This window comes from Alphaproteobacteria bacterium (assembly GCA_030680745.1).
Taxonomy (GTDB): Bacteria; Pseudomonadota; Alphaproteobacteria; order JAUXUR01; family JAUXUR01; genus JAUXUR01.
In genome coordinates this window covers 1-57,671 of the sequence record JAUXUR010000044.1, presented here as the reverse complement: position 1 = coordinate 57,671, position 57,671 = coordinate 1, and the positions used below count along the sequence as shown (strand labels likewise).

The following is a 57,671-nucleotide window of genomic DNA, read 5'->3' as shown; positions in this document are numbered from 1 at the left end:
TGGGATCGTGTTTTTGAAACTCCTTTGGGTCAATTTTTTTCTTCATCTGAATTGAAAAAAATAGAACAACTTTCTTCAGAATCAATTTTTCCAAAATATAGCCAATTCAAAATTATAAATCTTGGCCATAAAGTAATGAGCAATATACCTTTGATATCGGATGTTTATGTAAAAGCGCAGATTGAAGCACTTAAGAAAGCAAAAGCCGCTGGGTTAGACGAGGCAATGATTAATAGCGAGTTGAAAAGACTAGAAGGTAAGTGATTTTTAAGATCAGTTATTTTATTATTGGAAGGGTCTTTTTATAAATGTAAAAACGTTATAAAGGGACCTGCCTATTATATTATCTTAATGTAATGACTGGATTAATCAGCAAAGAACAAAGAGGCGAAAAAAGGCCTTCAGGTGCTTCATTAAAATTATTATCAATCGTGGATAAAAAGGGTCTTGATACTATTGCGTAATGAATTGTTTGTTTTTGGTGATGAGTATTATTCATTTAGGTTAATAGAGCGTCAAACACCCCTCATGCAGGAAGAGACTACATTAAAATGAATGAAGGCGGTAATCACCGCCTCTTTATAAAGTTATTTATTGATTTTTTTAAGCATCTGATCAATGGATGTTAATAATAATGCTATTTCAGTGGGTTCTGAAAAACGGTGACCTGCATTTTTAACAAAATTAAGTGTTACATCATCTGTTTTAAGAAGATCTGCGATGCGTATGGAATTTTGCCAAGGTACATCCTTATCCTTCATGCCGTGTAATAAGTGGACGCTTCCTTCAAATGGAATAGGGTTGCGAAGCAAAAGATGTAATTTGCCATCTTCAATGAGTTTCTGCGTAATTGTATACATAAAGGGTTCTGGTCCACCTAACGTGGTTTCAAAATACCCTATTGTATTAAGACTTTCTTGAAGATGATCAGGCATATTGGCCATAATTAAATCTTCAGTAAAATCAGCACCTGCTGCAACACCAATAAGGCCCTTGACTTTTTCAGGTCGTCTAAGTGCTACAAGAAACATTAACCAAGCACCCATGCTTGATCCAACAAGAATTTGAGGTCCAACGGTTAATTCGTCTAATATTGCAAGTGCATCTTCAGCCCAACGACTAATGGTCCCTTGTTTAAAATCACCAGTGGAAGCGCCATGGCCAAAATAATCAAAACGAATGAAGTTTTGTCCTTTGTTTTGGCAGAATTCTTCAACAGCAAGTGCTTTTGTGCCTTGCATGTCAGACATAAATCCATTTAAATAAATCACACCTGGTGATTTGCCGCTTGAAACATGGTAGGCAATACGTTCGCCATCGTGCCGTTGTAAAAATTGATGAGGTTTAAACATTCTTCCTTGGTCCGTGATATGAAGATGATGCATATAATTATCCTTTTTTTAGTTTTAATCCAAGAACCCTAGCACATGATAGATACACAAATCAAATTTACTACAATTGTTCAGCTTGTACCCAATATGCAAAGTGGCGGGGTCGAACAAGGTGTTATCGATATGAACCAAGCGATCATTGCGCATGGTTGGCGATCGATTGTTATTTCAAATGGGGGAAGACTTGTTCAACAGATTGAAAAAGCAGGGGGAATTCATATGAAATTGCCGCTTCACAGCAAAAACCCTTTTTCAATTTGGAAAAACCAATGTGCGTTATCTAAGATTTATAAAAATTATAATGTATCGCTTGTGCATGCGCGTAGCAGAGCGCCTGCATGGTCAGGATTAAAACCAGCACGAAAATTGAATATTCCTTTTGTTACGACTATCCATGGTGCCTATGGTGCCACAAATTTTTTTAAAAAACTCTATAACCAAATTATGTTAAAAGGTGATCGTATTATTGCTGTATCACGTTTTATTGTAGAATATCTTCATAAAAATTATAAAGTTGATGCACATAAAGTGCGTGTTATTCCGCGTGGCATTGATGCACAATTTTTAGAGAGAAATTCTATTCCCAAAAGTCAGATAGAAGCATTAATTAATGTTTGGCAACTTCCTGAAGACAAACGAATAATAATGCTTCCTGCACGGCTAACGCGCGCTAAAGGCCATCTTCTGCTGCTAGAAGCATTTGAAAAATTGAATGATCCAACTTTGCTTCTTTTATTCGTGGGGGAGGGGAAAGAACATTATAAACAAGAAATTTTTCAACATATTGTTAAGCTTCAATTGGAAAATAATGTAAAATTAGTCGGACATTGCGCCGATATGCCTGCAGCCTATTTTTTGAGTGAGATCGTTGTACTTCCAGTACTTGCGCCTGAATCTTTTGGACGTGTTGCTGTTGAAGCGATGGCAATGGGTTGCCTTACCATCGCAAGTGACATTGGAGGGACAGCTGAAACTATCTTGGACCAAGAAACGGGTTTTTTAACTAAAGTAAATGATATTGAAAGCCTTAAGAAATGTCTAGAGCATATTGTTTCATTGAATAAAAATGAAATAAGGCGCATTCAGGAAAAAGCGCATACACATGTTTTAATGCATTATACGAAAGAAATGATGACGTCTAAAACGATTGAAGTTTACGAGGAATTGTTATAAATATTCGATTTATTTTTTTTGAAATACTTTAATAAAAATTTAAATTTATAATAATAAAAAAAATATAAAATAATATAATTAGACTTATATAATAATATATTCTGTGATATTTACTTATAGTTAATTTTTTTTAAATATTTGTTTACAAAATCAAAAAAAATATATAAAAGATTATTTATGTTTAATTATGGGGTGTACAAAATGTACAAAAATTTATCACGATTTGTAGTAATTTTTACTTTATCAACGTTTAATTCTGCTTTTTCTGTGGGCGATCAAGCGATTGAAGGTAATCAAAATGAAGAGGCTCATGAAATAGATCAAGAGGATCAAGAGGTTGGAAAAAAAAGAGCTAAGGATTTCAAGAAAGAAAAAATTAAAAAACCTGCAAAAAAAATACAGAAATTAAAAAATTTTGAAAGTCTCAATTTTGAATTTCCAGATGATGAAGGGATTTACGCTACATATCGTTCTAAGAAATTAAAATTTAATGAAATTTTGCTTAATGATGGTTCATTTCATGAGGTGTTTCGAAAAATATGTATAGATTTGCTTTTGGATCCTGTAGACATGATGCAACCAATTGAAAATGCTGAATGTTTTGATGAGGGAGCACAACAGGATCTTCTTGATTTTATGGCATTGATTCAAAAAATTATTAAAAATTCTACATATGCTGAAAAAAAGAATCAACAAATAAGACTGCGTCCAGTTATAAATATATTTCATAATGTTGTAAATGATGGTGTCAAAAATTTTAAAAAAGAATTCAATATGAATAATGTGACTTTGTTAAAAGAATTTATTTCTTGTTATATAAAGTTATCTTCGTCCATTCGCTTAAAATTAATTGAGCTTTTAAAACCAACAAATAAAGATAAAAATAGGCAACTTCCGAATGAATGTATGGTTTATCTTTTTTACATATTTAAAGAATATGCTAGAGATTTGGATGAAAAAGGTCAATTTAAGCTTGACGAAGCTTTGCAACATATGTGTGATGAGTTTAAAACAACCCAAATTCCAATCGAATCTATAAAGGTAAATAATTTTGCCTATTTTCTAAAATTTTTGTGTTTTATTCAAAAAATTGAAAAAGCAGACATTGATAATAATAATGAACTTAATTTAATATTGAGTGAATTTTTTGAGAAGAATCAAGAATTCGTAGAAATTAGAGACTTGTGTTATGAAATAGTTGAAGGTAAAAATGTTTTGTTTTCTTCTTTGAACGAACATGATTTTTCAACGTTTGTTCAGTTTATGTTACATATGATGAAGCAGTGTGACTTTGAAAAACTATATGACATGAATAACCTTATGTTTTTTGTGCACAAACTTATGGGGTGTGCCTCAGAAAATATTAAACGGGAACTATTACAGTTGATGGTAGATCAACCTAGTTATGATGCTGTGATAAACTTTTTAACACCATTACTTAATCCACGAGATATATTTAGGGATGAAAATTATAATGTCCCCCAGGAAGCAGCGATCTGTTTTAATGCATTTAAAGACGTTAATAAACCTGCTGAAGAGGATGGATTGAAATATTTATCCACAGCTTATGATAATAAGCGTTACCTGAAATCTTGTAGTATTGATCATTCTAATAAAAGTAAGGAATTTTTGGACGTTCTTAATGGAATTATGCCTGAAGTTGCATTTTTTAAGCAGCCTGGTCAGAATATTGTTAAAAAAATTGAATCTAAGCCGCTTATCAGGGATCTTGTTTATGAGGCGTATAATAAAAAGTCAAAACCAGAAACAGTAAAAAAAATATTTGATTTCTTTGGTGTTTCATTTAGGGAAGGTTATCATTATCAATTAGAGTTAATGAAAGATGAATATAAAGCTAAATACGTACCAAAAGAACCTGAAGGTAGAGTGGTTCATGCAGGACAAATGCTCATCGTACAAAGACCACAGTTACCAATACATGTCAATCCTAGTCTTGATAAGAATAAATCAATAGAATTTATCAAAGATTATCAAAAGCAATTAACAAATGAAAGAAAAAGATCTTTTGTTCGAGAAAAAATGCCAGAATTGTGTGCTCAATTTTTAGGTGACAACGCAGGCCGGGCTCCTTGGTTGTATAATATAGAAAATGCTGAAGATATAGCAAAAGATGATGAATGTATAAAAAAAATTCAATTCATTGTCTCAGAGCTAAAAAATAATAGCCAAACAAATATTTTTCCTGAAAGTAAGAAAGCAATTCAATATTTGAAACAAATTATATTTTTTGGGCGTTACAATATCGCGATTTCTTATCAAATGTTTTATGCACACCGTATGAGCTCAGATATTATGTATGCTTTGGGCTTAGGTAATATGGTGTGTCATCCAGAACAATCGGATGCTTCGTTAGAACAAAGGGCACGCGTTTTTCTTCTTAGTGTTTCTTCTGTTTGTGATGCATTGCAGGACATTCAAGAGAGTAGAGTTTATAAGACGATCTTAAGGGAGTTTGTTGCAGTCCTTGGTAGCGACACGTTGTGTATGGAAGGTAAATTAAAGGATGTGGACACCTGGTACAGCGAAAATAAGGATCGCATTAAAAATGCACAAAATTTACAAGCTTTCCTTAAGAGGCAGGAGTCTTTTGATGAGGAAGCATGTGTTTTAATTGCAAAAAATTATGGTTTGTTGCTTGAAGAATTTCTTATGGAAGATCTTGATTATCGTTTTTTAGCCAATTTTAGTAGAACGATTCAAAATGCTACACCAAATGCTCGAAATTTAGATAGCAGCAAAATCCATAATTATAAGATGGGCTTTGCGAGTAATTATACTGAAGAAGGAAGGCGTTTTGCTGATTCGGCTTATGTTAATTCACCATCAGCTGGTGAGCTTGTTTCTCAATTTATAGTGAACGGATTTGATTCTTTTCGTACGGAGAAAGAAAAAATTATGTTACCTGAAATATATAGCATAATGAAAAAAGCTTTTGTAGGTAAAAGTGATAGAGATGGGACTATTATAACTGAAGAGTTAATTAAATCAATTCTAGCTGATACTTTAGATTTAGATTTTGATGGAATTGATCAAAATTAAGACATATACTTAAATGGCGCGCCTATTTATAGGCGTATCCATCTAGCAAAAAATTTATCTCGTTGTTTATAAATGAGATTTTATGAATGATAGTGTCGCGCCCTTTGTTAATTAGGGCGCCTCGCCATGGCTAAATTAACTGTATTTTTTTTTATTTGTAAAAGTTTTTAGTTATCTACTTGTTTGTCTTCATGTTTAGGGAGTTATTTTTTTCGTGCTATATTGCTGCCCATTCTACTGGACAAAAATTTATTTTTCATTCATATCGCGTATCATTTTTCGTCTCAATTCAATGTCATTCTTGCGTTAATAATTTTTTAACTCTTGATAATTATAATTTTAATTAGAGAGAATAAAAAAGGGATAACGCAACATTAAAAAAATACTAATGATAAGTGTAATTTCTTTGGTTTCAATGACAGCTCAAACTTGGGCAGTTAAAGAAGAAGCTGTTGATAGAGAAAATGCTACACTTTTTAGCATACGGGTGGATTAACAAGTGCTTATGTTGAAGCAAAAAAACTTGGAAGCAAGGTTTTGAGTGCTGCAACATCAGCTGCAACTTTTGGTATTTCTGCCGTAAAAAGTGTTGTTGATATTGCAAAAAAATACGGACCAGATATAGCACCTAAGGTTGTTAGTTTGGCTAAAGTAGCAGGACCTTTTGTTTTTGATCTAACAAAAAATATGGTCTAGACGCTATTAATCTAATTTATAAATATGGTCCTTCAACTGTTAAAAGCCTTGTTGCAAAACATGGGGACAAAATCGTTGGTTACGCAATGGATTATGGTCCCAAAGTTTTTGGACTTGTTCAAAAACATGGTCCAGCCGCATTTGATTTATTAGCTAAACTTGGTGCTGCTGCTTTAAAAACACTCTAATTTTTTATTAAAAAGACCCTCTTATGAAGAGGGTTTTTTTATTTGTGTTTTACGAAAACCAATTCTTTTTCGTTTCTAAAAATGTATCATTTTCTAAAGATGTGCGAACATCTTCCATCAATTGATTCATGAAATACACATTGTGCATTGTTAAAAGTTGAATCAATAAAAGTTCTTGCGCTTTCATTAAGTGATTGAGATATGCGCGCGAGAAATTCTTGCAAGTATAACAACCACATTTTTCATCAATGGGGTTTGGGTCATCTTTGAAACGTGCGTTTTTAATATTGATATGATCCGTGTCTGCCGATCTGATAAGTGCATGTCCATGACGCGCAATACGCGTTGGATGGACGCAATCAAATGTATCAACACCCATGGCAACACCTTCCCAAATATCTTTAAGGCCACCAATGCCTAAAAGATGGGTAGGGCGGTCTCGGCGAAGATAAGTGAAGGACATGTTCACTACTTCGTACATTTGCTCTTTGGTGCCCCCTAGGGAGCCGCCAATAGCCTGTCCAAAAAAATCAAGATCGTTCGTGAATTCAGCACTTTCTTGACGTAAATCTGGATAGACGCCGCCTTGAATAATGCCGTATAAGGATTGCTTGCCATTATCGTGACGTTTGAATTCTTGCATGCTTCGATCGGCCCATCTGTGTGATAGACGCATGGAGCGTGCTGTATAATTTTTATCAGCGTGGAAAGGCGTGCATTCATCAAGCACTAAGATGATGTCGGCGCCTAATTTACGTTGGGTTTCGATTGATTTTTCAGGTGTTAAAAGATGAATGGCGCCATCCAAATAGGATTTAAATTTTGCACCTTCTTCCGTGATTTTAAGCATTGTTTTGGGTCTGGACGAATTTCTGCGTCCTTTTATTTCCTCGGCAACCGATCCGTGTCCTAGACTAAAGATTTGGAATCCGCCTGAATCTGTGAGCAATGGTCCATCCCAGCCCATAAATTTGTGCAAACCACCCATTTTTTCAACAAGATCAGCGCCTGGTTGCAGCATAAGATGATATGTATTGGCTAAAATGAATTGCGTTTTGCATTCTTTCATTTGTTGGGGATTAAGGCCTTTAATGGCCGCTTTTGTACCACAAAAAATGAAATTAGGCGTTTGAATGGTGCCGTGTGGGGTATGGATAAGACCTAAACGGGCTTTTGTAGATTCATGTTGTTTTAATATATCGAATTTAAATTGGGACATTGTTTTCTTCATTTGGGTTTTCTTCTTTTGGTTTGAAATAAAGGGCAGCATAAAGAAAAGGTGTATCAAGAATGGCGATAACGCTTCTTAAAAGAAAGCTGCCTAAAACATAGGTCATTAAAAGGGAATGGAGCGGGATTTTGTGTTCAGCGAGTACATAGAAAGCCAGAAAGCTAAACACAAAACTATCTAACAGGCATGAAAAAATGGACGCAATATTATTACGCAGCCATAAAAACCTATCTGAGGTTATTTTTTTGAGTGCTCCATAAATAAAAATATCAAGATGTTGGCTTAGTAAATATGAAAACATACCGGCGATAAAAAGAGTGGGTGTGGGCCTAAAGATTTCAAGCATATGATTATGCATGTCGAGTGCCCATAATAAGTGTTGGTCAGTACTTGTTAAGGGTTTAAAGCCAAGGGTTAATGTCATGAAGAGGGTAAATAATAAGAAGCCAAAAAAGCCGAGCATCACCCCTTTTTGAGCTGCCTTTTGACCATAGCATTCGTAAAGAATATCTGTGCATAAAAAAGTGGATGTGAAAAGGGTGGTGCCTAAGGCAATAGGATCTGGAAAAACTTCAAATTGAACAAGCTTTAAGACTTGGATATTGGCGCAAATGACAGCAACGATGATATAGGCATAAAGACCAATTTTGCCAAAATAACGAAAAGTCATCACAATGCTGGTATAACAGAGCAAAAAAAGAATTGCCCAAACAAAAGCAGGCGATATAGAATTTAAAAAATCAATAAGATATGTCATTAGATATCAATGAGGATAAAACAAAAGGAGGAAAGAATCCCTCCTTTTGAGAATTTAGAGCTGTATTAAGCAGCTTTTGGAGCATTGTCCATAGCACGGAGCAAACGACGTTTAATACGTTGCGCTGTGGTCGGAAGCTTTAAATTAGATGTTTTAAGTAAGAACGCATCAATGCCGCCTGCATGATCTACAGTGCGAATTGCATTGGTTGAAAGGCGCAATTTAAGAGGTCCTAAAATTTGGCTCATTAGCGTCGTTCTTTGAATATTGGGGAGAAACCTGCGCCTTGTTTTATTATTCGCGTGGCTTACATTATTCCCTGACATGGGGCCTTTTGCATTAAGACGACAAACTCTAGCCATAATACGTACTCATTCCTATTTCGAATTACTATCAAGAACATATTTTTAAACAATTTTGGTATGCTCTGTCAAGAGAAATAAAAAAGCAACGGTTAAAATAAGATATATCTGACTTTTAATGTGCCTTGTTTCGCAATGGTATTGTGCGGTTTTTGCGAAAATAATGATTAAAGAAATTTTGAAACATATTAATTATATGCTTTTTGTCTACGATTATGCGCCTATCGCTTATCCAAAAATCAAAGAAATGTATGTTGAAAATAAACTTATAGATAGTCAATTTATTGATGCGTTAAAAGTTATGGCGGCTTTAGGTCATGTTCAATCTGTAAAAGATCTTGTTGATTTTTATAGAAAAGGTGAAATTGTAGTTAAAGATATTTCTTTTGTATCTAAGTTAGAGGCTAAAATACAAAGTCTTGAGAGAGATGATGTTTTTAAAGAATTTGTAGGTCGTTAATGTTTTTGAGTTAAATAATCCAAGTGTTAATCTTGGGTTATGTGTATATTATACTTAGTTCTTTTTCTGTAATTCAGTTTTTAACAATGCGATACCTTCCTTAACAAAAGGCCGTTCTGCCTATTTTTGGATAATATATCAAAAAATCGAAACAATTCAGGTGTAAATTTTATAAATTGGATATCTGTTTAATTTAACCAAATTTTTATTATTTAGAACAAACTAATCTGTTTGAATTTATTTGATAATTCTATTTTTATTTTTGTTTTTTTAAAGAGTAAATTATATTTATTAAAATATGTTGACTTTTTTATTTAAGTGTAATAAAACTTCGTGTAATTAAGTGTGAATGTTAATAAAACTAAATAAAATCTCTCTTACAATTATAGAATGGGAATCAAAAGGAATGAAAATAAATCGTTTGATCGTGAGTTTGTTGCTATTGTCATTATGGCTTAGTGTGGCTGATGCTGGAAATTTTATGCCAAATGGGCCTTATGTGATGTGGGTTGATGAGGGCGATGAAACTGACGTTTCTGAGAATGAAGAAGCTGATGCTCCTGATGATGTAGAGGTTAATAGAATTAATATTTCTGAAATTGATGAGGCTCAGACTCAAACAATAGTTTCTCTTCCTATTGTAGAGAGTGTTTTGCCAGGTTCAGGGCAGGTGTTGGATTTAGGAGGGGATCAAGAGTGTTTCGATGAAAATGAATTAGTACTTTTTCCACAAAAAGAGGTTTTTACAATAGATTCTTTGTATGAATTCATTAAGCAATTTAAAGATTCATTGATAGAAAATAGTTATATAAAATTATTCTTAAAGAATAAATTGTATAAAACGTTTCTAAGTTATTGTATTTCTAGAAGCTTCGCTCCTCCTTGGAACCAGCGTGAATTGTCAATCGTAAATCTTGATAAGATTATTCTTTTAGCGCTTGTGTTTGAGGATAATCAGCAAAGACGCTATCAGTATATTTTAGGATTAAAAGAGAAAACTAAGGATCAATCTCTTCAAAATATCTATACGCAATTAACAAAAGATTTTGAAAATGTCATTGAGTTTGATTCTTTTATTGAATTTATCTCACAAATTAATGAAGAATTGGCTCAAATTTATGTATCACTAGCCGATAATATAGAATTGCATTCTGAAAATGATTTACCGCTGGCTGTTAAAAGAGCCATAAAAAAATTATGTCACTTAAGTAAAGTGCAAAATATTAGGCATCCAAATGTATCTATTGGTTGTGGTGTTTCTACTTGTTTTTCAGGTGTAAAGACAGTGGAAGATTACTTAAAATCTCTTTTTAAATATGAATTGGAGTCTTTTGTAGAAAAAATGAGTTTAATATGTAAAAAAAATAAATTTGATTTTGCAGAAAGGATTTCTTTTTGTTTTTTATCATTGAATAATATGAAAATTGATGATTATGATAGTTTTTATTATGTTCCTTACTTTAACAAAGAAGGTTTTTTGAAGATCAGGTGTGATGCATCTGAATGGAGTGAAGTACGAGTTGGTTTTCCTTCTTATCACAACATACTGAAATCTTTTTTTTATGAACCTTTTGGTCAAAATGTAGAGAAAAGCAAAGGGTTGCTTTCGTTTGCTGAGAGTGTTTTGAAAAAAATCGAAAAAAATCCTGATGATTTCAAACATGAATTGGGTGATTTGTTCGATTTTTATGAGACTTTTTTTGATGTGTTTGCATATGATGAAGCCTATAAAGTGTATTCTATGATGAGAGGATTATTGGATCAATCTCTTTTAGTTTACATGAATGAAAATCTTTCATCCGCTGATAACAGTATTTTGCAGCTCTATAGAAAAATGACTTATGGTAATGATTATATTAAGTTTTTAGACGCTTGCGTGTATCAAATGCCTTATGTTTATCAAAAAGCCATTCATGGTAAATTTTCAGAACAAAATAAAGATTTTATTGCGCCATTAGAGCTTGAGTTTTTGATAGAAAAAATAAATGAGTTTTATCAGAAGTTAGTTCATAAATTTAAATATTGTCCGTCAACTGATCATAAATATCGTTATGATACTTACGGGCTTGAAGATCTTTATACAAATATTCAAATGCTTGTTTCTAATGGTTCAGCTTGTTATAGGCCTCAATATACTGCTTTGAATTGTGCTGTACGAGAGTTGCCTGTTGGTTTGAATGATGATAAGCATGTGGGTAATTTTGGTCATATCGTCGAGCATTTTGATCCTAATGATGCACATTATTATAATAGTCAGTTGAAGCCTTTTTCATCTGAAATGAAAAGATTTGAGCAAAAACCATGTGGTGAAATAAGTTTCTTCCGTAAATATCCTTGCAAGTTTATAACTGATAAGGAAATCGATTCTTATTATAACCGTGAAGAATCGTATAACGTTTATAATAAAGGTTATGGGGGCAAAGATCCTAGTTGCGGCAGTAAGATTTATTATCAAGATAGTGTAGGGTAACCTTAATAAGCTACTTTAATAGACTTCTTTTGAAACTTTACTATTGTGGCCGATTGATGTGTCGTTTCGGTGCTCAGATCCTCATGTATGAAGAATACACAAGGGAACCCGTGCCGAACTTCTATTACTCGCCTCACATTAATGAGTTTCGAAAGAAGTCTAATATTTCACCATAAACATATGTTCTATGACCATAATTATTTTAATTGAAACTATATGTGTTTTTTAATTTTTTTCAGCTTGCCTTAGGTAATTCAATTTCTAGTAATTCAACACTTTCTTCAACAACATTCAAAACATGATAATGAATCGAGAAATAACTTGAAAAAATCACTTATAAATTGATGAATCGTATTTTATGCTAAATCATCTTAATTATTTATTAATTCTTTTTTGTTAACATAAAACTAGGCATGTTAATGGAGAATTAAAATGAAAAAAAACATTCTATTATATTTTTCAATTTTTTTATTATGTTTAAGTGGTCCTAAAGTTTATGCGATAACTGAAGATGATCATCCTGAAATTCAACAAGAAAAGTTAAAAATAATTGATGAAATGGTTGCACAAAAAGAAAGTTTTTTTGATCCACTTTATGTTGAAAAAAATATAGAATTGTTACGCAAAGACTTAACAAAAAATTTTCCTGATTATGTAGAAAAATTGGGTGAAGATAGTCAAAAACTTGAAGATATATATGCTCAATATATAACTGATTTACGCTCCAAAAATATTGAAAACTCTTCAAATATATTGCGTATTAATTTAGGGAAGATGTCTTTAGGCGATCTTATTTTTTATAGAAAATTTATGACATCACCGTTGGGTATTAAGAGCTTGAAATTTCAAACCGATTTTATACATGAAATACCAGACCCTAAATTTAAATCATTGGCTGATCTTATCATCAAACTCCCGGCGAAGGAATTGCGGGAAAAAAGCTTGGCCGAAGTATATGTAAAATTATCAGGTCTTAAAAGGTGGATTCAAGCGAGTAATAGGCGTGTAATGCAGTCAATGATTGCCCGGGCGCCATAGTATAAAACAATCATTCGAGATACGATGATAAAGGATGAAAAAAAATATATTCGTGTGGCTATTGCTTATGCAAAGTCACATTTTACTGAGGCTGAGCTCACTGACATTATTTCTTTTTATAATAATCCATTTTTCAAGGGAAGAAATAAAAAGTTGAAATATGTCGAAAAAGAACAACCTATTAAAAAAGAAAAAAATACGTTTTTAGATATTGCAAAGCGAGCGATTCAGCAAGGATTAAACAAAGAGTACTTTGAAAAATATGTTGTCTCCTTGGAGAAATAAAATTTCGTGTTAATAGCAAAAATAGCTGAAAACATCATATGTCAGCTTGCTTTTGGCAATTCAATTTCCATTAGCTCAACACCTTCTTCAACAACGTCACCAACATGATAGTGGATAGAGATTATTTTGCCATCATTATGCGCACGAATAATATGTTCCATTTTCATGGCTTCTAGAATAACAAGCTCTTTACCTTTTATAACATCGTCACCAATATTCACTAGAATATCAACGACTTTCCCGGTCATTGGTGCCATGGTGTGGCCAGCATCTTTGCTATGATCATCGCCTATTAAAAATGAATCAGGTTTTTTGAAACTTAAGATCTGACCTTCTGAAATCAATATATATGATTGATTTTGAATATAAAAATCAACATGAAACGTATTGTTGTTGATTGTAATTGAAAGTTTTTTGGCTTTTAGAGTCCCTTTAATTTTATAGGTTTGATCCAATGTCATTAAAAAGGAATCACCCAAATGATTAATAACGATATCTTGCATGACATCGTTATATTGTAATTTTAGCGTTTCTGTTTTGGGCATATTAATACGAAAATTATCACAAATTGACCAAGGTGAATTTTGATCGGAAGGCTGACGTGATAAAATAATACCTAAAGCGATACTTAACCAATGCATCTCTTTAGGTTCAAAAGCGGGTGGTAATAATTCACTTAAATGGCGGTCGATAAAAGTAACATCTACATTCCACGCTTGAATTTGAGGATGAGTTAACAAATGACGTAAGAAGGGAATATTTGTTTTAACACCTCCAATGATTGTTTGCTGAAGGGAGGCTTCTAGTTTTTTGACCGCTTGATCTCGATCTTCTCCCCATACGACTAATTTCCCGATCATGGGATCAAAATAATGACTAATTTTGTCAAATTCTTGAACACCAATGTCGATTCGTTCATTAGGGAAGGAAAGGGGGCTTAGGATGCCGGTTGAGGGTAAGAAATTTTGAGAAGGATCTTCGGCATAAAGACGGGCTTCCATCGCATGCCCTATGGGCGCGTCAGGTCGCTGTTCGCGTTGTAGGGGTTTGCCTTCAGCCACCCAAATTTGCCACGCCACAAGATCAAGCCCTGTGATCATTTCGGTCACGGGGTGCTCAACTTGCAATCGTGTATTCATTTCCATGAAATAAAAATGGTTGTCCTGGTCGAGTAAAAACTCAACGGTACCTGCCCCTAAATAATTGACGCTCTCGGCAGCTTTCACAGCTGTTTGACAGATTTTTTCGCGTAATTCAAAAGGAAGGTTTACGGAAGGTGCTTCTTCTATAATTTTTTGATAACGACGTTGCAGGGTACATTCACGCTCAAAAAGATGAATCACATGACCGAAACTATCACCAAATACTTGTACTTCAATATGGCGCGGGTTTGAAAGATAGCGTTCAAGAATAATACGTGAATCACCGAAAGATGATAAAGCTTCGCGTCGGCCTGAATGTAATTGGGGTAAAAAATCTTCAACTTTATGAACGATTTTCATACCTTTGCCACCGCCACCAGCGGATGGTTTTAAGATAAGTGGAAAACCGATTTTTTGTGCTTGCTCTAAAAGATAAGCATCATCTTGATTATCGCCTTCATAGCCAGGTAATAGGGGCACGTGACTGGCTGCCATTAATTTTTTGGACGCCGCTTTGTCACCCATTTGACGAATAGTGATGGATTTAGGTCCTATAAAAATTATATTGGCCTGTTCAACTTTTTCTGCAAAATCAGCATTTTCAGATAAAAAACCATAGCCAGGATGGATGGCATCAGCTTTTATGTCTTTTGCAATTTGTATAATTTTATCTTGGTTCAAATAAGTTTCTTGAGCCGTGAGACCTTGTAGTGAAATGGCATGATCAGAAAGTTTGACATGTTGTGCATTTGCGTCTGTATCCGCATAGATGGCAATGGTTTTGATGCCTAATTTTTTGCATGTGCGTATGACACGACAGGCAATTTCACCACGATTGGCAATTAAAATGGATTTTATGTTTTTATTCATCATGTTAATCATATTTATTTCTTTGCAAATTCTTTTGTCCAGGCAGGTTGTCTTTTTTCAAAGAAAGCATTCAGGCCTTCTTTGCCTTCGTTTGAAGCGCGTCTTTCAGCGATAATTTTTGATGTTTCTTGTTTGAGTGTATCGATTGATATAGTTGTTCCAAGATCAAAAATAAGTTTCTTGCTTATTTGCTGGGCGATGGGATCACCATTTAAAATTTGGGCTAACATTTTGTCTGTTTTTTCTTGGAAATCTAAATCATTCCAGGTTTGGTGTACAAGTCCCATGTCTAAAGCGTCTTTGGCTGAAAATAATTCGGCGCTTAATAGGTAACGTCTCGCGTGGCGTTGACCTATTGCATTAATAATGTAAGGGGCAATGGTTGAGGCAACCAATCCTAGTTTTACTTCGCTTAATGTGAAGTTTGTTTTTTCGTGTGCAATAACGATATCGCAGCAAGCAATAAGCCCAACGCCGCCACCATAAGCAGGGCCCTGAACAATAGCAATTGTGGGGCGTGGAAAAGCATTCAACTTTTCAAGAAGGGTGGCAAGCTTAAAAGCATCTTGGTAATTGGCGTCTTGATCTAAGACGGCCATGCGTTTCATCCAATCAAGATCCGCTCCTGCACAAAAGCTTTTGCCATTGGCTTTTAATACAAGGCATCTAAGGTCGTTGATTGTGCCAAAGTAATCAAGTGCATCCGTAAGCTCTTGAATGAGCAGCTCATTGAAAGCATTGTGTTTTTCTGGACGGTCAAGGGTTATAAAGCCTCTGTGCAATGCATCAATTTCTATGGTGATATTTATAAAAAGTTTCATGATCTACATTCTAAATATGCCAAAACGACTTTCTGGAATGGGGGCACCTAAACAAGCATGCAATGCAAGGCCTAATACACGCCTTGAGTCAGAAGGTGCAATGATACCATCATCCCAAAGGCGTGCGGAAGAATAATAAGGGCTACCTTTTGCTTCAAATTGGGTACGGATTGGGGCTTTAAATGCCTCTTCTTCCTCACGCGTCCAATCTTTGCCTTCGCTTTCCATTTTATCGCGACGAATCTGAGAAAGAACACTTGCTGCTTGTTCTCCACCCATGACTGAAATACGCGCATTGGGCCACATAAACATAAAACGAGGACTATAAGATCTGCCGCACATACTATAATTACCAGCACCAAAAGAGCCACCAATGACGAGTGTTAATTTAGGGACATCAGCACAGGCAACAGCATTTACCATTTTCGCACCATCTTTGGCGATGCCTTGGCTTTCATATTTGCGTCCAACCATAAAGCCATTGATATTTTGAAGGAAAAGAAGCGGTATTTTGCGTTTAGCGCATAATTCAATAAAATGTGCACCCTTTTGGGCAGATTCGGAATATAAAATGCCATTATTGGCTACAATACCAATGGGGCAGCCCATTAAATGTGCAAATCCTGTAACGAGCGTTTGACCATAAAGGGCTTTAAACTCATCAAAAGCGCTTTGATCGACAAGACGTGCAATAATTTCGCGTACATCATACGTTTTACGAGGGTCTGAAGGAACAATATAGTCAAGTTCATGCGGCGAATAGAGGGGTTCTTTAATGGGTTTTAAGATGACGTCATGTGGTTTTTGGCGGTTAAGATTAGCCATAATTTGACGTGCAATTATAAGAGCATGTTGATCATTTTCAGCGTAATGATCGGCAACACCTGATATTTTGCAATGTACATCAGCGCCCCCCAAATCTTCAGCGCTCACAATTTCGCCGGTGGCGGCTTTGACAAGGGGAGGGCCTGCTAAAAATATTGTGCCTTGGTTGCGCACGATGATTGTTTCGTCTGACATAGCGGGTACATAAGCACCGCCTGCAGTACAAGACCCTAAAACGACTGCTATTTGTGGAATGTTTTTAGCAGACATGCGTGCTTGATTGTAAAATATACGACCAAAATGATCGCGGTCTGGAAAGACTTCATCTTGCATAGGTAAAAAGGCACCGCCCGAATCAACAAGATAAACACAAGGTAAATGATTGGTTTCAGCGATTTCTTGGGCACGTAAATGTTTTTTAACAGTAATCGGATAATAAGTGCCGCCTTTGACGGTTGCATCATTAGCAACTATCATTGTGGGTCTACCATGAATGGGGCCAATACCAGTGATGATGCTACCTGCTGGAACATCATCATTATATAATTTGTAGCCTGCGAAAGCTGAAAGCTCTAAAAAAGGGGCTCCTGGATCAATGAGTGCGTTAATTCGTTCGCGTGGCAGAAGTTTACCGCGTGCAGAATGTTTAATACGCGCTGATTCAGAACCGCCTAATTCAATTTGTTCAGCCTTAATGCGTAATTCTTCGACCAATGTCTGCATGGAGCTTGCATTACTAATAGATTGATTTTCTTTAAGGTTTAACGTTGATGATAATGCGTTTAAACTCATTAATATATCCAATTCTTTAAATTGCTTAGGATTTTAAGAGTATAAAGCCAAGACGTGCGTTGTGTCAATTTTACGCAAGATAATTTTTTGAAATTAACTTTCAAAAATAAGATGCATTTTGAATTTTAATTCTTTATTTTTTATTTTGGATGTAATAAACTAATATAAGTTTGAGTCTGTTCTTTAATCCAAAATATTAGGTGTGAAAATGAATGTTATAAAAATTTTTATGATGTGCGTTCTTGTTTTCAACGCATTCATTCCTTTTTCATATGCAGCTAAAGAAGGTCCGTCTTCCTCTGACTTAGGATTAGAAGATGATAATCCGATTAAAAAAAACAAATGTCCTGATTTCACATTTGATAAAATTATTGATGAATTATTAACAGGTTCTGCGGACATAAATCATGATGTTTTAGGACATGAAAAATCGTCTTGGGCATTAACGAGAGAAGGCGATCATGATCAATGGCGTGATGTTTTAAAGAAAGATGCTGTGATCAAAAGAATTACTAAATATCCATATTTAGCGATTGATGATTTGTATATTAATAAAGAAGATATTTTAAATGCTCCTGCTGATTCTGGGTTAGATTCTGAAGTAGTGTCTAAGTCAGAAAAAAAAATATATATTTCCGGAGCAGAAACAAAAATGTATTGTGATTACACAATTACTTACGAAAATAACGCATTAGAATTTACTGTTTTTCAAGAGTTAGAATCTGTTGATCCTACTAAATATTATGAAGAAGAGTTGCAAAATGAATTGCAACAAGTAATTGAAGATACAAAATTTCAACGAGAAGAAGAATATGAGAGGGACGTTAAACTATTAGCTGAACAAATAGCATATAATCAAGCTACAAAAATACAAAAAAATAATACTGGGCTTTTTAAGGGTATTGTTTTAGGTGGATTATTGGGATTAGGATTAACGTATTTTGTTGTTAAAAATGATTCAACTATTTAATAAAAATATCTTGATAAAGCAAGATTTTTCAGTTAGTAAAGCATCACTTATTTGTTTTTATAGGAGTGATGCAATCATGTTAACAGTTTTAAAATTAGTTTTGTGTTTAAATGGGGCCTATGGTCTTAAGGTTGGGGATGTAACATATCAATGTGCCATTGGAAAATCAGGCATTATTGAAAATAAAGTTGAAGGTGATGAAGGAACGCCAGTGGGTCGTTTTCATCTTAAAAACCTTTATTATAGAAAAGATAAATTTGTAGAAGAACCTCAGACGGGATTGCCCAAAATCGAAATTACACAAGATTTAGGATGGTGTGATGAGCCAACACATCCAGAGTATAATCGTCCTGTAACTTCATCCTTTGATTTTTCTCATGAAAAAATGTGGCGTGAAGATGATCTGTATGATTTGGTCATTGAAATAGACCATAATTCGGATCCCGTCGTGCCGGACAAGGGAAGTGCTGTTTTCATTCACGTTGCCAGAGAAGGTTACACACCAACAGCAGGTTGTATTGCACTAAAAAAAGAAGATTTGCTAGAAATATTAAAAATGGTTAGTCGGCGTGTAATATTAGAAGTTAAAAACCCTGGGATTTTCGATTAAAAATTGTATTTTCTCTCTTTCCGCGGCAAATTCCGTGGGATTATTGTGAAGATGGTGTTCGTCGTTGCGAGTGGCGGAGCCACGTGGCAATCCAGTCTTAAAATTAACATTTAAAACTTTTTAAAGGTGTTTTTTCTGGATTGCTTCTTCGCTTTCTGCTCATCGCAACGACGGAATCCTTGGTTTTTCAATAAGATCAATGTCGCGTTCGTGTATAATTTCATTTATCAGTCAAAGCGATCCAGATGTAATTAAATTTTTCATGACATTTTTCCAAAATTTTAAGTAAATCTGGATCAAAATGACCTTTAGGATCGATGCGATCATCACCTTTTAAAAGGATATCCATTGTCTCTGTATGTGAATATCCTTTTTTATAGGGACGTTCAGAGCGTAACGCATCATAAATATCGGCAAGTTGAACAATGCGCGCTGAAAGTGGAATTTCGTTTCCTTTTAAGTGTCGCGGATAACCGGTTCCATCCCATTTTTCATGGTGACAATAAGCAATATCTGCAGCCATTTTGAGGCGATCAGATTGGATAAGTATTTTGTAACCATAATAGGTGTGAAGGTTCATTTCAGCACGTTCTTCAGGATTCAGTTGCTGTTGTTTTTTAAGAATAGCTGAATTGACGCTCATTTTGCCAACATCATGCAATTGAGCGCAATATCGAATTTCATCACAAAATTCTTTAGGCATGCCGTATTCTTGAGCCAACACATAACTATATTCATTGACACGGACAATATGGTTGCCGGTAACTTCGTCGTGTAATTCAGCCGCTTTCGCCAATAATTCGATTGATATTTTAAACGCTTGTTCAGTTTCTTGTTGTTGCTCTGTTATAATTTTGCGTTGTTTTTCGAGCAATCTATTTTTCTTTTCGAGTTCTTTTTTCTTGAGGGCCATTTTTTCATGCGCATCAATTCGTTCGATTGCGCGACCAATAATATGGTTTACAGCTGAAATAAATTTTAATTGTGCAGATTCAAAAGGAATGGGGGATTTAACACCTTTTAGACGTCTATTGATTAATTGCACGACGCCAATTGTTTTGCCTTCAAAAGTGCTTAAGGGAAAGGCCATAACAGATTTGCTTTTATATCCACTTTCTTGGTCATAAGAGGGATTAAAACGATAAGGAAGATCGTTCTGAAGCGTATAAACATCGTCAATAAGTACGTATTTCCCTGAAACAGCGACATAAGATGCAATCGCAGGTCCGTTAATGTCAATGTTAAAACCGGAGTGGGAGAGGGGCATTTTATCATTTTGAATAGAAACGGGCTCAAGCCACGTTTTTCTTTTTTTGCGTAAAATATAAATAGTGCCTGCTTCAGATTCTGTTGCCTTACGTAATTTGATGAGTATTTTATCTAGAAATAGAGAAAGAGATTCTTCTTTTATTTGCTCAACATATTCAATGAATTCTAGTATTTTATTCATTTTAAACCCCATGAGAGTATTTTAATATGTTTTTTGTGGGGATACAAGGTTTATGGAGGGCGAACGTGTGATGCAAAAAAAGCCATTATTTCTTGAGGATAAATCTTAAAATAATGGCACTTTAAAAAAAAAATGTACTTTTTTTTGTTTTATTTAGGGGTTCCTACAAGGGTGATAATGTTTGATTTTTTGCCATTAATAAAAAGCGTGCCTTTAGGTTCTTTGCGATAGGATATATTACTACCTAATCGATTATCCATAATAAGTTCAATGCTTTCATTATCATTAATAAGTGCTTCAAGAGTCATTTTATCTGCATCATTTTTAAATGTAAATGTGGCTTCTTTTGTTTCAAAAGTTCCATCTAAAAGTTGATTTATAGGGGAAATAAATGGTCCAGATTTATTCGAAAAAATTGGTTTATATTTTGATACATCTATTAAAAGTATTTCATCTTTTAATTTGTAATCATTTAGATATACATCGTATTGTGCACGGATGGTGCCATTGGCAAGATCTTCTTTTTCTCCATTGCAGATGATTTTAACTATTGGTGTTCTGTCTGGAAGCATGTTCCCTAAGTCATAATCACTGATGCGAAGCGATAATTTGTTTCTTATTTCGGTGGCGTCAGATAATCTGCTAAAAGGATTGTAAAACCTAAACTTATCAGCATTTAATAATTTTATAATATCTGAACAATCATCTTTGTTTGAAAGAGTATATATACGTTCAAATTTATCCCTTACACTTTCCTCTAGCAAAAGTAGATACATGAAATTGCTGTCTTTTTGTGTTTTGTTGCTAAAAGATCTAAAAGGATATTCTTCTGGTCGCATTTCTAAATATTTTCTTCCTTCATCTTTTGCATGATTTAAAAAATGCCATATAGCAAATTTTCTTTTTTCTTCATCTGTAGATAGTGTTTCGGCATGATCGTATAAATCTTTGTACATATGAAGATAGGCGAAAGGATTAAAATATTTTCTTCCTTCACTTTTTCCATGTGTTAAATAATGATTTATAGAAAATTCTGTTTTTTCTTTATCTGTGGATAGTGTTTCAGAGTGATTGTATAAATCTTGGTACATATGAAGATAGCACAAAGCAATATCTTGTTCGTCATCGCTTCCAACTGCAATTAATGGTGTGTTCATAAAGCTTAAAGAAAGCATGGAAAGAAATGCTATAAGGGATAGTTTTTTTCTCATTTTAAAATTTCCTAAATTTACTTGATTGATTTTGAATAGATTTATAATATAAAAAATTAATTGAATCAATACGCAAAAAATACGTATTGATTTTTTTAAAAAATTATAGTTCTAACGAAAAACCATATTCTTGTTTAAAACTCTTTCCAACCTGCAAAAACTTGATTAAACTTTTAATATGAAAACATTATGTCTCTTTTTTGTATTTTTAGCTTTTTCGGTCAATATCCTGAATGCTATTCCTATTTTAAGGGTGTTTTTGCCCTCTCAAAACCCTATTGAAAAAGCTGGTTTTATTCTGGCGCAGAAAAAAGAATTATATGCAGAGAAAAATCTGAATGTTAATTTTATCGAAGCAAATCAAGAAGATCCGCTAACTGCTTTAGATTATGGTTTAGCTGATATTGTTCAAGAATCTTTACCGATTGCGCTTGCTAAAGGTGCTAAAAATCCTGCTTATACGCTTTATGCGCAATTATATCAAATGCCAACAACCACTATTGCTTGTATTAAACCGGGTGTTGAAAATCTTCAACAATTAGCGGGTAAAAATATTGGCTATTCCAGCCCTAAAGATTTGCTTAATACGCAGATTTGGTTTGCTTATACGGGGTTTAATATGGAGGGCGCAAATCCTTTATATAAATTCGAACGCTTCGATAATTTAGGCGAGGCTTTTAGTCGCGGTAAATTAAGTTGTGGTGTAATGGAACGTCATCAAGTACCCTTGGTAACAGCCAAAACGACAAGCCAATTTAGTTTTTTTAGTCCAACTTTCGAACAAGGTGGCGTTTTATCGGAAGGGTTATATATTAATGAAACGTCATTGCAATCACCTGATTTTAAATCCAATTTAGAATTATTTTTGAAAATTTCGGAAGCTGGTTGGCGCTATTGTTTTGAGCATAAAGAAGAATTCTATATGCAGATTCTAGACCAGAAATTTAAAGATATCATACCATTGGAAGTGGCATTGCGCACATTGTCTTTGATTGAAGAAAATTTTGACTTTAAAGCGCAGATTCCTTTTGGATTGGTTTCTAAAACTAAAATTAATTATACTGTGATTAATATGTTGAAAACACCAAACTATTCACAATTATCTGATTATCCGAAGAATTCATTTTTTTTGAATTAATATCATATTAAAAAAAGTTAAACAATTTACCAATCTACCGGACAATTTTAATTTTTATGATAGAAATTAGCGCCATACACCTTTGTTTTCCTGGACCCTGGATCCGCATTCGAGCCCTTTGGGCTCTCATTGGTCCAGGGAAACAGCTGGGGGAGACGTGTCATACTTATGGATAATGATATGGTAGCGGTCACGTAAGAGACGCCCCTAATGCCTGAGCACATCCCAATTTTGCCACCATTCTTGGGTGCTTGCCATATGGGGCAAAGGCATTTTATACAACGTTCTATAGACAAGAATGTTTTCAAGAACACGCTGAAGGTAATTACGGGTTTCGCCATAGGTAATGGATTCAATCCAATTGATGATATCAATGTTTTGAGCTAAAGGGTCACCGAATTCTTGACGCCAACGTGATGCAGGATTTGGTCCTGCATTATAGCCTGCAAGCATGATGGGATAAGTGCCGCTGTAATCATCAAGTAATTCCTTCACATGATGTGTCCCTATCGTTAGATTGAATTTAGGTTCAAAAATACGATTGATTTGGAAAGGAATCTTGTTTTTGTTTGCTGTTCTTTTGGCGGTGTCGTTCATAAGCTGCATATAGCCTTTAGCACCAGCAGAACTAAGTGCTTTTGAATCATACCGACTTTCTTGCAAAATCAAAGAATGAACTAAAGCATTATCGAGTTGGTTGGATTTAATGAGTGGTATTTGGTTTAATAGATGAAGACCGGGGTAAGCAATAAGCGCAATGCCTGGATGTTTATTTTGCGCATCACGACCAAAACGGACAGCCAATGCTTTCATTTTCAATTTATCAGCTAAAAGGGCGAGACTAAGCGTTTGTCCCGCTTCAGTGAGTGATTTGTTTACGTGAAACATAAGTAAAGATGCTTTATCGTCATCTTTGATATCATAAAGGAGTTGCGCAAATTGGACGAGTGGCAATTTATTGTCAGGCATTAAACTAGGTTTAATGGGCGTTAAATTGGGTTTCTGACTTATTTTTTGGGCAGCTAATTGACCATAAAAAGTCCAACCATAATCGATTGCTTTTTTATAATAATTTTTTGCCTCATTGGCATTACTCATATCGTCATAGGTGCGCCCCAACCAATAATAAGAACGACTAAGACTCATGCTTGATTTGACGGATTTAAGATGACGTTCAAAATGCTTGAGTGCATTTTTAGTGTTCTTAAGATAAACAAGAGAAATCCAACCACAAAACCATTCAAATTCAGAATATTTTTCCCCTTCTGTATAAGAATGTTTTTTCATTAATTGGTAAGTTGCTTCGTATCGTTTTTCTTTCATGTTTTCACGTGATTGAATTTGACGAATATTTTCCCATTTTTGTTGGTATTTTTGTTCTGGTTGATATTCTAATAAGATTTTTTGTGCCTCATCATTCATGCCTTTTGCCTGATAATGTGCTAATATTTGCATTAAAAATCCAGGATCTTTTTCAACTTCTTCAGGAATAGTACGCATAAATGCATTTATGGCATCAGGTGTGGATTGAATACCCATACGTGCTTCATAAAGCGCTAAATAATTTGGTGGGATGAATTTAAAGAGTCTTTTCAGCGCGTCTTTTTGGCCATCATCCAATAATCGTTGGGCGCGTTTTAAATGCGATTCTGGGTTTAAATCATTGGCGTAATTTTTAAGAAACTGGACTTCTTCATCAATTGTAAAATTATTATCTTGCCACGTTTTTTGAATATAATCATGAGCTTGTTGAATCTTTTGTGCATCTTGAAGTATTTTAATGTAAATTAAACGGCCTTTTTGAGTCAAAGGCGGAAATTTATCAAACCATTTACTGATAACCTTGTCGCCTAAGCTTGATGCTTCACGAATAAGTGCAAGTTCAGCACGTTTCTTAAGCTTTTCAAGTTCTGGCCAATCATTGTTAGTTAAAAGAAAAGTTTCAAATTCAACGAAAAAAGGTTGTGTGTTATCAGAGCTTAGATAATACCATTTAAAGGCATTTTCCCAAAAAGGATGTTTTTTTATATAAGCATTTTTTTGAGCTAGTTCTTTGGCTTTAACCCAATTATTCTTTTTTGCTTCTAAAAACAAAGGATTGAGTGCCTGACTCGTTTCATAAAGAAGATTCATCCCATAAAGCGTGGAGGCTGTTCTTTGCTTAGCAGGTTGATTGATTGCTTCTGATAAAAAAGAAGTGAGTGAAAAAAGAACAATTGATAGTATTTTAAGATAATTCATTAAATAAGGCTCCATATATTTTAATGGGTCTGCTGTTAATAGATATAGGTGATTATATCTTATTTCTCAAGTAGGGGTAATGGCATTTGTGTGAATATGTCTAGGTTTACGTTGATTAGGTAAGTTTCTAGCATGAAAATAAAAATTGTCTTGTAGATGGATTATTTAAGAAAACATTTTCGTAAATTCATTTATTAAAGTTAGGGGCTGTGGTCCTAAAATTCTAACAGCCCCCATACCATAAGGTTGTCTTTCTATACTCATCATTAATTAAATATTTTCATGAGCCGCCTATGCAAGATGCATTCGACGTCTCAAAATATTACTACCAATGACGATGATGATGTCTACGGTGACGATAATTATCATAATAATAACCATCATTGTAATAAGTTCTACCGCCAAAAGGTATGCTTAGAATAGCGCCAATACCTTCACCGATACCACCAAGAAGACCGCCGACAGCGCCGCCGATACCCTCAACAACACTTGGTCCTCTATCAACATATACACCGCAATAACCTGGGTTATTCATGCGAAAATTGTGGTATGCGCAAGTATTTCTGTAAGAGTGCGCATCAGCATTATTTGGTGTTAATGCAAACATTAAAACGGAAGCGCAAATTAAACTACGAATTATATTCTTCATTTTATCCTCCATAATTGTTTATAATTACATTATAGCATGTGTAATGTATTTATTAATATTAATAATTTTATTTTTTTATTATATGTATTAATAATTTTTTTCTTTAGGTTTAAATTTATCAAGAATTTTATTTTTTATGAGCGCGAGGATGGCTATGCTCATAAAGCTTTGTTAAACGTTTCTGATCGACTTCTGTGTAGCGTTGCGTTGTTGATAAAGACGAATGTCCTAAAAGCTCTTGAATGCTTCGCAAATCACCGCCATTGCCAAGAATATGCGTTGCAAAACTATGACGAAGGGCGTGAGGCGTGGCTGTTGGAGGCAAACCTAAGGCAAGGCGTAGTTTTTTCATTTGACGTTGAATAATGCCTGGCTGTAAAACTTTCCCTTTTTCACCTCTAAAAAGCGGTTGATTAGGATCAAGAACATAAGGACAAATCGTTATATAACCTTGAACACGTGTCAAAATAATTGGTAAAATAGGCACGATACGTTCTTTTTGCCCTTTCCCTTTAATACGCATAACATCTTTGCCGGATAAATCATTTATTGTAAGGCTCAACGCCTCACTTATACGAAGGCCTGCGCCATAAAGTAATGTTAAAACGGCTAAATCTCGTTGTTGAACCCATGGTTCTTCTTGAAAATCACCGATTGTGTTTAAAGCCGTTTCAGCATCCTCTACAATTAGTGCTTTGGGAAGGTATTTAGGCAATTTTGGATGTCGAAGTTTAAAAATTTCTTCGTTTTGCAATAATTTTTGTTGTTTTAAATACCTAAAAAAGCTTTTAATGCCTGAAATTGTGCGGGACGTACTTGTTTTTGCACGTTCATTTTGATGCAAATCGGCAAGAAAAGCACGACAATCCTGAAGTGTTAATTTTTCTAATCTTGGTAAATTTACAATTTCACCCCAATAAGAGGTCAAAAAATTTATAAATTGACCAAGATCACGTAAATAAGCCTCTAAACTATGTTTAGAAACACGTTTTTCGTGCTGCAACCAATTAGACCAAGATGCAACATAATGCTGCATTACAAAATAGATTGTCCGGTTTTCTTCCAATCATCTAGAAACTGACTTAAGCCTTTATCAGTTAAGGGGTGTTGAAAAAGCTGCCATAATATTTTGGGTGGAACGGTTACAATGTCAGCACCTGCTTTAGCGGCAAGTAATACATGATAAGGATGACGAATTGAGGCTGCTAATATTTCAGTCGAATACTCTGGATAATTGCCATAAATCTGAACAATATCATCAATTAAAGCCATGCCATCCTGATTGATATCATCAAGGCGACCAATAAAAGGTGAAATAAACGTAGCACCCGCTTTCGCGGCAATAAGGGCTTGAAGCGCTGAAAAACATAAAGTTACATTTACCTTGATGCCCTGATCGTGGAGTATTTTACAAGCTTTAATGCCCTGTGGTGTTGATGGCACTTTAATAACAATGTTAGGCGCAATTTTATGTAAAACAAGACCTTCTTGAACCATTTGTTCTGCTTCAATGGCAGTCACTTCTGCAGAAACAGGCCCTTGAATAAGCGCACAAATTTCTTCCATCACTTTAAAAAAAGGACGACCTGTTTGTGCAATAAGAGTAGGGTTGGAGGTAATGCCATCCACAATGCCTAAATCTGCTAAAGCACGAATGTCGTCAATGTTGGCACTATCTATAAAAAATTTCACGAAATTCTCCTTAAGCGTTATCTACTTATTTATGTATATATCTATATACCTAACATTTTTGGCATTGTGAAGGTTATAAGGATGTTTTTCACGCTGTTATTTTTTTAATGATGCGCATTAAAGTTAATTTTTTTATCTGAAAATAATTTTTTCATGTATTTGTTTTTTAATTATTTTTTATTTTCAAAAAAAACCATTTACATTATATTAATTATTTTGTAATATTTAATGACATCGTCTTGTTTTATAGTTTAAAATTTTAACTTTATCTGAGGGTATACTATGAAAAAAACTATGTTATTTGTTCTTTCTCTATGTTTTTCTCAAAATATTTTTTCAGCAGATAAGGATCTCGAAGGATTAGCGCATGAAAGTTCTTCAATTTCAGACGATACACCTATGAATGCATTGCTGTCAGTTGAAAAAACTGACAATGAAATACAATTGCCTAAACTTTCCGATGAATTACATGATCAAATTCCTTCCTTTTCTTGCGAAAAGAATAGAAGAGTTCCTGGAAGTGTATTGGTAAAAAATTTTAAAAAACAAAACAGTAAGTTGTTGCGTCGTAATATGTTTAAAAAAAAGTATGATCAGTTGTTTTATCAAAAATATGTAGAGCTTCATTTTGATTCGATGCAGGGTGGTTCATTTAACATAGACATCAATCAAAAAAATGAAGATGATATGGAAAATGATATTATAGAAGAAGGGTATGATTTTGGAGATGACGATTTTCCTCCAATCGAAGATATAGATTATTTTGGCAATTTAGAAGAAGAGCTTTTATAATTTCAATGCATTAATAATTAAAGGCAAAAAATATCTTGAGTTTTTTGGCTTTATGTTTTATTGGTTTACATCCAGTTTTGATTTGCTTTTATAAAAATGAAATAATTTCAAGGGAAGAATTTGCAAAAACAACCATTTTATGCTTCTTTATTATTTCCAAGACCTTTTGGTGCTCTTTACACCTATGCCATACCTGAAACAATGCCCAATCTACAGCAAGGTGATTTTGTTTTAGCGCCATTAGGGCGAGGGCAGGAAATTGGCATTGTCTGGACAATCAACGATCAAAAACCAAATTTTCCAAATCTTAAAAATTTAATTCAGCATTTTCCTTTGCCGCCTTTTTCAGGTGCCATGCAAAAATTAATTGATTGGGGCGCTGATTATTATTTTTTTCCGAAAGGACTTGTCTTAAAGCTCGCTTTACCCACAAAAGAAGCAATAACCTATGCACCTATGGACGAATTTTATTCCTTAAAAGAAGGAATTGATTACGGAAAATTGACGCAAGAACGCCAGAAAATAATAGAACATTTAAAAACACATAAAGCGCAAAAATTACATGATATTTTAGAAGCAACAGATGTATCGCGTGCTGTTTTTAAAGCAATATACGACAAAGGTTGGATTGAAAAAGAAGAAAAACCACAAATCTTTTTAAAAGATATTGATTACGAATACATTCCGCCCGTTTTGTCTGAATCCCAAAAAGAAGCATCTGTCGTTCTTCAAAACCAAGTGCGTGATGCCGTTTATCAGGTCACTTTATTAGATGGTGTAACAGGTTCTGGTAAAACAGAAGTTTATTATGAAGCAATTGCAACCTGTTTAGAAAAAGGTAAGCAAGCACTTATTTTAATGCCTGAAATAGCATTGACATCTCAATGGCTAACACGTTTTGAAAAACGTTTTGGTGCTGAACCCACTTTATGGCATTCAGGGTTAACACCCAAAACCAGACGTGAAAATTGGCGCGCTTGTTTAGAAGGAAAAGCTAAAATTGTTGTGGGTGCAAGGTCTGCTTTGTTTTTACCTCTTTCTAAAGTGGGCTTAATCATTATTGATGAAGAACATGAGCCAAGTTACAAACAAGAAGAAGGTGTCAAATACCACGCACGGGACATGGCAATTATGCGCGCGAAATTTGAGCAATGTCCTATTGTGTTGGCAAGTGCAACACCTTCGCTTGAGACTATTTACAATGTAAATAAAGGGCGATATCACCATTTGATTTTAAATGATCGATTTGGTGGCGCTACTTTTCCCGACGTAAAAATAATTGATTTGCGACAAATCAACCTACCCAAAGGATTTTGGCTTTCAGAACCTTTGCTTAAAGAAATGAAATTAAATCTTGAGCGTAAAGAGCAAACGTTACTCTATTTAAATAGGCGTGGTTATGCACCTTTAACTTTATGTCATAAATGTGGTTATCGCGTTAAATGTCGCCAATGCAGTACTTGGCTTGTAGAGCACCGTAAAAAACAGCATTTGGTTTGTCATTATTGTGGGTATGAAGAAACAATACCTACCATTTGTCCTGAATGCCAAAATCAGCATAGCTTTATGGCGTGTGGACCAGGTGTTGAACGCGTTTTAGAAGAAACGCGAAAACATTTCCCTGAAGCGAATATTTCAATTATGTCGAGCGACCATATTTCAAAATGGTCAGATATACAAACGCTTGTTGCAAAACTTGAGGCACGTGAAATTGATATTTTAATCGGCACGCAAATGGCAAGCAAGGGATATCATTTTCCACATTTAACGCTTGTGGGTGTCATTGATGGCGATAACGGTATAGCAGGTGGTGATCCACGCATTGCGGAACGTACATATCAGCTTTTACATCAAGTAGGTGGCAGAGCAGGGCGCGCAGATTTAAAGGGGCAAGTAATGATTCAAACATACGTTCCCGAACAACCCCTGATTCAAGCATTAAAAAAAGAAAATCGTCATGAATTTGTTGAGGTGGAACTTAAAACGCGTGAAGAATGGGGATTGCCCCCCTTTGGTCGAATGGTTACGTTTTTATTTTCCGGACGAAACCAAAACGAAGTTATAAAAATTGCACAACAATTTGTTCAAGCTGCCCCAATTGTTGAAGGAATCGATGTATTGGGACCAGTGGAAGCACCACTCCAATTCATTAAAGGACGCTATAGATTACGGGTTTTATTAAAAATAAAAACAGGTCTTTCAGCACAAAAGTATTTAAGTTTATGGAATGATGGTTTTAAGGTGAAATCTTCTGTAACGATTGATATAGATATTGATCCATTTAATTTTTTATAAAACAATAATGTTGTTTTTTGGCAACGTATAAGACATTTCTTGTTATATTTAAATTTTTCTTTACTATTTACTATAAAAAGTATAAAATAAGTCTTGCATATAAACTTTAAATGTACTACTAATTATTAAATTTTGATGAATCAAGGAGAAATCATGTCAGATACAGTACAAAAGACAAATATACTTGAACTTTTGAGTTACACTTCAGAAATTGTTGCTGCACATTTAGCAAACAATAGTCTTCCTGTTAGTGAAATTCCATTATTAATTCAACAGATCTACCAAAGCCTTTCAACTGTTGAATCAGGACGCGCACGTTTTGGCGAACGCCCACAACCAGCTGTGCCTATTAAAAAATCAGTGACACCAGAACATATCATCTGTCTTGAAGATGGTAAAAAACTTAAAATGTTAAAACGTCACTTAAAAACATCCTTTAACATGACACCAGAAGAATACAGAGAACGTTGGGGCTTATCCTCAGACTATCCAATGGTTGCACCAAATTATGCAAACCAAAGAAGCTCACTCGCAAAAGACATTGGTCTTGGCCGTCGCCGTTTGAAAGCTGCTTAATAGTCGAGCTAACATAAACAAAAGGCCTTAATTGGGCCTTTTTGTTTTGTTTGAATGAAAATGAATACTGCTTTAGAAAAAATCTGCCTTGAAAAAGGATTAAAAATGACAGATCAACGACGTGTGATTGCACGTGTATTGTCTGAATCATTTGACCATCCTGATGTTGACTCTGTATATCAAAGGGCATATCTTATAGATTCTAAAATTAGTATTGCAACTGTTTATCGCACATTAAAACTTTTTGAAGAAATAAATGCTTTAGAAAGACATGATTTTGGTGGTGCAAAAGCGCGTTACGAAACTATTTCATCGGAACATCATGATCATCTTATTGATATTGAATCAGGAAAAGTGATTGAATTTCATGATGAAGAAATTGAAATACTTAAAACAAAAATAGCCGATCGTTTAGGGTATAAATTGGTTGATCACCGATTGGAACTTTATGCAGTTCCGCTCAAAAACAAGACTTAAAAAAACAAGTATAAAAATTAAGCAAAATAGGTTATTTTTATCTTTTGAACTTTATTTCTAAGAGAGAAAAATTTGTTTGAACCATCATTAAAAGTTACAGAACCTTACAATCTTGGGTCATTGCGCACAGGTGATTTGGAAGTCAGACTTGCTGAAAACCCCAAAGAAATTGAGGCTGCTCAAAGATTACGTTATCAAGTATTCTACGAAGAAATGCAAGCGAATGCATCTCCATTAGTTGCAAGGCTTAAAAAAGATGTAGATCCTTTTGATGCTTATTGCGACCATATGCTTGTATTTGATCACTCTTTACGCGAAAATGGTGTTTCGCCTGTCGTGGGTACTTATCGTTTATTACGACAAGAAATTGCCGAAAAACAGACTGGTTTTTACTCTTCTCATGAATACGATATTTCCGTACTAAAAGAATATCCTGGTGAGATTTTAGAACTTGGTAGATCTTGCGTTCATGCAGATCATAGGTCACGTCCTACATTACAGCTTTTATGGCGTGCAATTGCCGCTTATGTTAATTATCACCGTATTGAAATACTTTTTGGATGTGCAAGCTTTCCAGGCATTGACACAAAAGCGTTAGAACAACATCTTTCATTTTTATATCACCACCATTTAGCGCCACCGGCTATGCGTACACGTGCTTTGCCAGATCGTTACGTATCCATGCAAAACGTTGATTATCATAATATCGACCCAAGAAGGTTATTTCTAACCTTACCGCCCCTCATCAAAGGATATTTACGTGTGGGTGCCTATATTGGTGATGGTGCAGTCGTCGATAATGATTTCAATACCACTGATGTGTGTATTATTGTTAAAACTGAACTAATAGCGGATAAATACCTTAGATATTATGAGTTTGAAAAACCCTCAAATCACGAAAACACAGACAGAGACTGCACTGAATCTTAAAAGATTACATTCTTTGCCGTTAGCTTGTTTTCGCTTTACGCTTTTTGTCCTTTGGATGCTTGTTGTTTTATCAAGCCAAAGCATTTTATTGTTTTTTAAGCTAGATGCTGCCAAAAGATGGCCTATGGTTTTGCATAGGGTGTTTTGTTGGATTCTAGGTATAAAAATTGAAGTTCGAGGCAAAATATGTAAAGAAAAACCAACATTTTATGTCTCCAATCATGCCTCATACATTGATATTTTAGTAATTGGCTCTTTGCTGGAAGGTGCTTTTATCGCCAAAAAAGAAATCGAATCCTGGCCTATTTTTGGCTACGTCACGAAATTACAAGGAAGTATATTTGTTGAACGCAAAAGAACGAAAGCCAATACACAAAAAAACGAAATTTTAGAACGCTTACAGCAAGGTGGTTCACTCTTTCTTTTTCCTGAAGGCACGAGTAGCGACGGCAATCGCGTTTTGCCTTTTAAAAGCTCTTTATTTTCATTTGCACAAACATTACCCAATTTACCTATTCAGCCTATTTCTATATCATATGCAACTTTAAACGGTATTCCTGTTGGTCGTATGTGGCGCCCTTTTTTTGCTTGGTATGGCGATATGAATCTTATGCCGCATATGTGGCAAATGATGGGAATGGGCACATTAAAAGTTATTGTTGAATTTCATCCGCCAATGAAAGCTGAAATTCAGGGTGCAAGCCGAAAAGGAATTTCAACCTTGTGTGAAAAAGTGATTACCTTTGCTCATAATGATGCATTGCATACATGTTTTGATATTCAAAAGAAGAAGAAATCATAACTACCCAGATTATGGACAAATTCGTTGTCAGACCTACCCAGGAAAAAGAAATTGGCGGTACTCATGTACATAGTGGTACACGTCGTTTCGGGTCAAGGGTCTCTAGACTTTGCCTCATAATCTGGATAGTTAATTATATAGAGACCTAAAAATTGCAACAAATATCTTAATATTAATAACGAGTTTTAGACAATGACACAAAATCAAAAAAAAGTTTACATTAAATCATATGGCTGTCAGATGAACGTCTACGACTCTGACCGAATGGGTGATGCCTTATTAGCCAAAGGATATCAGAAAACAGAAAATCCAGACGAAGCTAATCTTATTATTTTAAATACATGTCATATTCGTGAAAAAGCGAGTGAAAAAGTTTACTCTGATTTAGGTCGGGCACTTGTCCATCGGCAAAATAGTTTTGATATGGGAAAACGTGTTTTTATTGCGGTCACAGGCTGTGTTGCACAGGCGGAAGGTCGTGAAATTGTAAGACGTGCGCCTTATGTTGATATTGTTTTGGGGCCACAAACATATCATCATTTGCCAGAGATGCTTGAAAAAGCAGCCAATGTTGTCCTTGAAAATCCAAAAAAAGGGGCAGGGCTTGTTTATACAGATTTCCCGTTAGAATCAAAATTCGATTTCCTTCCAGAAATATATGAAGTTCAAGGGGTTGCAGCTTTTTTATCTGTCCAAGAAGGATGCGATAAAATGTGCACTTTTTGTGTGGTGCCTTATACGAGAGGCGCTGAATATTCACGACCCATTAATGATATATTAAAAGAAGCAGAACGTTTGATTGTGCTTGGCGTTAAAGAAATTACCCTTTTAGGGCAAAATGTCACCGCTTTTCATGGAATATCACCCGATGGCACCAAAGAATGGTCTCTTGCTGATTTAATCGATCGCCTTTCATTATATCCTGAAATCCAGCGTATCCGTTATGTGACGTCTCATCCACGAGATATGGAGCAAGATATTATCGAGGCGCATCGTCATAATAAAAAACTAATGCCATATTTGCATTTACCCGTTCAATCAGGTTCTGATCGTATTTTAAAAGCAATGAACCGCAAATATACATCTAGTGATTATTTGAATTTGGTTAAACAATTCCAAGATGCATGTTCTGATATTGCTTTTGCCACTGATATCATTGTTGGTTTTCCTGGTGAAACCGATGAGGATTTTGAAGATACAATGAAGCTTATTGAAAAAGTAAAATTTTGTACGGCCTATTCTTTCAAATATTCACCTCGCCCTGGAACACCTGCAGCAACAATCGAAACGCAAGTGCCTGAAGACGTTAAAGATCAACGTCTTTATAGATTGCAAGCATTGTTGAATCAACAGCAGATAGATTTTAATGAATCGATCGTTGGTAAAACGATATCTGTTTTATTTGAAAAACCAGGCAAACATCCTGGACAAATAGTTGGCAGATCGCCTTATTTACAACCCATTCATGTGATTGGCTCAAAAGAGCTGATTGGTCAAACAAAACAAGTCAAGATTACAAGTCGAGAAGGCTTTAGTATGATGGGTATTTTGGTTGATGAATGAGACTTCTTTTTAAATTTTTCACTGCGGTCAATTGATATGTCTCTTCGCAATCTACGGGACAAAAAATGAAATTGCTTCGGTTTCACCTCTCCCCTTGTGGGAGAGGTCGCGACCAAAGGGAGCGGGTGAGGGGTATTTTACAATTTTGGAGACATGAGTATTTGTTTGAAATGCTTAGATTACGGCATGATGGTGTTGCTCTGTGTAAACGCTTTATTCACCCCTCACCCGTCGCTGTGCGCCGACCTCTCCCACAAGGGGAGAGGTGAAACCGAATTAGTAAAAAAATGTTCAAATGCAAAACTTATGTTGAAGATCTTTAACGTTTGATTTAAAAAAAACTGTATCCACAGGGCATATATTAAATCCTAAAGGTAATTGCTGTGCTGTAATTTGAGAAAAACCATATTTTTTATAAAAAGACTGGGCTGCCTGTAATGTGTCAACTGTTCCTAGATAAAGTTCATCGAAATGATGTTTATGTGCGGCTTTAACAAGTGTTGCCATTAATTTTTGTGCAACACCTTTTTTACGATATTGTTGCTCAACAAAAAATTTTTTTATTTCTCCGCGATGATTATCAATTTTTTTTAGGCCTATGCTACCGATGATAATTCCATTGTTATCTACAGCATACCAAAAATTATAGGAATTGTTATAGTAGAAATCTTCTTCAGCCTTTAAGATGCATGCGTTAATGTCGTCCGTAATAGGTAATAAAAATTCGTTTTTTTGAATATGTTCGATCATTGCAATAATTTGTTTACGAATCGTGCGCGATGTAGATAGGGTATGGATTTTGACTTGTGCGCGGATTAGCCTGCTTTTTTCAAGTGCTTCGCCGTATTTTTGAATGGCATTGATAATTTGGCTTTGGTCACTCTCTGTTAAAAATTCAAATGCACCCTTTATTTTTGAATCAGAGAATTCATCAATGTTTGTTATCTCAATTTGTCCTTTTTTTGAGATATATAAGTATTTTTCTCGTTTGTCCGTGCCTTCTTTAAAAGAAACAAGATCGTGTTCTACAAATGGTTCTTTAGATCAAATTTCGATAGACTTAGTCAATGAAGAAATTGAACGCGTCATTAGGAAAAATTTACGCGTAAATATGGAGCAAGTTTCTGCTGACAAAGTTAACGCATTGTGTCCTAATATCACTTACAACATACCAAATGGGCAATCTGTTCGGATGATACGTATCGGCGATTTTCCATTTTCACCTTGTGGGGGCACCCATGTTAATAGTCTTCAAGAATTGCAAGGACTCAAAATTACAAAGTTCAAAATTAAAAAAAATGTCATGAAAATTCAATATGATATTAAAGTTCTTTAATCCGATCTATAAACTTATTTAAAGGTGTTTTTATGAATACTCTTCTTTTTGAATATTTGCCTTCCATCCTTAGCCTGTCAGGATTGATAATGATTTCCATTATAAGCCCGGGACCTGATTTTGCTGTCATTGTTAGGAATAGTTTGATTTATTCTCGTAAAACGGCTTTGTTGACTGCCTTAGGCATTGCTTTAGGCGTTTTAGTTCATGTGACTTATAGTTTATGTGGTCTAGGGATCATTATTCGGGAAAGTGAATGGCTTTTTACTGGGATTAAATATTTGGGTGCAAGTTATTTGCTTTATATTGGTTATAAAGGTTTGAGAGCGAAGAAAGAAAATGTTGAATTAAGTGAAACGAAACATATAAGAGATATTTCAGCTTTATCTGCTTTGTGGTCTGGTTTCTTAACGAATGCGCTTAATCCCAAGTGTATCTTATTTTTTATTAGTCTTTTTTCTATCTTTATTTCGCCAAACACACCAATACAGATTCTTTCTTTATATGGATTTATTATTTTTGTAGAAACGTTGCTTTGGTTTAGTTTTGTGGCTTTTTGTTTATCTGGTAAAAAAACAAGAGAAAAGTTTAATGCAATGAGTCATTGGATTGAGCGTGGGACAGGGGGCGTTCTTATGGGGCTCGGAGCGAAGCTTATTTTTAGTGTATAAAATCTGCATTATTTGGCGTGTTATGTTATTCTTTAATCTAGGATGGTTTTGAATACACGGAGAATAAACCCCATGAAATCACTTTTTTTCAATTGCTTAAACACGGAAGTTCATGTCAGATCTTGGGGCGATCCTAAAAACTTTCCGCTTATTTGCTGGCATGGTGTATCCCGCAATGGTGGGGATTTTACTTTTTTAGCACGATTGTTAAAAGACAAATTTTATGTAATAGCACCCGATACACCAGGACGTGGTTTGTCGGCTTGGGAAGACGATCCTGAAAATTATAAGGTCGAGCATTATATTTTATTGATTCAAGAACTTGTGCAGCAAATGGGGTTTGAAAAATTTGCTTTTTTGGGCACTTCTATGGGTGGTACTTTAGGTTATTTGCTGGCTGCAACCCATTTTAAAGAAAAAATGACGCATCTTATTTTAAATGATATTGGACCGATGCTTTATGCTGAGCCATTAAAACGCATTGGCTCTTATTTATCCTTGAGTCCCGAATTTAATGCAATGGTTGATTTCAAGACATATCTTCAAAAAATACATGGAACTTTTGGTCCATTGACGGAAAGTGAATGGATGGAAATGGCTTTTTATTCCTGTCGTAAAAAGGATAATGGTAAATTAACCCATCATTATGATACTGGTATTGCAGAGAATTTTAAGAAACTAACAGATGATATTAATTTATTTCCATTTTATGATCAGGTTGTCTGCCCAACGCTTTTAATACGCGGGGGGATGTCTGATTTGTTGACAGAAGAATTAGCTAAAGAAATGTGTCAACGCGGTCCTAAGGCTACATTATGGACGATTGATGATGCTGGGCATGCGCCTCTTCTCCATAGAGAAGATGAGGCGATTTATATTAGGCGTTTTTTATCTGCTTAATGTGTGAAATAAATCCAGTAGATTAAAAATCCACCAAAAGCAAGACGATAAAGTACGAAAGGTGTGAAATTGGCGCGTCTAAGCCATGACATTAAAAATACAATTGTTAGATAAGACACAATAAAAGTAAAGGCTGCCAGAATTGCAGCATCTTGAATTAAGTCCATATTTCCTTTTTTATAAAGATCTACAGCACTAAGAAGGCCTGCGCCAAAAATGGTCGGAATAGCCATAAGCATTGCAAAACGCGCAGCCTCACGTCGTTGATAGCCAAGCAATCTGCCGGCAGTCATTGTAATACCACTACGGCTGGTGCCTGGTATAAGGGCCAGTGATTGGAATAATCCGCAAATGAACGCATTTTTATAGCTCATTTGCTGCATTGTAAGTTCCTGGCGTGCATAACGATCAACAACGTATAAAACGCAACCATATCCAATCATTGTCCAAACAATGATTTCTTTGTTTCGAAAAATATCTTTAAAAAAGACGTGCAGAATGAGCCCTACAATAATTGCGGGGATAGAGGCGACAACAAGGTGCATAAAGAAACGCGCATCGGGTGTCTCGGTATTTAATTTGCAAATAGAGAAAAACCCTTTGAAAAGATTAAGGACATCTTTCCAAAAATAAAGAATCAAGGCAAACATACTGCCAATATGCATCGCAACATCAAGTTCAACGCCTTGGTCTTCCCAGTGTAAAAGGTCAGGTGCAAGAATGAGATGTCCAGATGAACTGATGGGTAATAGTTCTGTAATGCCTTGAATAAGAGCAAGAACTATAATATGAAGCATCGGCATCGTCGCTAATCCTTTCTGAGAGGAGGAATATCACCTTGAAGTGTTGCAGAAAAACACAATATCTCATTTTCTTCATTAAGAAAAGAAGGATATGGCTCTTTATTGATCCAGGCGAGAATATCTTTAATAACTTTTTCGCCTTTTATATCTCTGATCAACATATGGTAGCCATTTTTGTAATAGATCGTATCCCATTTTCCAATAGGCGCGCGCGGTAAACGGCGTAATGTTTCGCGTGTTGGGTGTTTGGGGACGAGTTCATCTTTAGCGCCGTACAGAAATAATGTAGGATGCTTGATATGTTGGGCTGCAACACTCGCATCATCCATAAGCGACACAAGGCCATACAAAGAATCAATACGTGCGCCTTTAAGCACAAGAGGATCGGCACCTAATTCACGCAGCATTTTTTCATTGTCGGATGGTTTGATGGGAATACCATCACCCGTTAATTCCATCCATGGAAGCATGTGGGCTGACATGAAAAGAAGGCCAGCTTGGAAGGGATTCATTGTGCGCCATCCCCAGACAGCTGGGGCAAGCAAAATAATACCATTGAGTGTATGTTCATCAATTAATTTGCTAGCAATCATTGAAATGGCACCACCCATGCTTTCGCCCATCCAAAAAAGAGGTGTGTTTGGATATTTTTCTTTGAGTAAATGCGTTAAATTCAGAAGATCTTGGACAAAAAACTGCGTGCCAGCCCAAATACCTTTTTCAGGTGTGTTTCCAAATCCACGTTGGTCATAGGCAATTGTTAGTATATTTCTACAGGCTGCAATTGGACCAAAATCCTTGAATGCATTGCTATAATCATTAAAACCATGCAATGCAATAATGATGGCTTCTGGTGCATCAGCATCACCCCATTGTTTATAAGGCAGATGTATTCCATCTTTTGTTCTATATGAATCTGTAAATAATTGGGGCACTGTTTTTATTTTCCCTATTTGTTGTGTGCGTGGTGTGCAGCCTATTAAGGTTATAACAAAAATGAGTAAAAAGAAATTGATAACGACTTGTCTTATAGTCGAATTCGACGTTAGGTCGTAACGATGGGTCTTCATAAGGATCATCGAGAATGGTTTTTGGGTTTTGAGGGTCATTTTTTGGGCCTCAATACGTATTTGAATAATCAATTTGATTGTCTATTAATTCCAGTTTTTCGGGTTTTTTTCAAGGTGGAATATGGAAGGGACGGTAAACAGATTTTGTAGCGTGATTATATTGTTCTATGGTTAGACGGCTTCAGGGAAGTGGAGAATAAAAGGGTGTGCGAATTTTGAACAACTTAAGCATCCCTACCAAAAAAAGAGTGTGAGGGGTCGCAATGTGGGAAAGCTTAAGTTTCTTAAAGAAGGTATATCAAGTTCGCGCTAATAATGCCGTGCGTGTTCATTCTATCAATCTTGAAATAAATCCATTAAATTGAGAGTGGCTGCCTCACGCGCTGTTTCGAGCGTTCGTTTGGGACGCTCGCTTTCAGATTTCAATTGACCGCAAGCAGCCATAATATCCTCACCGCGTGGTGTGCGTACTGGAGAGGAATAGCCCGCATTTTCAAGGATCTCGGCGAAGGCATGGATCGCATTATTGCTTGATCGTTCGAAAGGCGCATCTGGCCATGGATTGAAGGGAATAAGATTGATTTTGGCAGGAATGCCATAGACTAGATATAAAAGACGCTTAGCGTGTTCTGGTGTATCATTAACACCCTTAAGCATCACATATTCAAAAGTAATGCGACGCATATGTCCAACACCCGGATAAGCGGCACAAGCATCAAGCAATTCCTCTAACGGATATTTTTTGTTTAACGGCACAAGAATATTGCGTAAATCATTGGTCGTTGCATGTAAGGAAATCGCTAAATTGACGCCCAATTCTTCACCGCATTTGGCAATCATAGGGACAACACCCGATGTTGATAAGGTGATGCGTCGTTTGGACCATTGCATGCCGTCAGGATCCATTAAAACCTTGAGCGCATGTGCCACATTGTCGTAATTAAACAAGGGCTCGCCCATGCCCATGAGAACAATATTGGTAATTTTCCGTTCTTGGTTGATAAGGCCCCAATCATCGATGGCATCTCGTGCCAGCATAATTTGGCCCATGATTTCATGAGGCTCAAGATTGCGGACAAGGCGTTGCGTGCCAGTGTGACAGAATTTGCAGGTGAGGGTGCAACCAATTTGTGATGAAATACATAAGGTGCCGCGATGCGTTTCGGGGATATAAACCGCTTCAACTTCATTCCCATCGGCAAGTTTTAGTAACCATTTTTGAGTGCTGTCTCGGGATATTTGATTGACTGAAATTTCAGGGCGATCGAGTGTATAAAGTTCAGAAAGTTTTTGACGTAGGTCTTTTGAAAAAGTCGATAAATCTTCAATGCTTTTTAAGCCCTGCGTTTGGATCGCTTGGAACAATTGTTTGGCACGGAATTTTTTTTCGCCTATTTGTTCAAATAGAGCGATAAGTTCTTGAAGGGAATGGGATAATAAATTTATTTTCATTATTGTGCCTAATTTTATATTATTATAATTGTATATTTTCTAGATACTCATAATTGTTTCCCTGGACAAGTGAGAGCCCATAGGACTCGAACCAGATCCAGGGTCCAGATAGCATTTATGACCGAAGGTCATACAAAAATTAAATGAGTCATGCTCTGTGAGCATGAAATTTAGTCTGGATCCTGGATCTATCTCGAAGCTTCGCTTCTCGTTTGTCCAGGAAAACGAAGAACGAGATGATGTATCAAAATAATAACAATCTAAATTGCTAACATTCTATATGTTTTTATTTTAAACTACAACCTTTTTGACTGTTTTTCTGCTTTTCTTTATTGTTTTGTTCTGATAAAGCCGCTTTTAAGGATAATAAGTTGCTTCTTACCATCGATATATAGCTATCACCACAATCTTTTGTGCCTGATAATGCATCTGAATAAAGCTCTCCACCAATCGTGATACCAGATTCACAGGCGATTGTTTCGACCAAACGACGATCAGTCGTAGCTTCAGCAAAAACGGCTTTAATATTATCTTTTTTAATGCGACGTACGATATCAGCGATTTCTTTGGAAGATGGCTCGGCCTCGGTGCTGACACCTAAGGGTGAAATAAATTTCACGCCATATTCTTTGCCTAAATACTCAAATGCGTCATGAGAGGTAATAACAACGCGTTTGCTTTCAGGAATTTCTTTAAGGGTGTCTTTGAGTTCTGTATCTAAATCGTCTAATTTCTGAAGATACGCTTTGCCATTTTGTTCATAAAAAACAGCGTTTTGCGCGTCAATTTCTTTAAGAGCATTCATGATGTTCGTAACATAATGTTTGCCATTAGGAAGGCTATGCCAGCAATGTGGATCAGTGATTTTTTGACTTGTGTTTTTAACATTAAAAAACAAAGGATTGACACCATTGCTTGCGATAATTTTTTTGCCTTTAAACCCAGAGGATTCAATGATTTTTTCGATCCAGGATTCAAAGCCAAAACCATTTAAAATCAATAGATCAGCTTCTTTCAGTGATTTTAAGTCTTGGGGTTTCGGTTCGTAAATATGGGCATCCATGTTGGCGCCAACAATTGTAAATAAGTCAATTTTATCGGCGGCAATCTGATTCACCATGTCGCCTATAACGCTAAAGCTTGCAACAACTTTAAGTTTATGGGTTTCAGCAAAACTTGCGTTAATACTCAAAAAAAAGACTAGAAAAAATAAAATTCTCATTACCGCGCCAATACAAATCTAAAGATACCACCATCTCGACCAAAGAAGATCGAGAAAATATAAAACACACCCGCCATTAAGATAATCAATGGTCCCGTAGGTAAACCAAAATGATAGGACAGTATAAGTCCTAAATAACCAGAGCTCAAGGCAAAAAAGATCGAAAGTAAAAATAAATGACCAATATGGTTGGACCATAATTTTGCTGAAATTGCCGGCAGCATCATAAGGCCTAAGGCAAGAAGGGTGCCAAGGCTTTGAAAAGAGGCTACAAGGCTCATAACAACAAGGACGAGGAACAACACATGATAGATGCCGCCTGATTTTGAAACGACGCGTAAAAAACCACCATCAAAACAATCGATGATAAGCGGTCTATAAATAATCGATAATATAATTAATGTAAGGCTAGTCATAACACCGATTAGGATGAGTGATTCTTTGTTAAGTGCTAAAATATTGCCAAAAAGGACATGCATTAAATTAACATTACTGCCTTTTAAGGAAACAAGCATGACGCCTAAAGCGAGTGATAATATAAAAAAGCCTGCAAAAGTCGCGTCTTCTTTTAATTTGGTTTTGCGCGTTACAATACCCGCAAGTATAGCAAGCACAGTGCCTGCGCCCAATCCACCAATAGTCATTGCGGTCAGTGAAAATCCTGCTATCCAAAAACCAATGGCAATACCTGGTAAAATAGCGTGGGATAAAGCATCGCCCATAAGGCTCATCCGGCGTAAAATAAGAAGAACACCAATAGGTGCGCTACCAATGGATAAAACAAAAACACCAACGAGTGCTTTTTTTAAAAACATAAACTCAGCAATAGGTTCAATCCAAAAGGCATATAAGGCATTAAGCATCTGTATTGCTTTCGATTCGTTCATGATCAAGGGCGTTTTCAACCATTTGATGGGCTTTAAGAAGAATATCTGTCGTTAAGACATCATTTGGTTTGCCAGAGGCAATAATGGATCTGCCAATAAGAACGGTTTCAGGGAAAAAATCTTTCACAATATCATAATCATGCAAGACAGCAATAATCGTCTTTCCGGCAGCGAACCAATCACGAATAAGTCGCATTAAAATTTCAGACGTGGCCGTATCAACGGCTGCAAAAGGTTCATCAAGCAGGAAAACATCTGCGTTTTGTAACATTGCGCGCGCAAAAAGAACACGTTGAAATTGGCCGCCTGAAAGGGCACCAACATGTCTATTTTCAAAACCAACGAGACCAACATGATCTAAAACCTGTTCAATTTTAAGATGGTCGTTTTTAGAAAATGAGTGGAAAACACCATTTTGTTGCCATAAGCCCATAGCGACGATATCTTTAACGTTGATAGGGAATTGTCGATCAATTTCAGTAAGTTGCGGCAGATATGTAATGTGATTTCTATTAATGGATGAAAAATGAATATTGCCTTGAGAGGGCGTTAATATCCCCATGATAAGCTTCAATAAAGTGCTTTTACCACCACCATTTGGGCCGATAATGGCCGTAAGGCTACCTTTTGTAAAGGAATGCGTAATGTTTTTAAGAACTTTATGCTGTGCATAAGAAAAAGAAACATTATCGATGTTGATGATATTTTTTGGAGACGTATCTAGCATAAAATCGCCCAATAAAGCGAGGCCCAGACCATAAGGAGGACGATACTTGTGTATGTTAAACGTTGGGGTACACCCATTGTAAATAAATTCATAAATACCCTTTTCTTTCAAAGTGTGGAGGGTGTCACATTTCGGGATTTGCAATTCTTGTGTATGAAGAAATACACGCAGCTTGTTTCATCACTTATATGTCTACCCATATTTTGAAATAACATGGTTATAATTCATCGTTCTATCGAACATAAGCTATTATGACCTAACCCAATTGAAAATGCAACTCATTCTCAATTGGGGGGGGGGAGATCTGTAAACTGATTTTTTTATGGCTGGATATTTTTATCTTCTAAACGTTGTTATTTTTTTTGTTGTTCTTCTTTAAATTCCGTTGTATTGACAGTGTTTATTATAACTTATTGTTAATACTCATTCATTTTTAAGATGTTTTTAATAAAATGAATTCAATGTGAGGCTCTTTATTGGTGGCGTTGGCAGCAGCCATAATAGTTGACGCTAGCATAGCAAGTAAAACAATAGTTGTGATTATTCTTTGTTTTAAATTCATTTTAATATCCTTTATTTTAAATATGTTCTCTTATAAATCATAGTATGGGTGTTCAATTGTTTTTTTTCAATGTGAGTAGGAATGGTAATTTTAGGATAAAAGATATATCGGCAGCATAATCAGTATAAAGAAGTTTGTTAAAATCTATTGACAATGTCATATAAGTTGACATATAATGACTATATTAAGACATTATATATTCGTCTTAATAATTTATTAATTTTTTTTATATACCATATATTTTAGATGAACAAACGAGGAATCTTAAAATGAAAAAAATATTTTTAACAATATCAATGCTTACTTTTGCTTCATTATCACCTAATGTTTCTTTTTCCAATGAAGAAGATGCGTATATTATGGAAGCAAATCAAAATGCTTTAGATAATTATAAAGCCCTTTATGAAGAGCAAATTAAAACACAATTAGATCATATTTATAGCGGATTTAATAGAATATACGAAATTGCACCAAACGAGAACACTCTTTACTCAAGATCAACTGAAGATGACATTTTGTTCTATGCAACTTTATGTAGTATAGCGTATACGGATCAACGTCTTGATTTTACAGCAATTACAAGTGAAGTTAATTCTAAATTGGCATCTTTGAATCGTAAAGGCTATGAACTTCTAGGTATTTTAAAAAGAAATCTTAAAACGACACCTGTGCATTCAGCTATTTTGCTTTATAATAAAGCTGAAAATCATTTAGTGTTGGCGTATAAAGGTACAGTCGATAAAGACAATAATGATGATTGGACAAAAATTAATCTCAATATTACAAAATTTAAAGGTCAAGATCCTCTTGGTGCTTTAAATGCACCTGATGGAACAAAGTTAAATATACATGGTGGATTTGCACGCGCTTATTTAGAAGGTATTGATGAATTCTTACCTCAATTCAGAGAGTTATTATCCACACATTTTAATGACATTACAACAAATCCAAAACCGTTGCGTGTAACAACTACTGGTCACTCTTTAGGTGGTGCCTTGTCAACGATTGCTGCCAATGACATGAGACGTATTTTACGTCAAACAGAATTAGCGAAAGAAGTATCACGTTTTATTGTTGAAAATGTAACATTTGCTTCACCACAAGTTTATAATTATGATTCTGCTCGAAAAGTTGAAAGAGGCATGGGCGGACAACATAATATTCTTAGATTTGCGCATAAGCGTGATTTAGTGCCGTCAGTTCCGAAAATATATTCTGAACATGTTGGAACGTCTTTTTATATTGGTGAAAGCGGTCTTCCAGATCTTACTTTTGGTGTGCATAATATGAAAAATTATTATCTTGCACTTTCGCCAACTATCTTCCGTTTAACAAGGGAAGAGGCTGATTATCGTAAATATGTTCAAGATTCAATTGTTCATTACAAAGCTTTGTTGGGCGATAAAACACCTAATCATTTTGGTGCCTTCGATGATATGAATATTCTGAAAATTGACTTAAATCAATTAGATGCTTCTTATGACTTTTTTAAGGGTATGTTGAAAGACACGCATGAAAAAGAAAAAAAAGCTGCAATTGAAGGTTATATGAAAGAAATAAAAAAAGAAAGAAAAGTAATTAAAGACAAGGTTAAAGTAGAGCAATCAAAATTTAAAACTGGCTTTTTTAATTATCTTAAAAATGCTGTTGGATTAAATTAAAAAAAAATCTGATCTTTCGTTTTAAAAGGCGCATCCCTTAAAAGATGCGCTTTTTTTATATTCAAAATTTACATTAAGTTCTATTTTAACTTAAAATTAATATTTTTAATTAATAATAATTGATAGTGCTAATTTTAGGTTTAAAGGAGAGAAAATATGGGAAAGATTCTTTTTGGATCACTTATCTTGATCACATGTCTCAGTATAAACAATGCAAGCGCTGAATGCCCACCAACAATAACGCATGATGATGCAAGGGCAATAGCTAATGGTGAAAACAATCCATTTATGGGTATCTACGAACCTGTTGGTGATATGAAAGAAATGGTTGTGAAAAAAGGTTTATCAAAAGGGTATACAAACCCTCATCTTGTTAATTCTGCAGAAGCTGTAGGTGATAGATTGGTGTGTACTTATACTTATGAAGGTAAATTAACTGGTAGGTCATACACCTTCAAAATTAATATTCCTGATGCGAAGCACAAATGATCCATTATCGTTTTCGTGGGATTATGTAATAAAATCCCACGGAAGCATTTTTTGTATAAAAATCCTAATTATCTAAAAAGCTTTTCAACTTACGTGATCTGCTTGGATGTTTTAATTTTCGTAACGCTTTCGCTTCAATTTGACGAATACGTTCACGTGTGACTGAAAATTGTTGACCAACTTCCTCTAATGTATGATCGGTATTCATACCAATCCCAAAACGCATGCGTAAGACGCGCTCTTCACGGGCGGTAAGCGTTGAAAGCACGCGCGTTGTTGCTTCTCGTAAATTCGAATGAATGGCAGAATCAATAGGTTGAAGAACGTTTTTATCTTCAATGAAATCGCCTAAATGACTATCTTCTTCATCACCGATCGGTGTTTCAAGCGAAATAGGTTCTTTAGCGATTTTAAGAACTTTACGTACTTTATCTAAAGGCATAGCTAAACGTTCTGCGAGCTCTTCAGGGGTTGGTTCACGTCCAATTTCATGAAGCATTTGGCGTGAGGTTCTAACAAGCTTATTAATCGTTTCAATCATATGGACAGGAATACGAATCGTTCGTGCTTGATCGGCAATTGAACGCGTGATTGCTTGACGAATCCACCAAGTCGCATAAGTTGAAAATTTGAAACCACGGCGATATTCAAATTTATCAACGGCTTTCATCAAACCTATATTGCCTTCTTGAATAAGATCAAGGAATTGAAGACCACGATTGGTATATTTCTTCGCCAATGAAATCACAAGGCGTAAATTCGCTTCGATCATTTCTTTTTTGGCTTTTGACATTTCGCGTTCGCCACGCTGAACACTTTGAACAACACGACGGAATTCAATAATGGGAAGGCCTGATTTTTCAGAAACGGCGCCTATTTGTCCACGAATTTCGTGAATACTATCAATTTCGGTTTCAACAAATTTTTTCCAACCTTTGTTTGGTAAGCCAGAAATTGTTTCAATCCATTGTGGATCAAGTTCTTTACCCATATAAGTTTTAAGGAATGTATCACGTTTAAGACCAGCACCTTCGGCAAGGCGTAAAAGCCTTCCTTCGCAACGTGTTAGATGTTGATTTAATTCAGATAATTGCGTCATCAATTCTTCAACACGACGATGATTCAAACGCACTGTTTTCATGAGCGTCACAAGTTGTTTATGCAATGCCTGGTATTTTTTTTCGTTTTCTTTAGGGATTGCTTCACCTTGTTGAAGGTAGTGAACGCGTTGTTGTTGCAATGTTCTTAATTGGTCGTAAATTTCTGCAATTGTATCAAATTTTTCAAGAATCAAAGGCATTAACGTCTGTTCCATAACAGCCAAAGACATGCCGCCTTCGTCTTCTTCAGCGTCACCTTCTGGAATTTCTTCTAATGTTGGTTCTTCAGCGTTTTCTATTTCTTCGTCAGCTTTTGCTGTTAAATCAACGCCAGCTTCTTCGGGTGTTTCAAGACTTGCTTCAAGATCAATTATGTCACGTAATAAGACTTCGCCATTGACCAATGCATTGCGCCAATCAACCAAAGCACGCATAGTAAGCGGTGATTCGCAAATACCACCAATCATATCCTCGCGACCTGTTTCAATACGTTTGGCTATTGAAATTTCGCCTTCGCGAGATAAAAGTTCAACACTACCCATTTCACGTAAATACATACGAACGGGATCGTCTGTTCTGCCTAATTCATCCGTATCAACACCACTAAGGCCTGCTTCTGGTGTTCCTTGGCCTTCTAAAAATTCTTCTGCTTCTTCCGCGTCAATTACATTAACGCCCATTTCAGAAAGCATGGCGAGCGTGTCTTCAATTTGTTCGGATGATAATTGGTCAGAGGGTAATGATTCGTTAAGCTCGTCATAGGTGACATAGCCACGCTCTTTACCTTTAGCGATTAACTTTTTGATCGAGTCTATACTCGTATCAAGGCTTATTTCCTCACTGCCTTCTTCACGATCATTCGCTTCTTCATTGGTATGAGGATTTTTTTTAACAGCCATAAATAGGTCCTTATTTAGCAAAAATAAAACTAATACTAAAGCTTTGACTTATATCGTAACCGATATTTATCAAAGCAACAATTCGAAATTCTTTATAAAGCATCATTTTCTTCAAGAAATTGCGCTTCACGTGTTTTTAAAAACTGCGTCCAACCATCTTCTGATAGAAGATCTGGTGCATTTGCATTTTTTTCAATAGATGGGTGCGTATTTTTATAGCGTTGATAAATATCATGCCATTCTTTTTGAACTTGGTCTTTATGCATTTCTTTGCGTAAGAAAGGAAACAATGTTTTAAGCGACGCATCAGATTCAATAGCTTTTAATGTATTACTATTTCCAGTCTTTTCTAGGTAAGCAACAATATCACTTTTTTCAAGAGAGGATCCAAGACTTACGTAAGAAATAAGATGATTGCGTATATCTTCAAGGGGTTTTTCTTGAAATGAAACATTAGAAAGGGGTTCAAATAAAGAATCTAAAAGAGAAGGGTTCGATATAAGGCTTAATAGAAGTGCCGCTTCTTGTTTTTTTGAAAACATCGATGGATCAACTGGTCGAGGTGCATTTGATCGAGGGGGCGTAAAGCTGCGTTTTTGAGTAAATTGAGTCATGCCAAATTGTTCACGTAATATATCTTGATAACATTTTTCAACGAGTGCGTCCTGAATAAGTTTGCCTTTATCCTGAAGCTTTGAAATAAGAAGCGCGCGTCTTTCAGGTGTGTCGGAAGGGGTTGTTTTTGTTTCATATTCGATCAATTTTTTAAAAAGTGAAGTGGGTTGATCTAAAAGTTTTTGGAATTGAGGGGCGCCAAATTTTCTTAAATAAGAATCAGGGTCTTCATTTTCAGGCAACATCAGGAATTGTGCTGATTTTCCTGCGCATAAATGGGGCAGGGCAACATCAATAGCGCGTAAATGTGCTTTTTGTCCTGCTTCATCGCCATCAAAGCAAAAAATAGGTTCTGGTGAAAAACGCCATAACGCCTTTAAATGCTCGCCTGTAAAAGCTGTACCTAAAGGCGCTACAGCCTGTGTAAATCCATATTGATGAAGGGTGATGACGTCCATATAGCCTTCAACAACAACAATATTTTTGCCGGATTTAAGGTTGCGTCGTGCATTAGATCGATTGTATAGAATCTCGCCTTTTTTAAACAATAATGTTTCGGGTGAGTTTAAATATTTGGGATCTTGTCCACCTAAGGCCCTGCCACCAAAAGCAATGATGCGTTCTTGGTGATCAAAAATAGGAAACATTAAACGATCACGAAAACGATCATAAACGACTTTTTTTTCTTCATTATAAATAAGAAGACCGGCCTTTAACATTAATTCTTGCGAATAGCCTTTTGAAAGCAAATTGTTTTTCAAGGCGTGCCAATCATTAGGTGCATAGCCTAAAGCAAAATACCCCATGGTGCCTTTGTTAAGACCACGGTTTAAACAATAGTCAAGAACCTTTTGATTTTTCGCAAGATAAAGTTGTTGGGTAAAAAATTGAGCGGCATCATGATTCAGTGCATATAATTCTTCGTAAAATTTTGATTGCGCTTCATGTTCGGTTGAAACGGGCAGGGGGACACCTGCTAAATGTGCACATTTTTCAACTGCTTCTGGGAATGATAAATGCTCAATTAACATTAGATATTGGAAATGCGATCCATGTGCACCGCAGCCAAAGCAATGATAATGCCCGCCATCTGGCGTCACGATAAAAGAAGGTGTTTTTTCACGATGAAAGGGACAAAGACCAACGTAATAATTGCCACGTTTGCGCAAGGAAAGGTTAGTGCCTATAACATCAACAAGGGATAACCTGGAACGTATTTCATCTAAAAATTCAGGCGAGAAGCGCATGTTTAAACAGCACTTAAAAGATCACGAATAATAGCACTTGCTTTACTAAAATCAACACGTTCGCCAGCTTTTTCTTTTAAAGCTTCAATGACTTTTTTCATGTCTTTAAGGCCTTGAGCATTAATTTCAGCAATAATGTTTTGTACTAATTGGCGTACTTCATCTTCTGAAAGTGCTTGGGGGATATAATCTTGAATGATAACGATTTCATTTTCTTCAAGAACAGCTAAATCAGGACGTGCGCCTTGATTAAAAAGTTCGATGCTTTGTTGACGTTGTTTGACCATTTTTTGAAGCAGTGAAACAATTTCAGTATTGTTAATACCTGTGTGATTGCCTTCGCTTCGAACAGCTATATCACGATCTTTAATCGCTGCAAGAATTAAGCGCAAAGTTGAGGTTTTACGTTCATCACGAGCGCGCATGGCGTCTTTAAGTTCTGAACTAATACGTTCGCGTAACATGTTTATTCCTTGAATATTTTGATCGATGAATAGGACTATAACGCTAAATCATCAAAAAGTACATTTAAGAATTCACACATTCAACAGTGAAGTGCATAATCCAGATTTAGCTGAATGTTTTTGAAAAGAGTCTCTCTTAATCTTGGTGTTAATATATATTCTTGCAAGTTAAACAGCAAAAGTTGTAACATTTTTCGCTAATTTTATAATTATCTATTTAATGTGGTCTGGTCAAAATTGTTGGTTTTTTTAAATTAAGATAATAAAATTTTTACTTGAAAAGTATATTAAAAATAATTACAATTAATATTATATTATTTAATTTAAAAATTATAATTTTGGAGAAATCATGAAACGTTTTATTGCATTTTTTTGTTTTATTTTTTTGTGTAATAATGTATTTTCGAATGAAAATAACATTGAATTGTTTTTGGATGAACTTAAAAATGATATAAAAAATACAAATCAAGAGGTTAACAATGAGTATTATGAAGATATAAAAAAAGAACTAATTCAAAATAATATGTTTTATTTTGATGGAAAAGGAAAATTATCATTAAAGACAATTGAGCTTCTTTGTAATATTGAAAATTTAACGGATCTTTATGTTCGTGATGCAGGACTTAAATTCATTCCTGATGCTATACAAAAATTGTCAAAACTTAAAACTTTAGATCTTTCTTATAACGAATTAATGGAATTGCCTGAAGTTATTGGCAATATGAGGGATTTAGATGATATAAATCTTGATCACAATAGGCTTTCGGATCTTCCAGAAACAATGGTTAATTTAAAAAAATTATCTGCTCTCTCACTTAAAGGTAATAAATTTCAAGTTGTACCTGCTGTCATCCAATATTTTTCAGAATTATTGTACTTAAACCTTGATCAAAATAACCTTTTGAATGTGCCATCCTTTATCGCAAAACTTCAAAAATTGGATACTTTGACGATTCTTGAAAATCCTGCTTTCCAAATGAATGGACAAGGTGATCACTTGGGCAAAATGGATTTAGCAAAACTTTTTATTAAAAAAAAGGATGCTCTTTCATACAAAGAAAAATATAAGGATTTTTACAATACGTTAAGACCTGCTACGCCCAAAATAAGAGGTGGCGCCCAATGCGATGCATTTAGGCCTTATTTTGGAAGCTTTCAATCTCCTAAAATCATTATGAATCACGATAAGTTTGAAGGTAATCGTAAATATCCAGTGAATGGTGTAGCCAAGAATGGCCAGCTCATTAAAGGAGGTAACACACTAACCTATACATATTCGAAAGGAAAGGAATATCCGATCGGTTATAGCATTCATTTTCCAGAAAATGAAGTTAAAGCTATTCGTGTAGATGTATATGGAGGAAAATCTTGGGATATTGATGACTTTTTTTCGGATAATTCAAAGATGCAGAACTTAAATGGTTCCAACGCATATTTGGCGCGAAATGGCGTTATGATTATTAAATTGCTCTTACGCGATTTGATAGACAGCGATACTTTTCAAGGAGATATGGAACAAGATTATATGAAGTCTTTACAAGTTGGAATTAATCATTTTTGGAATATATTAACAAATAATCCTGAAGATATACATGAGGATTTAAGAGATATGCGCTTACTTCCAAAATATCTTTATGGTGCAAGCTTTGGTGGCCTTACGAGTTTGTTTCAAGCTACCGAATATCCAAGAACATGGGACGGATATATATCTCATGATGGTTCACTTTCCCCTGAAAAAAGAGGCTATTGGGATTTAGATAATAGAGATCATTATACTTTTTTAAAGTTAAACCTTGAGACATTGGAGGATCCTGTTTTAATTCTTGGCAATATGCATGATAATAATGTGAATATGCGGAATTGGACGTATTTTTATGAGAAAGCATGTATATCAAATAAAGAAAATCTTATCACTTCATGGTTTACTTATCGAGGTATTAATTTAAATCATAATAATTTAAAAAACACTGGTCATTTTTATCCCAATAATCCAGAGGAACTTATGGCTTATTGTAATGCCATGCTTGGTTTTATGAAAAAAGATGAGGTCGTATTAAATAATCATTTATCCCAATATATCAACTTAATAGGGCTTATTAAGTCTTATGAAAATGATATATCAGCCTCAACTGAAAATCTATTTTTATCAGAATGCTATAAACAAGCATATGAAAAACAGAGCTCACTTACTGACGAAGAATTGTTTAATATTTATGTTGCAATGTCATTTATTAAAAGTCGTTCCGCAACTTCGTGGAAAAGGCTAGCTTGTGTTGATAAAGCGACAGATGCACAACTTGAAAAAGCTTTTGCACGTGATTACGCATCTTGGGTTTATTTTTGGGATGATTGTAAAAATACTCCTAAAAAGAAAACTTTTGTTTTCTCATTGGATAAGGGAAATCATTATCCTTCTTTTTTAAAAAATCTTGATCTTCATCTATCAGAACAAGACCTAGGTATTCTTGAAAATGAAATAGAATTAGATGCGGGATATATCATTCAATTTTTGCCTTACTATCGTGAAATTCTTAGGACTCATACTTATTATTATGGTCGCCGAGATCTTATGCATCTGAGATTAATGCGTGGGCTTTTGAGTGAAAATACAGAACTTGTTAAAGATTTTATGGATTTTGAAATGGAAGATTTTGAAAAAGCAAAACAAAAATGGCAAGAATTTAAATTTAAGGAGCAAAATTTAAGAGTTGAATTAGAAAAAGATGAACGCTATGTTGCGCTCCTTAAAAAATCGATTTTCTAGTCGAGCGTTAAAAAGTTAGTAAATTCTTGGTGTTTGAGAACAAAATTTGATAAAAAATTGCAAGAAAACAAGAGAAAAGTTAAGTAATCTTGAAAATCTTGCAATTTTTGTTGTTGTTTTAAGGATTCGATTAATTAACTTTCGCGTTCAACGATAAAACGTGCAAGATCGCGCAATAAATCTGCAGAGCTATCAAACACATCTAAATGTGAAATCGCTTGATCAGCTAAAATATTAGCCTGAAGTCGCGCTTTTTCAAGACCTAGAATGGATACAAAAGTAGGTTTGCCTTCGTCGCCTAAACGACGTGCATGTTTTTTATCGCTTGTACTTGCTTCGACATCTAATAAATCATCAGTGATTTGAAAGGCAAGACCTAAATCATGCGCATAAGCTAATAAAGCATTGCGAATAGGCTGTGGGGCTTTGCCTAAGATGGCACCAGCTTCACACGCAAAGGCAAATAATTCACCAGTTTTAAGACGTTGCAAGCGCGTAACAGCACCGATGCTCCATTCTTTGTTTTCTGACTCTATGTCCAGCATTTGACCGCCAACCATACCATATGGTCCTGCAGCCTGTGATAAACGTCGAATAAGTTCAACGCGCACAGCAGGATCAGAATGGGTTCTAGGATGTGTCAAAATTTCAAAAGCGTAAGTCAATAATCCATCGCCTGCAAGGATAGCAGTTGCTTCATCAAATTCGACATGACAGCTTGGTTTACCGCGACGTAAATCACTATTATCCATGGAGGGTAAATCATCATGAACAAGTGAATAACAATGCAAAAGCTCTAAAGCTGCAGCAACGTTAACGGCGCAAGATGGGGATACGCTAAAGATATCGGCAGCCGTCATGACCAAAAAGGGGCGAAGTCTTTTGCCACCATTTAGCGATGAATAACGCATTGATTCAATCAATCTTGCGCCAATGCCTTCTTGGCTTGGAAGCAATCGATTGATTTCTTCATTAAGTGCTTGCGCTGAATCTGCAAGTGCTTTGTGCAATCTTGAGAAATTAACAAGTTTTAATTGGGGCATATTATTAGACACTTTCAAAAGCCTCTACATTTGGGGTTCCATCATCAGCAAGCATAATTTTTTCTATGCGCATTTGAGCTTCGCGTAATCTTTTCTCGCAATGCTGCTTTAGACCGATACCACGTTCATACATATCGATAGCTTCTTCAAGATTTCCGCGTCCATCTTCAAGGCGCTTGACGATTTCTTCAAGCTCTTTCATCGCTTCCTCAAATGACATTTTTTTAATTTCAGGCAACATCATTTACCTTTTAATAATGAATAGTTGTTCAGAGAAATTTAAAGCTAATTTTTGAATTCAGCAAGCTAATAATGCAAGTTTTTTTTAATTTAAAAAAAATTAAATGAATCAATTGTGTTTTGTGTAAGGTTACATGTCTTTTTGTAAGCCCATAACATGTGCTTCTACACTATTTGCTAAAGCTTCTAAATCATATCCTCCCTCTAAAGTTGAAATGATTTTTCCATTACATGTTGCTTCAGCGACATCAACAATTTGTTCAGTGATCCATTTATAATCATCTGCGCGTAGACGCAAATTGCCTAAAGGATCTTTTTCATGTGCATCGAAACCTGCAGATATAAAAATGAGTTCCGGATTAAAGTTAAGTAATTTTGGCAAAATTTGCTCTGTATAGATTCTTTTGAATTCATGACTTCCTGTTCTGCTGAGCATAGGTACATTGAATATGTTGTCATCTGATGAGGAAAGACCAGTGCCTGGATAAAGGGGTGATCCGTGGCTTGATATATATAAAAAACCTTCGTGCCTCTTCAAAATATCTTCCGTCCCATTCCCGTGATGGACATCGAAATCAACAATGGCGATGCGATTTAATTTATATTTTTCTTTTGCGTAGAGTGCGCCGATTGCAACATTATTGAGCAAACAAAATCCCATAGCTTGATCATATGTTGCGTGATGTCCGGGTGGTCTTATAGCGCAGAAGACATGTTTGAATTTATTTTCCATGACTTCATCGACTGCTTGTATGAGGGCGCCACTGGCAAGCTTAGCTGCTAGTATAGATCCTTGTGAGATAAACGTATCCTCGTCAATATATTCCGTTTCTTGAATCATTTCTTTAGAAAGGAGGTTATCAACGAATTGTTTGTCATGGGCACGATATAAATGTTCAATATTGATTTCGGTTGCGCCTTGCCAGCTTAGATGCTGCATTTGTTCAAGGCGTGTTGTTATAACACTAAGTCTTTCTGGTTTTTCTGGATGTTTTGCATTTCCTAAATGAAGGGCACATAAAAGATGTGTTATGATCAAAACTGATGCCATTGCAATAGGGGCCTTTCTATGAAAAACTCGATGCCAACAAAAGTCCAAGAATTACTCAATGCTCGATTTTGTCATGATCTTGCAAATTCTTTAGGAACGCTTCAATTAAGTGTAGATCATCTTTTGTGTCTTGAGAAAAAAAAATTAAAAGAAAATGATCTTGCGCGTTACAATACGTTAGATTTAATACAGCGCGCAACTAAAACGTCTTTGGGTAAACACCAACTTTATCGTTTTGCCTATGGAAATGCTGATGCGTTAGAGGGATACACATTTAAAGAAATTGCGAACATTATCGATAAATTTAATGTTGAAACATCATTTGTTTTTGTGCCGTTATCAGATAAATCTGTTTTAACAGGCGAAAGTGCTAAGTTGTTTTTAAATATTTATCTTCTGAGCACAGAAATTATTCCCTTTGGCGGTACGATTACAGCAAAACATCAAAAAGATCAGTTTGAAGTGATGCTTGATGCAGAATATAAACAAATACCCGATATAAATACAATTAAAGAAGAAGATCTTACATCTAAAAACATACAATTGTATTATACATTTTTTTTACATAATGTTTTAGATAGAAAAATAATTATTGAAAATCAAAAAGAAGAAATAAGAATTACGTCAAAGTAGTTCATTATTTATATCCAATAATTGACAAATATACTTTTTTTTATTATTATTCCTTTATGACATTGAATGATTATTTAGAACTAAACAACATAAGCTATGCTCGTTTTTCTGAAATGATTGGTGCAGCTTCTCCAATGACCGCATATCGTTATGCAAAAGGGCTTCGAAAGCCAAAGGGGGAGGTGCTCGAAAAAATTATTAAAGTGACACATGGTAAAGTTGTTATAGGGAATTCTCATAAAAACAATAAAAATCAATATGTTCGAAATGCTGCCGAAAAAGGAGGCATAAAAGGAGGAAAAGGGAGCGATTTGTGGGTTCATTTAAATGCACCCCTAGAATTTGAACATAAAGACTTTGATGAAAATTCCAGTATACATTCTCTACCTGTATCGCTTGCACTTCAAGAATTAGGTGTAAGGATCGATTATCGAAAAAAACAATTTTATTTGGATGGCAAACCAACACGCATTAGGGAGATTATTGATTTTGCCAATAAACGTCGCAAAGAACGTGGACTTATAGAAATTTTTTATCCATCAGAATAAAAAAGCTATGCACCCATCCCCCCTCCTACGCCCCGTGGCAAGTCCCGCGGGGTCCATGGTGCAGAAGTGCAATGTAAATTTTTGTCGGATTTTTTCTAAAGCTTTCTGGATCCCGCGGCAAGCCGCGGGCATATCATTATCCATAAGTATGTAAACTTATTGATATTTAAGAACTCCACCTCCTACGTCCCGCGGGCATATCATTACCCATAAGTGTTTCAACCTATTGATTTTTAATATAATTTTTGCAACAATGTTTTCTTTTTAGGGAGCATTATTCATGAATTGGTCTGAAAGTGAATATGGTTTGATAGATTTAGGAGATAAACG

The 57,671-nt window shown here is 35.3% G+C and carries 54 protein-coding genes (1 of these 54 running past the window's edge); 26 read left to right on the top strand and 28 right to left on the bottom strand.

Annotation, left to right across the window (positions count from 1 at the left end):
* A protein-coding gene (locus Q8L85_04595) for a hypothetical protein (protein ID MDP1723962.1) crosses the window boundary here: on the top strand, positions 1 to 264 show its final stretch. Its footprint begins 822 nt before the window's first position; only the last 264 of its 1,086 coding nucleotides appear in the window; its start codon lies beyond the left edge, outside the window; the stop codon is at positions 262 to 264.
* Positions 265 to 343: 79 nt separating this feature from the next.
* On the opposite strand, the gene Q8L85_04590 is transcribed toward Q8L85_04595, so the two are convergent.
* Positions 344 to 499: a hypothetical protein gene (locus Q8L85_04590; protein MDP1723961.1), complete on the bottom strand. Its 156-nt coding sequence runs from the start codon at positions 497 to 499 to the stop codon at positions 344 to 346.
* Between the two features lie 88 nt (positions 500 to 587).
* On the bottom strand, positions 588 to 1,385 hold the full coding sequence (locus Q8L85_04585) for an alpha/beta hydrolase (protein ID MDP1723960.1): 798 nt from the start codon (positions 1,383 to 1,385) through the stop codon (positions 588 to 590).
* A 42-nt stretch (positions 1,386 to 1,427) separates the two neighbouring features.
* Here Q8L85_04585 and Q8L85_04580 point away from each other — a divergent pair, with 42 nt between their 5' ends.
* The 3 genes from Q8L85_04580 (at position 1,428) to Q8L85_04570 (ending at position 6,320) form a co-directional block, all read left to right on the top strand.
* Positions 1,428 to 2,564 carry a glycosyltransferase family 4 protein gene (locus Q8L85_04580; protein MDP1723959.1) on the top strand — a complete coding sequence of 379 codons (1,137 nt, stop codon included), beginning with the start codon at positions 1,428 to 1,430 and terminating at the stop codon, positions 2,562 to 2,564.
* Between the two features lie 201 nt (positions 2,565 to 2,765).
* The gene (locus Q8L85_04575) at positions 2,766 to 5,624 is read left to right on the top strand and encodes a hypothetical protein (GenBank protein ID MDP1723958.1); all 2,859 of its coding nucleotides are present in this window, start codon (positions 2,766 to 2,768) and stop codon (positions 5,622 to 5,624) included.
* 537 nt (positions 5,625 to 6,161) lie between these two features.
* On the top strand, positions 6,162 to 6,320 hold the full coding sequence (locus Q8L85_04570) for a hypothetical protein (protein ID MDP1723957.1): 159 nt from the start codon (positions 6,162 to 6,164) through the stop codon (positions 6,318 to 6,320).
* A gap of 237 nt (positions 6,321 to 6,557) precedes the next feature.
* Here the strand turns inward: Q8L85_04570 and tgt are convergent, their stop codons facing one another.
* The 3 genes from tgt to rpmB all read right to left on the bottom strand — a co-directional run bounded on the left by tgt (position 6,558) and on the right by rpmB (position 8,858).
* Positions 6,558 to 7,727: a tRNA guanosine(34) transglycosylase Tgt gene (tgt, locus tag Q8L85_04565; protein ID MDP1723956.1), complete on the bottom strand. Its 1,170-nt coding sequence runs from the start codon at positions 7,725 to 7,727 to the stop codon at positions 6,558 to 6,560.
* A complete protein-coding gene (locus Q8L85_04560) occupies positions 7,714 to 8,496 on the bottom strand; it encodes a queuosine precursor transporter (GenBank protein ID MDP1723955.1) in 783 nt (260 codons plus the stop codon). The genes tgt and Q8L85_04560 overlap by 14 nt, the downstream gene beginning before the upstream one ends.
* A 65-nt stretch (positions 8,497 to 8,561) precedes the next feature.
* Positions 8,562 to 8,858, bottom strand: a complete 297-nt coding sequence (gene rpmB, locus Q8L85_04555) for a 50S ribosomal protein L28 (protein ID MDP1723954.1) — start codon at positions 8,856 to 8,858, stop codon at positions 8,562 to 8,564.
* Between the two features lie 163 nt (positions 8,859 to 9,021).
* Between rpmB and Q8L85_04550 the strand changes: the two genes are divergently transcribed.
* The 4 genes from Q8L85_04550 to Q8L85_04535 all read left to right on the top strand — a co-directional run bounded on the left by Q8L85_04550 (position 9,022) and on the right by Q8L85_04535 (position 13,111).
* The gene (locus Q8L85_04550) at positions 9,022 to 9,318 is read left to right on the top strand and encodes a hypothetical protein (protein ID MDP1723953.1); all 297 of its coding nucleotides are present in this window, start codon (positions 9,022 to 9,024) and stop codon (positions 9,316 to 9,318) included.
* Positions 9,319 to 9,724: 406 nt separating this feature from the next.
* Positions 9,725 to 11,788 carry a hypothetical protein gene (locus Q8L85_04545; GenBank protein ID MDP1723952.1) on the top strand — a complete coding sequence of 688 codons (2,064 nt, stop codon included), beginning with the start codon at positions 9,725 to 9,727 and terminating at the stop codon, positions 11,786 to 11,788.
* Positions 11,789 to 12,220: 432 nt separating this feature from the next.
* On the top strand, positions 12,221 to 12,826 hold the full coding sequence (locus tag Q8L85_04540) for a hypothetical protein (GenBank protein ID MDP1723951.1): 606 nt from the start codon (positions 12,221 to 12,223) through the stop codon (positions 12,824 to 12,826).
* A gap of 24 nt (positions 12,827 to 12,850) precedes the next feature.
* Positions 12,851 to 13,111: a DUF2059 domain-containing protein gene (locus Q8L85_04535; GenBank protein ID MDP1723950.1), complete on the top strand. Its 261-nt coding sequence runs from the start codon at positions 12,851 to 12,853 to the stop codon at positions 13,109 to 13,111.
* A 41-nt stretch (positions 13,112 to 13,152) separates the two neighbouring features.
* On the opposite strand, the gene Q8L85_04530 is transcribed toward Q8L85_04535, so the two are convergent.
* From Q8L85_04530 to Q8L85_04520, 3 genes are read right to left on the bottom strand one after another with little or no spacing between them, the layout of a single operon-like run.
* On the bottom strand, positions 13,153 to 15,123 hold the full coding sequence (locus Q8L85_04530; protein MDP1723949.1) for an acetyl/propionyl/methylcrotonyl-CoA carboxylase subunit alpha: 1,971 nt from the start codon (positions 15,121 to 15,123) through the stop codon (positions 13,153 to 13,155).
* A gap of 14 nt (positions 15,124 to 15,137) precedes the next feature.
* Positions 15,138 to 15,944 (bottom strand): enoyl-CoA hydratase-related protein, encoded by an 807-nt coding sequence (locus tag Q8L85_04525; protein MDP1723948.1) that lies wholly within the window; start codon positions 15,942 to 15,944, stop codon positions 15,138 to 15,140.
* Positions 15,945 to 15,947: 3 nt separating this feature from the next.
* Positions 15,948 to 17,561 (bottom strand): carboxyl transferase domain-containing protein, encoded by a 1,614-nt coding sequence (locus tag Q8L85_04520; protein MDP1723947.1) that lies wholly within the window; start codon positions 17,559 to 17,561, stop codon positions 15,948 to 15,950.
* Between the two features lie 208 nt (positions 17,562 to 17,769).
* Between Q8L85_04520 and Q8L85_04515 the strand changes: the two genes are divergently transcribed.
* Together Q8L85_04515 and Q8L85_04510 are read left to right on the top strand one after the other, a co-directional pair.
* Positions 17,770 to 18,531, top strand: coding sequence for a hypothetical protein (locus tag Q8L85_04515; GenBank protein MDP1723946.1), 762 nt, complete (start codon positions 17,770 to 17,772; stop codon positions 18,529 to 18,531).
* Positions 18,532 to 18,607: 76 nt separating this feature from the next.
* Positions 18,608 to 19,141 (top strand): L,D-transpeptidase family protein, encoded by a 534-nt coding sequence (locus Q8L85_04510; GenBank protein ID MDP1723945.1) that lies wholly within the window; start codon positions 18,608 to 18,610, stop codon positions 19,139 to 19,141.
* A gap of 220 nt (positions 19,142 to 19,361) precedes the next feature.
* Here Q8L85_04510 and Q8L85_04505 read toward each other — a convergent pair whose 3' ends face one another.
* A complete protein-coding gene (locus Q8L85_04505) occupies positions 19,362 to 20,591 on the bottom strand; it encodes an HD domain-containing phosphohydrolase (protein MDP1723944.1) in 1,230 nt (409 codons plus the stop codon).
* Positions 20,592 to 20,740: 149 nt separating this feature from the next.
* Positions 20,741 to 21,802 (bottom strand): hypothetical protein, encoded by a 1,062-nt coding sequence (locus Q8L85_04500; GenBank protein MDP1723943.1) that lies wholly within the window; start codon positions 21,800 to 21,802, stop codon positions 20,741 to 20,743.
* Between the two features lie 178 nt (positions 21,803 to 21,980).
* Between Q8L85_04500 and Q8L85_04495 the strand changes: the two genes are divergently transcribed.
* Positions 21,981 to 22,940, top strand: a complete 960-nt coding sequence (locus tag Q8L85_04495) for an ABC transporter substrate-binding protein (GenBank protein MDP1723942.1) — start codon at positions 21,981 to 21,983, stop codon at positions 22,938 to 22,940.
* A gap of 207 nt (positions 22,941 to 23,147) precedes the next feature.
* On the opposite strand, the gene Q8L85_04490 is transcribed toward Q8L85_04495, so the two are convergent.
* The 4 genes from Q8L85_04490 to fsa all read right to left on the bottom strand — a co-directional run bounded on the left by Q8L85_04490 (position 23,148) and on the right by fsa (position 27,522).
* Positions 23,148 to 25,181, bottom strand: coding sequence for a lytic transglycosylase domain-containing protein (locus Q8L85_04490; GenBank protein ID MDP1723941.1), 2,034 nt, complete (start codon positions 25,179 to 25,181; stop codon positions 23,148 to 23,150).
* Between the two features lie 325 nt (positions 25,182 to 25,506).
* Positions 25,507 to 25,830 carry a hypothetical protein gene (locus Q8L85_04485; GenBank protein MDP1723940.1) on the bottom strand — a complete coding sequence of 108 codons (324 nt, stop codon included), beginning with the start codon at positions 25,828 to 25,830 and terminating at the stop codon, positions 25,507 to 25,509.
* Positions 25,831 to 25,957: 127 nt separating this feature from the next.
* Positions 25,958 to 26,866: a tyrosine recombinase XerC gene (locus Q8L85_04480; protein MDP1723939.1), complete on the bottom strand. Its 909-nt coding sequence runs from the start codon at positions 26,864 to 26,866 to the stop codon at positions 25,958 to 25,960.
* Positions 26,866 to 27,522 carry a fructose-6-phosphate aldolase gene (gene fsa, locus Q8L85_04475; GenBank protein MDP1723938.1) on the bottom strand — a complete coding sequence of 219 codons (657 nt, stop codon included), beginning with the start codon at positions 27,520 to 27,522 and terminating at the stop codon, positions 26,866 to 26,868. Before fsa ends, Q8L85_04480 begins: the two co-directional genes overlap by 1 nt.
* Before the next feature lie 282 nt (positions 27,523 to 27,804).
* Between fsa and Q8L85_04470 the strand changes: the two genes are divergently transcribed.
* From Q8L85_04470 to miaB, 7 genes are all read left to right on the top strand, one after another.
* Positions 27,805 to 28,314, top strand: coding sequence for a hypothetical protein (locus tag Q8L85_04470; GenBank protein ID MDP1723937.1), 510 nt, complete (start codon positions 27,805 to 27,807; stop codon positions 28,312 to 28,314).
* 120 nt (positions 28,315 to 28,434) lie between these two features.
* Positions 28,435 to 30,609 (top strand): primosomal protein N', encoded by a 2,175-nt coding sequence (locus Q8L85_04465; GenBank protein MDP1723936.1) that lies wholly within the window; start codon positions 28,435 to 28,437, stop codon positions 30,607 to 30,609.
* A gap of 153 nt (positions 30,610 to 30,762) precedes the next feature.
* A complete protein-coding gene (locus tag Q8L85_04460; GenBank protein ID MDP1723935.1) occupies positions 30,763 to 31,185 on the top strand; it encodes a MucR family transcriptional regulator in 423 nt (140 codons plus the stop codon).
* Between the two features lie 60 nt (positions 31,186 to 31,245).
* Positions 31,246 to 31,662, top strand: a complete 417-nt coding sequence (locus tag Q8L85_04455; GenBank protein ID MDP1723934.1) for a Fur family transcriptional regulator — start codon at positions 31,246 to 31,248, stop codon at positions 31,660 to 31,662.
* A 72-nt stretch (positions 31,663 to 31,734) separates the two neighbouring features.
* Positions 31,735 to 32,592, top strand: coding sequence for a GNAT family N-acyltransferase (locus Q8L85_04450; protein ID MDP1723933.1), 858 nt, complete (start codon positions 31,735 to 31,737; stop codon positions 32,590 to 32,592).
* A complete protein-coding gene (locus Q8L85_04445) occupies positions 32,534 to 33,394 on the top strand; it encodes a lysophospholipid acyltransferase family protein (protein MDP1723932.1) in 861 nt (286 codons plus the stop codon). Before Q8L85_04450 ends, Q8L85_04445 begins: the two co-directional genes overlap by 59 nt.
* Positions 33,395 to 33,586: 192 nt before the next feature.
* Complete coding sequence (gene miaB / locus Q8L85_04440; protein MDP1723931.1) at positions 33,587 to 34,957, top strand: tRNA (N6-isopentenyl adenosine(37)-C2)-methylthiotransferase MiaB; 1,371 nt, start codon at positions 33,587 to 33,589, stop codon at positions 34,955 to 34,957.
* A 291-nt stretch (positions 34,958 to 35,248) separates the two neighbouring features.
* Here miaB and Q8L85_04435 read toward each other — a convergent pair whose 3' ends face one another.
* Entirely contained in the window at positions 35,249 to 35,707 is a 459-nt protein-coding gene (locus Q8L85_04435; protein MDP1723930.1) for a GNAT family N-acetyltransferase, read from the bottom strand.
* 103 nt (positions 35,708 to 35,810) lie between these two features.
* On the opposite strand from Q8L85_04435, the gene Q8L85_04430 reads away from it, so the two are divergent.
* From Q8L85_04430 to Q8L85_04420, 3 genes are all read left to right on the top strand, one after another.
* Positions 35,811 to 36,293 carry a hypothetical protein gene (locus tag Q8L85_04430; protein ID MDP1723929.1) on the top strand — a complete coding sequence of 161 codons (483 nt, stop codon included), beginning with the start codon at positions 35,811 to 35,813 and terminating at the stop codon, positions 36,291 to 36,293.
* 32 nt (positions 36,294 to 36,325) lie between these two features.
* Positions 36,326 to 36,964, top strand: a complete 639-nt coding sequence (locus Q8L85_04425; protein ID MDP1723928.1) for a LysE family transporter — start codon at positions 36,326 to 36,328, stop codon at positions 36,962 to 36,964.
* 72 nt (positions 36,965 to 37,036) lie between these two features.
* Positions 37,037 to 37,864: an alpha/beta hydrolase gene (locus Q8L85_04420; protein ID MDP1723927.1), complete on the top strand. Its 828-nt coding sequence runs from the start codon at positions 37,037 to 37,039 to the stop codon at positions 37,862 to 37,864.
* Here the strand turns inward: Q8L85_04420 and Q8L85_04415 are convergent.
* The 7 genes from Q8L85_04415 to Q8L85_04385 form a co-directional block, all read right to left on the bottom strand.
* Complete coding sequence (locus Q8L85_04415; GenBank protein MDP1723926.1) at positions 37,861 to 38,661, bottom strand: undecaprenyl-diphosphate phosphatase; 801 nt, start codon at positions 38,659 to 38,661, stop codon at positions 37,861 to 37,863. The two genes, Q8L85_04420 and Q8L85_04415, sit on opposite strands and share 4 nt — an antisense overlap.
* A gap of 11 nt (positions 38,662 to 38,672) precedes the next feature.
* A complete protein-coding gene (locus Q8L85_04410) occupies positions 38,673 to 39,776 on the bottom strand; it encodes an alpha/beta fold hydrolase (GenBank protein ID MDP1723925.1) in 1,104 nt (367 codons plus the stop codon).
* A gap of 297 nt (positions 39,777 to 40,073) precedes the next feature.
* A complete protein-coding gene (gene rlmN, locus Q8L85_04405; GenBank protein MDP1723924.1) occupies positions 40,074 to 41,189 on the bottom strand; it encodes a 23S rRNA (adenine(2503)-C(2))-methyltransferase RlmN in 1,116 nt (371 codons plus the stop codon).
* Between the two features lie 286 nt (positions 41,190 to 41,475).
* On the bottom strand, positions 41,476 to 42,411 hold the full coding sequence (locus Q8L85_04400; protein ID MDP1723923.1) for a zinc ABC transporter substrate-binding protein: 936 nt from the start codon (positions 42,409 to 42,411) through the stop codon (positions 41,476 to 41,478).
* Positions 42,411 to 43,274 carry a metal ABC transporter permease gene (locus tag Q8L85_04395; protein MDP1723922.1) on the bottom strand — a complete coding sequence of 288 codons (864 nt, stop codon included), beginning with the start codon at positions 43,272 to 43,274 and terminating at the stop codon, positions 42,411 to 42,413. Before Q8L85_04395 ends, Q8L85_04400 begins: the two co-directional genes overlap by 1 nt.
* Positions 43,267 to 44,025: a metal ABC transporter ATP-binding protein gene (locus Q8L85_04390; protein MDP1723921.1), complete on the bottom strand. Its 759-nt coding sequence runs from the start codon at positions 44,023 to 44,025 to the stop codon at positions 43,267 to 43,269. Before Q8L85_04390 ends, Q8L85_04395 begins: the two co-directional genes overlap by 8 nt.
* A 433-nt stretch (positions 44,026 to 44,458) precedes the next feature.
* Positions 44,459 to 44,587 (bottom strand): hypothetical protein, encoded by a 129-nt coding sequence (locus Q8L85_04385; protein MDP1723920.1) that lies wholly within the window; start codon positions 44,585 to 44,587, stop codon positions 44,459 to 44,461.
* Between the two features lie 269 nt (positions 44,588 to 44,856).
* On the opposite strand from Q8L85_04385, the gene Q8L85_04380 reads away from it, so the two are divergent.
* Both Q8L85_04380 and Q8L85_04375 read left to right on the top strand, forming a co-directional pair.
* Positions 44,857 to 46,248 (top strand): hypothetical protein, encoded by a 1,392-nt coding sequence (locus Q8L85_04380; protein MDP1723919.1) that lies wholly within the window; start codon positions 44,857 to 44,859, stop codon positions 46,246 to 46,248.
* Positions 46,249 to 46,404: 156 nt separating this feature from the next.
* A complete protein-coding gene (locus Q8L85_04375; GenBank protein MDP1723918.1) occupies positions 46,405 to 46,737 on the top strand; it encodes a hypothetical protein in 333 nt (110 codons plus the stop codon).
* A gap of 64 nt (positions 46,738 to 46,801) precedes the next feature.
* Here the strand turns inward: Q8L85_04375 and rpoD are convergent, their stop codons facing one another.
* From rpoD to Q8L85_04360, 3 genes are all read right to left on the bottom strand, one after another.
* Positions 46,802 to 48,736: an RNA polymerase sigma factor RpoD gene (rpoD, locus tag Q8L85_04370; protein ID MDP1723917.1), complete on the bottom strand. Its 1,935-nt coding sequence runs from the start codon at positions 48,734 to 48,736 to the stop codon at positions 46,802 to 46,804.
* A 92-nt stretch (positions 48,737 to 48,828) separates the two neighbouring features.
* Entirely contained in the window at positions 48,829 to 50,598 is a 1,770-nt protein-coding gene (dnaG, locus tag Q8L85_04365; GenBank protein ID MDP1723916.1) for a DNA primase, read from the bottom strand.
* A 2-nt stretch (positions 50,599 to 50,600) separates the two neighbouring features.
* Positions 50,601 to 51,062: a GatB/YqeY domain-containing protein gene (locus Q8L85_04360; protein MDP1723915.1), complete on the bottom strand. Its 462-nt coding sequence runs from the start codon at positions 51,060 to 51,062 to the stop codon at positions 50,601 to 50,603.
* Between the two features lie 349 nt (positions 51,063 to 51,411).
* On the opposite strand from Q8L85_04360, the gene Q8L85_04355 reads away from it, so the two are divergent.
* On the top strand, positions 51,412 to 53,826 hold the full coding sequence (locus Q8L85_04355; protein ID MDP1723914.1) for a leucine-rich repeat domain-containing protein: 2,415 nt from the start codon (positions 51,412 to 51,414) through the stop codon (positions 53,824 to 53,826).
* A 134-nt stretch (positions 53,827 to 53,960) separates the two neighbouring features.
* Here the strand turns inward: Q8L85_04355 and Q8L85_04350 are convergent, their stop codons facing one another.
* From Q8L85_04350 to Q8L85_04340, 3 genes are all read right to left on the bottom strand, one after another.
* On the bottom strand, positions 53,961 to 54,869 hold the full coding sequence (locus Q8L85_04350) for a polyprenyl synthetase family protein (protein MDP1723913.1): 909 nt from the start codon (positions 54,867 to 54,869) through the stop codon (positions 53,961 to 53,963).
* A gap of 4 nt (positions 54,870 to 54,873) precedes the next feature.
* Entirely contained in the window at positions 54,874 to 55,113 is a 240-nt protein-coding gene (locus tag Q8L85_04345) for an exodeoxyribonuclease VII small subunit (protein ID MDP1723912.1), read from the bottom strand.
* 126 nt (positions 55,114 to 55,239) lie between these two features.
* A complete protein-coding gene (locus tag Q8L85_04340; GenBank protein ID MDP1723911.1) occupies positions 55,240 to 56,160 on the bottom strand; it encodes a histone deacetylase family protein in 921 nt (306 codons plus the stop codon).
* Positions 56,161 to 56,178: 18 nt separating this feature from the next.
* On the opposite strand from Q8L85_04340, the gene Q8L85_04335 reads away from it, so the two are divergent.
* Positions 56,179 to 56,793 (top strand): histidine phosphotransferase family protein, encoded by a 615-nt coding sequence (locus Q8L85_04335; GenBank protein ID MDP1723910.1) that lies wholly within the window; start codon positions 56,179 to 56,181, stop codon positions 56,791 to 56,793.
* Positions 56,794 to 56,849: 56 nt separating this feature from the next.
* Positions 56,850 to 57,341 (top strand): hypothetical protein, encoded by a 492-nt coding sequence (locus tag Q8L85_04330; GenBank protein ID MDP1723909.1) that lies wholly within the window; start codon positions 56,850 to 56,852, stop codon positions 57,339 to 57,341.
* The last annotated feature ends 330 nt before the right edge of the window (positions 57,342 to 57,671 follow it).

Excerpts from the sequence above, each read along its gene's own strand:
- Q8L85_04420 (MDP1723927.1), top strand. The coding sequence starts at position 37,037 with ATGAAATCACTTTTTTTCAATTGCTTAAACACGGAAGTTCATGTCAGA.
- Q8L85_04500 (MDP1723943.1), bottom strand. The coding sequence starts at position 21,802 with ATGAGAAAAAAACTATCCCTTATAGCATTTCTTTCCATGCTTTCTTTA.
- dnaG (MDP1723916.1), bottom strand. The coding sequence starts at position 50,598 with ATGCGCTTCTCGCCTGAATTTTTAGATGAAATACGTTCCAGGTTATCC.
- Q8L85_04395 (MDP1723922.1), bottom strand. The coding sequence starts at position 43,274 with ATGCTTAATGCCTTATATGCCTTTTGGATTGAACCTATTGCTGAGTTT.
- Q8L85_04575 (MDP1723958.1), top strand. The coding sequence starts at position 2,766 with ATGTACAAAAATTTATCACGATTTGTAGTAATTTTTACTTTATCAACG.
- Q8L85_04520 (MDP1723947.1), bottom strand. The coding sequence starts at position 17,561 with ATGAGTTTAAACGCATTATCATCAACGTTAAACCTTAAAGAAAATCAA.
- Q8L85_04525 (MDP1723948.1), bottom strand. The coding sequence starts at position 15,944 with ATGAAACTTTTTATAAATATCACCATAGAAATTGATGCATTGCACAGA.
- Q8L85_04410 (MDP1723925.1), bottom strand. The coding sequence starts at position 39,776 with ATGACCCTCAAAACCCAAAAACCATTCTCGATGATCCTTATGAAGACC.
- Q8L85_04455 (MDP1723934.1), top strand. The coding sequence starts at position 31,246 with ATGAATACTGCTTTAGAAAAAATCTGCCTTGAAAAAGGATTAAAAATG.
- Q8L85_04350 (MDP1723913.1), bottom strand. The coding sequence starts at position 54,869 with ATGCCCCAATTAAAACTTGTTAATTTCTCAAGATTGCACAAAGCACTT.
- Q8L85_04485 (MDP1723940.1), bottom strand. The coding sequence starts at position 25,830 with ATGAAGAATATAATTCGTAGTTTAATTTGCGCTTCCGTTTTAATGTTT.
- Q8L85_04560 (MDP1723955.1), bottom strand. The coding sequence starts at position 8,496 with ATGACATATCTTATTGATTTTTTAAATTCTATATCGCCTGCTTTTGTT.
- Q8L85_04375 (MDP1723918.1), top strand. The coding sequence starts at position 46,405 with ATGGGAAAGATTCTTTTTGGATCACTTATCTTGATCACATGTCTCAGT.
- rlmN (MDP1723924.1), bottom strand. The coding sequence starts at position 41,189 with ATGAAAATAAATTTATTATCCCATTCCCTTCAAGAACTTATCGCTCTA.
- Q8L85_04530 (MDP1723949.1), bottom strand. The coding sequence starts at position 15,123 with ATGAATAAAAACATAAAATCCATTTTAATTGCCAATCGTGGTGAAATT.
- Q8L85_04585 (MDP1723960.1), bottom strand. The coding sequence starts at position 1,385 with ATGCATCATCTTCATATCACGGACCAAGGAAGAATGTTTAAACCTCAT.
- Q8L85_04340 (MDP1723911.1), bottom strand. The coding sequence starts at position 56,160 with ATGGCATCAGTTTTGATCATAACACATCTTTTATGTGCCCTTCATTTA.
- Q8L85_04510 (MDP1723945.1), top strand. The coding sequence starts at position 18,608 with ATGTTAACAGTTTTAAAATTAGTTTTGTGTTTAAATGGGGCCTATGGT.
- Q8L85_04540 (MDP1723951.1), top strand. The coding sequence starts at position 12,221 with ATGAAAAAAAACATTCTATTATATTTTTCAATTTTTTTATTATGTTTA.
- Q8L85_04435 (MDP1723930.1), bottom strand. The coding sequence starts at position 35,707 with ATGATCGAACATATTCAAAAAAACGAATTTTTATTACCTATTACGGAC.
- Q8L85_04445 (MDP1723932.1), top strand. The coding sequence starts at position 32,534 with ATGAGTTTGAAAAACCCTCAAATCACGAAAACACAGACAGAGACTGCA.
- Q8L85_04330 (MDP1723909.1), top strand. The coding sequence starts at position 56,850 with ATGACATTGAATGATTATTTAGAACTAAACAACATAAGCTATGCTCGT.
- miaB (MDP1723931.1), top strand. The coding sequence starts at position 33,587 with ATGACACAAAATCAAAAAAAAGTTTACATTAAATCATATGGCTGTCAG.
- Q8L85_04360 (MDP1723915.1), bottom strand. The coding sequence starts at position 51,062 with ATGTTACGCGAACGTATTAGTTCAGAACTTAAAGACGCCATGCGCGCT.
- Q8L85_04390 (MDP1723921.1), bottom strand. The coding sequence starts at position 44,025 with ATGCTAGATACGTCTCCAAAAAATATCATCAACATCGATAATGTTTCT.
- Q8L85_04580 (MDP1723959.1), top strand. The coding sequence starts at position 1,428 with ATGATAGATACACAAATCAAATTTACTACAATTGTTCAGCTTGTACCC.
- Q8L85_04430 (MDP1723929.1), top strand. The coding sequence starts at position 35,811 with ATGGCATTGATAATTTGGCTTTGGTCACTCTCTGTTAAAAATTCAAAT.
- rpmB (MDP1723954.1), bottom strand. The coding sequence starts at position 8,858 with ATGGCTAGAGTTTGTCGTCTTAATGCAAAAGGCCCCATGTCAGGGAAT.
- Q8L85_04470 (MDP1723937.1), top strand. The coding sequence starts at position 27,805 with ATGAAAAAAACTATGTTATTTGTTCTTTCTCTATGTTTTTCTCAAAAT.
- Q8L85_04415 (MDP1723926.1), bottom strand. The coding sequence starts at position 38,661 with ATGCTTCATATTATAGTTCTTGCTCTTATTCAAGGCATTACAGAACTA.
- rpoD (MDP1723917.1), bottom strand. The coding sequence starts at position 48,736 with ATGGCTGTTAAAAAAAATCCTCATACCAATGAAGAAGCGAATGATCGT.
- Q8L85_04380 (MDP1723919.1), top strand. The coding sequence starts at position 44,857 with ATGAAAAAAATATTTTTAACAATATCAATGCTTACTTTTGCTTCATTA.
- Q8L85_04545 (MDP1723952.1), top strand. The coding sequence starts at position 9,725 with ATGAAAATAAATCGTTTGATCGTGAGTTTGTTGCTATTGTCATTATGG.
- Q8L85_04590 (MDP1723961.1), bottom strand. The coding sequence starts at position 499 with ATGAATAATACTCATCACCAAAAACAAACAATTCATTACGCAATAGTA.
- tgt (MDP1723956.1), bottom strand. The coding sequence starts at position 7,727 with ATGTCCCAATTTAAATTCGATATATTAAAACAACATGAATCTACAAAA.
- Q8L85_04550 (MDP1723953.1), top strand. The coding sequence starts at position 9,022 with ATGATTAAAGAAATTTTGAAACATATTAATTATATGCTTTTTGTCTAC.
- Q8L85_04425 (MDP1723928.1), top strand. The coding sequence starts at position 36,326 with ATGAATACTCTTCTTTTTGAATATTTGCCTTCCATCCTTAGCCTGTCA.
- Q8L85_04400 (MDP1723923.1), bottom strand. The coding sequence starts at position 42,411 with ATGAGAATTTTATTTTTTCTAGTCTTTTTTTTGAGTATTAACGCAAGT.
- Q8L85_04460 (MDP1723935.1), top strand. The coding sequence starts at position 30,763 with ATGTCAGATACAGTACAAAAGACAAATATACTTGAACTTTTGAGTTAC.
- Q8L85_04480 (MDP1723939.1), bottom strand. The coding sequence starts at position 26,866 with ATGCAGCATTATGTTGCATCTTGGTCTAATTGGTTGCAGCACGAAAAA.
- Q8L85_04490 (MDP1723941.1), bottom strand. The coding sequence starts at position 25,181 with ATGAATTATCTTAAAATACTATCAATTGTTCTTTTTTCACTCACTTCT.
- Q8L85_04515 (MDP1723946.1), top strand. The coding sequence starts at position 17,770 with ATGAATGTTATAAAAATTTTTATGATGTGCGTTCTTGTTTTCAACGCA.
- Q8L85_04385 (MDP1723920.1), bottom strand. The coding sequence starts at position 44,587 with ATGAATTTAAAACAAAGAATAATCACAACTATTGTTTTACTTGCTATG.
- Q8L85_04535 (MDP1723950.1), top strand. The coding sequence starts at position 12,851 with ATGATAAAGGATGAAAAAAAATATATTCGTGTGGCTATTGCTTATGCA.
- Q8L85_04335 (MDP1723910.1), top strand. The coding sequence starts at position 56,179 with ATGAAAAACTCGATGCCAACAAAAGTCCAAGAATTACTCAATGCTCGA.
- Q8L85_04495 (MDP1723942.1), top strand. The coding sequence starts at position 21,981 with ATGAAAACATTATGTCTCTTTTTTGTATTTTTAGCTTTTTCGGTCAAT.
- Q8L85_04355 (MDP1723914.1), top strand. The coding sequence starts at position 51,412 with ATGAAACGTTTTATTGCATTTTTTTGTTTTATTTTTTTGTGTAATAAT.
- Q8L85_04345 (MDP1723912.1), bottom strand. The coding sequence starts at position 55,113 with ATGATGTTGCCTGAAATTAAAAAAATGTCATTTGAGGAAGCGATGAAA.
- Q8L85_04505 (MDP1723944.1), bottom strand. The coding sequence starts at position 20,591 with ATGAATAAAATACTAGAATTCATTGAATATGTTGAGCAAATAAAAGAA.